Genomic DNA, 57,483 nt, shown 5'->3' with positions numbered 1-57,483 from the left:
CACGCGCCGCTGTGGAACGTCACCACCCACCTGGACCCGGCCGCCAACGACCTGCCGCGCCTCACCCGGGACACCTTCCGGCTGCTCGCCGGCGAGGAGGTGTGGTGCCGGCACTACGACCACGCCCGCGGCCGGTTCACCAAGCAGCGCCCGATCGCGCACCGCGAGCTCGTCGTCGTCAGCGGCCTGCACGCCCTCACCAGCGGGGACGTGCGGTCGAAGGTCGACCTCACCGTGTTCACCGACATGGACGAGGTGCTGCGCCGGCGGCTCAAGATCGAGCGGGACGTCGGCGAGCGCGGTCACGCGCTGGCCGGGGTCCAGGCGTCCATCGACCGGCGCGAGGACGACCGCAACCGCTACATCCTCCCGCAGCGCCCGCTGGCCGACGTCGTCCTGCGGCTGGAGTCCGAGCGCTGCCTGCCGCCGGAGGACCAGCCGATGGACGCCCCGCTGTCCCTCCGCGTGGTCGCCCGCCTGCGCGGGCTGGCCTTCGCCGAGCGGCTGGCCCGCGCGTTGACCGCGGTCGGCGGCGTCCCCGCCCGGCTGGAGTACCTCAACGAGCCCGGAGTCGTCGAGCTCGTCGTCTCGCCGTCCCTGCTGACCCCGCGCGACGTGCGCAGCATCGCCCGGCACCTGCTCGACCGCCCGGAGGAGCTGTTCGTCGGCGACCCGGTGTGGCTCGGCGGCAGCCGCGGCGTCATGCAGTTGATCCTCGTCCTGGCGATGCTCGAGCGTCGTCGCAACAACCTGGAGTCCAGTCTCCGATGAACACCCCGCGCCTCCCCTCGCTCGTGATCTTCGATCTCGACGACACGCTGTACCCGTACGAGCCCAGCCACCGGGCGGGGACCGCCGCCCTGGTCCAGTTCGCCACCCGCGAGCTCGGGGTCAAGGACCGCGCCTTCCTCGACGTCTGGGACGGCGCCCGCAAGCGGGTCAAGGCCCGGCTCGGCGACACGGGCAGCTCGCACAGCCGGCTGCTCTACGGCCACGAGGCGATCGAGATGCTGGGCCTGCGCAGCCAGCCGGCGCTGGCGCTGGCCCTGGAGCAGGAGTACTGGCGGGAGTACCTGCTCGCCGCCAAGCTCCGCCCCGGCGCCCGCGACCTGCTCAGCACCCTGCGCTACAACAACATCCCGATCGCGATCGTCACCGACCTCACGGCGCAGATCCAGTTCCGCAAGCTGGTCCACCTCGAGCTCGACCAGGTCGTCGACCACGTGGTCACCTCCGAGGAGGCCACCACCGACAAGCTCGGGCTGGAGCCGTTCCGGGTGCTGTTCGACCGGCTGCCCCGCCAGGAGGCCAACCACGTGTGGTTCGTCGGCGACTCGGTGCCCGACGTCAACTGCATCGACCGGCTGATCGAGGAGGGGCTCATCGAGTCGGGCACCGGCTGGCTGCTGTCCGGGCGCGGCGACGCCCCGCCCGGTGCCCGGACCTGGGCCCGGCTGGAGGAGATCGAGAACGCCCTGCACGACCTCATCCCGGGCGGCCGGGAGGCGTCGGCTTGAGCACCTCCCCGGAGGCGCTGGCGCCGCGGCGCGTGGCCGACGGGACGCTGCCTGACGACGACGATCGCGCCCACCGTCCCGGTCCGGGCGGGTTCCGCGAGGGCCTGCTGGCCGTCGGCCTGTTCCTCGTCACCGAGGCCGCCCTCATGGCGGTCATCCGCGCCTGGCAGCCGCGGTTCTTCACCATCGACGACAAGCTGGCCCAGTACCTGCCGGTGTGGTCCTGGCTGGGGCGCCAGCCGGGGGTCGACGTCCCGCTCGTCGACCCGGACCAGGGGTCCGGCGGCGCGTTCGTCGCGGACCTGCAGTACGGCGTCCTCGACCCCCTGCACTGGCTGCTCGCCGACGTCCTCGGCCGGATGGACGGCCTGAACGCCGCCGGCTGGGGCCTGCACCTGCTCGCCGTCACCGTCCTGGGGCTCGGGGTGGTGGCGCTCGCCCGCCACTACGGAGCGGGCCCGGTGTGGTCCGCGGTCGCTGCGGTGGGCGCGGTCAACTCGGGGTACCTGCTCTGGTTCGCCGCCTCCTGGTGGCCGGCGGCCTGGGGGACCGCGGTGCTGCCGTGGCTGTGGTGGGCGCTGGTGACCCGCTCGTGGCTGGGGGTGCCCACCGCGGCGCTCGCGGCCTACGCCATCGGCACGTCGGGCTATCCGTACTCGCTGCCCTTCGCCGGCCTGATCGTGGTCGCCGTGGTCGCCGAGGTGGCGGTCCGTGCGGGCGCCGTGCGCGCGATCCGGCAGCCGCGGCTGCTCGCCCGGCTGGGAGCCGCCGCGGGCGGTCTCGCGCTGGCGGCCCCCGGCATCCTCGCCGCCACCGCCATGGCGCCCTACTCCCAGCGCTCCACGCTCCCGGTCGGCGACCTCGGGAGCACCGGCGACTTCATCCCCAACCTGCTCGACGTGCTCGTCGGCGGGCTGACCTCCACCGGCCAGGTCAGCGGCTGGTGGGGGACCGTGCTGCCGTCGGCGGCGCTGGCCACCGGGTGGTTCGTGCTCCCCGGGCTCGCCCTCGTCGACTGGCGGCGGGTGCGCGAGCTCGGCGGCCTGCGCCAGGTCCCCGGCGTCCTCGTCTCGCTGGTCCTCGTGGCCGGTGCGTTCCTGGCCACCCAGCTCCCCACCGTCGTGGGCGGGCTGCGCTACCCGTTCCGCTACGTCGTGATCCTGCAGGTGGTCCTGCCCCTGCTCGTCTCCGTCCTCGCCTCGCGAGCCGGCCTGCGCTTCACCCGCGGTCCGCTGCTCACCGCGTGCGCGCTGCTGGCGGCGCAGGGCGCGCTCGGCGTCCTGCGGACCCCCCTGATGCTGGCGTGGCACCTCGGCGTCGCCGTCGTCGGCATCCTCGTGCTGGTCGCGCTCAGCCGGGTCGCGGGCCGGTCCGGCGGGACACCCGCCGCGGCGGGGACCTCCGCGCGGCGGCACACGCCCGGTCGCTGGGTGGCGCTCGGTGTCCTCGTCGCCACCGCGGCCGGGCCGCTGGTGAGCATCGGGTCCGCCGTCGCGGTCAACGCCCGGTACGCCGAGGCCCGCGGGGAGCAGCCCTCCGGCCTGCCCGCCGACGGGCTCTACAACGGCGAGTGGTGGCCGGTCGACGTCGCCGGCTTCCGGGACCGGTCGGTCGAGACCGGCCTGAACGCGACGGTGCTGCACTGGGGTGGGTCGGGCGACGACCGCGGGTTGTCGTCCGGTGTCCCCGTGGGGAGCGCCGCCCTGTTCTCCGACGTGCGGCCGGGCTACGGCTACACCTCCGTCGGCCACGCCGGGTGGGCCGGCCGCTGGTGCCAGGACTTCCTCGGCCACTCGGCGACGTGCGGCGACGCCGTGGCCAGGCTGCTGGCCGAGGTCCCCGGAACCGGTCGCACCTGGCTGGACGCGTCCAGCAAGGACGTCCTCCTCGTCGACCAGGACGCCCCGCCGGAGATCGCCGAGTCCCTCGCGGACGACTGGCAGGACGCCGGGCCCGAGGGTGGGTTCACGCGCTTCGAGCGGCGCGAGCCGACGGCCGGCCGGATCACCGTGGCCGGCGGCGCGGTGACGGCCCTGGCGGCCGAGTCGGTGGGCACCGACAGCGAGTCCTACGCCGTCGAGTGGTCGGGCGACGGCGACCGCCGGCTGGTCACCCGGATCCCGTGGTGGCCCGGGTACGAGGCGGAGCTCGACGGTCGCCCCCTGGACGTCGAGGTGGTCGACGACACCCTGCTCGCCGTGTCGCTGCCCGAGGGCGCCGGCAGCGGGCAGCTGCGGATCTCCTTCGAACCCCCCGGGCGGACGCTCGGCCTCGGGCTCGTCGCCCTGGGGGCCGTGGCCGTGCTCGGCGCCTGCGTCGTCGAGGTGCTCGGCGCCCGGCGGTCCCGGTGAGCGCCGTCCGTTCGGCACCACCGGCCACCTCCCAGGCGGCGCCCCCGCCGGCCGGACCCCGGCACCGCGGCTCCCGGGGACGCGCGACGCTGCTGGCCCTGGGCGGCTACGTCCTCCTGCAGGGCGTCTTCCTCGTCGTCCTGCGGGCCATCTCGCCGCGCTTCTTCTGGCTGGACGACCAGCAGGCCCAGTACGTGCCGGTCTTCCACTGGCTCGGCCGGCACCTCGAGGGTGGCCGCCCGCCGCTCCTCGACCCGGAGCTCGGCGCCGCCGGCAACTACCTGGCCGACCCCCAGTACGGCGTCCTGGACCCCCTGCACTGGGCGATCGTCTGGGCCGTCGGCCACGTCGACAGCCTGACCCGCGCCACCTGGCTGATGGGCGGCGGCACGGTCCTCCTCTGCGGCGCGGGCGTCCTCCTGCTGCTGCGGCGGCTGGGCGCGCCCGCCGCCCTGGCGGTCGGCACCGCCCTGGCGGTCGCCAGCTCGGGCTTCTTCCTCTGGTTCGGCTCGTCCTGGTGGCCGCTGCTGTGGAGCACCGCCTGGCTGCCGTGGTTCTGGCTGGCGCTGGTCTCCCGGTCGTGGCGGGGGGTCCTGGGCGCCGGCGTCACCGCGTACGTGCTCGGCGCCGCCGGCTACCCCTACAACCTCGTGGTCGCCGGGGTCCTGGTGGTCGCGGTGGTCATCGAGCACTGGCGGCACGGGGACCGGGACGACCGGCGTCCGCTGCTGTGGCGGCTGGTGGCGGCCGCCGGTGGCCTGGTCGCGTCCAGCGCCTCCCTGATCGCCGCCCAGCAGCTGTCGCCCCACACGCAGCGGATCGTGCCCGAGAGCGCCTCCGGCAACACCGGGGCCCAGATCCCCAACCTGCTGGACGTGGTCCTCGGCGGCGTCACGCTCACGCCGAGCCAGTCGGGGACCTGGGGCGGCTTCCTGCTGCTCATGCCGGCGGCGGCGACGGCGGTCTTCGCCGTCCCGGCGCTGGCGCTCGTGGACTGGCGGGCGGCGCTGCGCCGGCCCGGCGTCCTGACGGCGCTGGTGATGACCGGTGTGGCCCTGCTGCTCACCCAGATGCCCACCCACGTGGGGCCGTTCCGGTACCCGTTCCGCTACCTCACCGCCGTCCAGCTGTTCCTCCCGGTCCTCGCGGTCGTGGCCGTGTCGGCCGCGCCGCTGCTCACCCGGCGCCGGGTCCAGCTGGGCCTGGGCCTGGTCGCCGCCCAGCTGCTGCTGGCCCTCCTCCGCGCGCCGGCGCTCCTGGGCTGGCACCTCCTGGCCGCCGCAGCCGGGACGGCCGGCGTCCTGGCGCTGGTGCTCGTGCTGTCGCGCGGGCGCTGGCACCGGTGGGCCGCCACCGGCGTCGTCCTGGCCGCGCTGGCCGGACCTCTCCTGGGCCTGGGGTCGGCGACGACCATCGCCCGCATCGACGAGAGCGACCGGGGCGTCGAGGCGACCGGTGAGCCGGCGCGTCAACTGCCCGTCCGCACGGAGTGGGGCGCCACCGTGCCCGAGTTCCGGGACCGGCTGGTCGCCCCGGGACGGGCACTGACCATCCCCGTGTGGGACGGGCACGGTGAGGGGGACGGCTGGGCGGCCGGCGTCCTGCCCGGCAACGCCAACCTGCTCGCCGACATGCGGACCGGCTTCGGCTACATCGCCTCCGGCCACCGCGGCTGGGTGGAGCACTGGTGCCTCACCTACGTCTCGGCCGTCGAGACGACCGAGGAGTGCCTGGCCGGGCTCCTGGAGACCGTCCCGGGCACGGACGTCGCCTGGATCGACGCCATGTCCTCCGACGAGGTGCTGCTGTCGCCCTCGACCCCGCGGCAGATCCGCGCGCACTTCCGGCAGGAGTGGACGCGCGCGAGCGACGTCGCCGGGTTCACCGGCTACCGGAGGTCCGAACCCCTCGCACCGCGGGTGACCTACGCCGGCGAGGGCGTCGAGGAGCTGACGGGCACCGGAGCCGCTGACGACCCGGCGTACGCGGGCCGGCCGCTGAACACCTACCGCGTCAGCACCGGCGAGGACGGCGGCACGCTCGTGCTGCGCATCCCCTGGTGGCCCGGCCTGGAGGCGACCGTGGACGGACGCCCGGTGGAGGTGTCGGCCATCGAGGGCACGGTCACGCAGGTGACGCTGCCGGCCGACCTCGACGGGGCCGGGCTCGAGGTGCGCTACGAGCCCGGAGGCGCCCGGCTGCTGGTGCCGGCGCTGCTGATCGGCGGCGTCGTCGTGCTGGGGGCGGTCGCCGCGGAGGTCCGCGGACGGGGAACCCGCCGGGCCGCGACGTCCGGCGGCCGGGGACCCGCCGAGGGCTGACCCGCGCCGGGCGGCCGTCTGCCCGGGCCGGGCGGCCGTCTGCCCGGGCGCTCTGCTGCGGACGGCGGCCCGGGCGCTCCGCCTCCGGTGGCTGCCGGCCGCGACGGAGCTGTGGCTCGGGGTGACCCGGCCCGCTGCCGGCACGACGGGCCCCGTCGCGTGGGGACCTGGCCGGTGGTGGCGGCACACGCACAGAGGGGGCGCCGCCGCGGTCGCGGCGACGCCCCCTCCCGGAGCCGACCGGGGACTACCGGACGGTGACCACCGGGGCGTTGCTGCCGGTCTGGGCGATCGTCCCGTGCTGGAAGCTCTGGGTGCGGACGTCACCGGTCACCCGCTCCCCGGACGTCGGGTAGCCCAGCGGCCCGCCCTCCCCGCCCGAGCCGTCGTAGGCCCTGGACAGGTCGCCGATGACCGCGTGCGCGCCGGTGGCCGGGGAGTGGTGGATGCGGCCGTTCCGGAAGGCCTGGGTCAGCCCGCTGTCCTTCGTGGCGTAGGCCGAGGACATCGGGTAGCCCAGCCGGCCGGACTCGCCGAGGAGGGCGTCGTAGGCCGCGGAGATCGGCGCCAGGACGGGGAATCCGCCGGTCGCCGGGGACCAGTGGATCCGGCCCTTCTGGAAGGCCTGGGTCCAACCGTTGCCGGCGGTCGGGTACCGGTCGCCGATCGGGTACCCGAGCGGCCCGGACTCGCCGCGCACCGTGTCGTAGACCGCGGAGACCTCCCCGATCACCGCCCGAGCCCCCGTCGCCGGCGACCAGTGGATGCGGCCGTGCTGGAAGGCCTGCGTGAACCCGCTGTTTGCGGTGGCGTACCGACCGGTCACGGGGTAGCCCAGGGCACTGGTCTCGCCGAACAGGCGGTCGTAGGCCTTCGACAGCTCGCCGACCACGGCGTGGGCTCCCGTGGCCGGGGAGTAGTGGATGCGGCCCTTCTGGAAGGACTGCGTCCAGCCGCTGTCCTTGGTCGGGTACCGCTCGGCGGTCGGGTACCCCAGGTCACCGGCTGGACCACCGGCCGCGGCGTACGCGCCGGCGATGCTGCCGAGGACGGGCTGGGCACCGGTGGACGCCGAGTACGCGATCCGACCGTTCTGGAACTCCTGCGACCAGCCCGACCCCGGCGTGGCAGCCCGGTCGCCGACCGGGTAGCCGAGCGGCCCGGACTCGCCCCGCTGGGCGTCGTAGACGGCGGCCAGGGGGGCCAGGACGGCGTGGGCACCCGTGGCGGGGGAGGAGTGGATGCGGCCGTTGGCGAAGGGCTGCGTCCACCCGTCACCCGGAGTGGCGTACCGCTCCATGGCCGGCATGCCCAGCGGACCCGTCGGGCCCCCACTGGCGGTGTAGGCGGTGGCGATGTCCCCGAGGACGGCGCGGGCGGGCCCGGTCGTGCCCGCCAGGACCAGGCCGCCGGCGAACGTCTGCGACTGACCGCCCGCGGCCAGGGCGGACTGCTCGGCGGTCGGGTCGCCGAGCGGGCCCGAGGCACCGTCGAGTGCCGTCCACCGCGTGGCGATGGCGCCGCGCACGGTGCGGGGACCGCTGGAGGTCAGGACGAGCGCGCCCTCCTCGAACTGCTGGACGGTGCTGCCGGTCCGGCTCGTCGCCTGCTCGCCGGTGGGCCAACCGAGGCTGCCGGTGGGCCCGCCGAGGGCGTCGTAGGCGCTGAGCAGCGGTCCCCACACCGACTGGGCCCCGGTGTCGGGACCGTCGAGGATGACGCCGTTCTGGAACGTCTGCGAGGCGCCGTCGGCGACGGCCCGGCGGGCCCCCGTCGGCTCCCCGAGGACCCCGGAGGCGCCGCCGGCGGCGGAGTAGCGCGCCCCGAGGTCACCCTCGACGGTGCGGATCGCGCCGCCGGAGCTGATGACGAGGGTGCCCTTCTCGAAGACCTGGGCGACGCCGCGGGCCGTCGTGGCGTACTGGCCGGCGATGGGGTAGCCGAGCGCGCCCGACTCGCCCTGACGGGCGTCGTAGGCCGCGGACAGCGCACCGATGACCGGGTGGGCGCCGGTGGTCGGCGAGTAGTGGATGCGGCCGTTCTGGAAGGCCTGGGTCCAGCCGTCACCCGCAGTGCGGTACCGGTCGGTCGTGGGGTAGCCGAGCGCGCCGGACTCCCCTCGGACCGCGTCGTACGCCTGCGAGATCGGGCCGATCACCGCGCGGGCACCGGTGGTCGGCGACCAGTGGATGCGGCCGCTCTGGAAGGCCTGCGTGACGCCGCCGCCGGCGGTCGCGTACTGCGGGCTGACGGGGTACCCCAGCGGTCCGCTCTCCCCACCCAGTCCGTCGTAGACCGGGGAGAAGACCCCGTTCACGACGTGCGCGCCGGTGGTCGGCGACCAGTGGATGCGGCCGCTCTGGAAGGCCTGGGTGGAGCCGCCGTTGGGCGTCGGGTACTGGTCCGTCGTGGGGTAGCCCAGGAACCCGGACTCACCCCCGACCGAGTCGTAGGTAGCCCCGATCTGGCCGATCACGGGGTGGGCGCCGGTCGCCGGGCTGTAGTGGATCCGGCCCCGCTCGAACGGCTGGGTCCAGCCGTCGTTCCTCGTGGGGTACCGGCCCGCGATCGGGTAACCCAGCGCGCCGCTCTCGCCACCCCAGGAGTCGTACTTCGCCGCCAGCGGGTTCATGACGGCATGTGCTCCGGTGGTCGGCGACCAGTGGATGCGGCCGTTCTGGAAGGCCTGGGTCAGGCCGCCTCCGGGCGTGGGGTACTGGTTGCCGACCGCGTCACCGAGCGGGCCCGAACCCGCACCGTTGGCGTCGTACGCCCCGCTGATGGCGCCGGTGACACTGAAGCTGACCTGGGTGCTGCCGAACCAGTCGGTGAACATCCGCCAGAAGTTGCGGTTGCCGTAGGCCGAGCACCCGTCACCGGTGCCGTAGAGGTTCCTCATGGCGGCGGCGTTGGGCTGGTAGGGCGTGTAGATGTACAGCGCCGCGGTCGCCCGGGTGTGGATGTAGACGGTCGAGCCGCCGCAGTTCGCGTTCGGGTTCCACTGGATGTAGTTGTCGCGGCCCGCTCGGTACGAGTAGCTGTTCGGGTTGTTCGTGTACCGCTTGTACTGCCAGGCGGCCTTGTAGACCTGGTTGTAGAAGCCGTAGAACTGCGCGTCGCACGGCGCGGTGTCGGGGCAGCCGTACCCGGTGGCCTTCTTGTACGCGTTGTCCCAGGTGGGGTTCGTCTTGGTGACCAGGCTGGTCTCCTTCTGCAGGAGCACCAGCAGCACCATCGGGTTGACACCGCAGGCCTGGGCGACCTTGTGGATGATCCGTGAGGCCCGCTCCCCGCCTGCGCCGGCGTACTCCCCGCACTGGGCGTCGGCGCCGCGGTTCCAGGTGTTCTCGTAGAAGTCGCGGAGGCAGGTGAAGCCGGCGGTGCACTGCGGGTTCTTCGCCTCGAGGAACGCCTGGATGCCGTACTCGCTCATCGTCTGGGAGTTGAAGAAGACCGAGTCGGCGATGATGTTGCCGGGGTTGAAGTCGGGCGCGTTGGCTGCCTGGGCCGGTGTCGTGGGCCCCGACAGCAGCGACAGGACGACGGCCAGCGGCAGCAGTGCCAGGAGCACCAGAGCCGGCCGGCGTCGTGCCGTGCCCTCCCCGCGTCGAGCCGCCATCAGAGGGTCACCTCGCGGGTCTCGCTGGTCAGCTCGGTCGTGGCCGAGGTGTAGGTCACCGACACGGCCCAGGTGCCCTCGGCGTCGCTCGGGACGTCGATGCTCAGTGCGCCGCACTCGGTGGTGGACGGGCCGGCTTCGGGCTCCGAGGGGTCGCTCTCCAGCGTCGTGCCGTCCTGCTCGGCGGTCAGCACGCACCGGCCGCCGGCCTCGACGGCACCCTGGATGAAGGCTGCGGCCTCGATGGAGTCGCCCCCGGGAGACGCCTCGGCGAAGGTCAGCACCAGCGCGGCCGTGGTCACGGGTGCGTCGGTCTGCACGGTGTCGATCTGCTCCGACGGGGCGTCGCTGGGCGGCACCTCGACCTGGTCGGTGCGCTGCGCCGGCGAGGCCGACGGGTCCTCGCCCTGCCCGGTGCACGCGGAGAGCAGGAGCGCGCCGCCCAGCAGCGCGCCGGCGACGTGGCCGACGCGACGGGGCGAGCAGGGGGTCACGGAGGCGCCGGGGCGCAGGCGAGGATGGAGCACGCACTGACGATAAGTGACGGTGCCCTGACTCCCCGTTGTCTCATCGGCGTGTGAAGGAGTAGTCCGAACCGGCTCGTACCGTTCGTCACCGCCGTCCCACCCGCCCCGGCTCCCGGCGCACGGGTGGAGGGCTGGCGGCGGGCCCCTCGTAGGGTTCTCCGCGTGACCGAACTCCCTGCCGCCCCGCTGCGCGTCGTGGCGGTGACGTACTCGCCGGGGGAGGCCCTCGAGGGCTTCGTCGACTCCCTGGCCGAGGCGACGACCCGCCCGGTGGAGGTCGTGCTGGCCGACAACGGCTCCACCGACGGCGCGCCGGAGCGGTCGGCGGCCGCGCACCCCCACGTCCGGCTGCTGCGCACCGGCGGCAACATCGGCTACGGCGCCGCCGTGAACGCCGGGCTGGCGGGCCTGACCGAGGGCTACGCCGTCGTGGCCAACCCCGACGTGCGCTTCGACCCCGGGTCCATCGACGAGATGCTCGCCGTCGCGGCGCGGTGGCCGCGGGCGGCCACGATCGGCCCGGCGATCCGCACGCCCGAGGGTGAGCTGTACCCCTCGGCCCGCGACCTGCCCCGGCTGTCCACGGGGGCCGGGCACGCCCTGCTCGGGTGGGCCTGGCCGGGCAACCCCTGGACCGCTCGGTACCGACGGGAGCGGGAGGACCCGCGCGAGCGGCCGGCGGGCTGGCTGTCCGGGTCGTGCCTGCTCGTCGACGTCGCCGCGTTCTGGTCGGTCGGTGGCTTCGACCCCGGCTACTTCATGTACTTCGAGGACGTCGACCTCGCCGAGCGGCTGGGCCGGCGCGGTTGGTTGCACGTCTACGCGCCCACGGCGGTGGTCACCCACGAGGGTGGCCACGCCACCCGCCGCGAACCGCACCGCATGCAGCGCGTGCACCACACGAGCGCGCTGCGCTACCTGTCCGCCCAGTACCCGCTGCGGCGGCACGCGCCGCTCCGGCTGGTGCTGCGGGGTGGGCTCGGCGCCCGGATGCTCGTGTCCTACGTCAGCGGCCGAGTGGCCGCCGGTGCCCGCTTCCAGCGCCGGGCGGTCGGGGTGGGCCGGGCCGCTCGTCGTCCTCCGGCCTGACCCCGCCGACCAGGAGCCCCGGCGGCATCGACCAGGATGGGCGCCGGACGTGCTGGCCAGGTCGAGGGAGGAGCGCCGTGCGGCATGCCGTGATCATGGCCGGCGGCTCGGGGACGCGGCTGTGGCCGCTGTCGCGGGCCGACCGGCCGAAGCAGCTGCTGGACGTCGTCAGCGACGGGGACGGCGGCGCGGCGCACAGCCTGCTCGCCGAGGCGTTCACCCGCCTGGAGGCGGTGCTGCCCGCCGAGCGGATCTGGGTCTGCACCGCCGCCCGCTACGGCGACCAGGTGCGGGCCGCGCTGCCGCGGCTGCGCGCCGACCGCCTGGTGCTCGAGCCGGTCGCCCGCGACACCGCCAACGCCGTCGGCCTGGCCGCCGCGCTGGTGGCCGACGTCGACCCGGACGCGGAGCTGGCCGTGGTGAGCGCCGACCACGTCATCCGACCGGTGGAGCGGTTCGCCGCCGCGCTGACGCGGGCCTACGACGCGCTCGCCGCGCGCCCCCGCTCCCTGGTCACGCTCGGCATCCGGCCCACCGCCCCGGCGACCGGGTTCGGCTACGTCCAGCGCGGTGCGGCCACCGAGGTGCCGGGCGTGGCGGAGGCGGCGTCGTTCCGGGAGAAGCCCGACCGCGCCACCGCCGAGGCCTACCTGGCCTCGGGGGAGTACCTCTGGAACTCCGGCATGTTCGTCTGGCGGGCCCGCACGGTGCTCGACGCCCTGGCCGACCACCTGCCCGAGTCCGCGGCGGGCCTGGCCCGGGTGGTCGCCGTCCCGGCCGGTGCGGCGCGGGACGCCGAGCTCGCGGCGGTCTTCCCGACGCTGCCCAAGATCAGCGTCGACTACGCCGTCCTGGAGCCGGCGGCGACCGAGCCGGGGCGGGTGCTCGTCGCCGACCTGGACGTCGACTGGCTGGACGTCGGCTCCTGGCCGGCGCTCGCCGCCACGCTGGAGACAGTGGGGGAGAACGCGGTGCGCGGGCTGGCGGTCACCCTCGACAGCGCCGGCAACATCGTCTTCAGCGACGACCCCGAGCACCTCGTGGCCCTCGTGGGCGTGCGCGACAGCGTCGTCGTCGCCACCCGCGACGTGACGATGGTCTGCCCGGTGGGCGACGCCGAGCGGGTCAAGCAGTTGCTGGGTGCGGTGGAGGAACGGCACGGGTCGCGGTTCAGCTGAGGGAGGACCTCCCCGCCCCCCGCAGACCGCCCGATAGCCTCCCGGGCGTGAAGGACTTCGACGTCGCCGCGGTCGTCTCCGGCGGGGCCTCCGGGCTCGGCGAGGCGACGGTGCGGGCCCTCGCCGCGCGGGGCGCGGCCGTCACCATCCTCGACCTGCAGGAGGACAAGGGCGCCGCGCTCGCCGCGGAGCTGGGCGGGCACACCACCTTCGTCCGCACCGACGTCACCGACCCCGCGTCGGTGGAGGCCGCGGTCACCGAGGCCACGGGGAAGGACCGGCCGCTGCGGATCGCGGTCAACTGCGCCGGCATCGGCACCGCGCAGCGCACCGTGGGCAAGGGCAACGTCCCGCACGACTTCGACCCGTTCGTCCGCACGGTGATGGTCAACCTGGTCGGCACCTTCAACGTGCTGCGCCTCGCCGCGGCCGCGATGGCCGCCACCGAGCCGGGGGAGGACGGCGAGCGCGGAGTCGTGGTGAACACCGCCTCGATCGCCGCCTACGACGGGCAGATCGGCCAGATCGCGTACTCGGCGTCCAAGGGCGGCATCGTCGGGATGACCCTGCCGGCGGCCCGCGACCTGTCCGGCGTGGGCGTGCGCGTGTGCACGATCGCCCCGGGGCTGGTGGACACGCCCCTGCTGGGCAGCCTGCCCGAGGAGGCCCGTCTGAGCCTGTCCGCGGGCATACCCTTCCCCAAGCGCCTCGGGCGCCCGGCGGACTTCGCCGAGCTGGCCCTGGCCATCGTCGAGCACGGTTACCTGAACGGCGAGGTCATCCGGATGGACGGCGCACTCCGGATGGCGCCGCGCTGACCCCGGCCGGCCGGCTGCGACCGGCCGGTCCCTCTTCCCCGGGGAGCACCAGCTGAGCACCACCACCCTCGTTCCCACCGGCCGGGACGTCCCGGCGTTCACCGACGCCTGGCGGCCCGACTGGCCGCTCGACGTCCGGCGGGCCCTCTTCCCGCACCAGCGCAGCGCCGGCGACCCCACGCTGCGGCACACCGACGACGGCACCTGGCGCACGGTGAGCACCCCCGACGGCCCGGCGACCGTCCGGATCACGGTGCGGGCCGGCGAGGTGCGGATCACCGCCTGGGGGCCGGGGGCCCAACGGGCGGGGACGGCGGTCCCCGCGTGGCTCGGTGCCGCCGACCGGCCGGAGGACTTCGACCCGTGCGGCCACCCGCTGCTCACCCGCCTGCACCGCACGACGCCCTGGCTGCGGCTGGGCAGCACCGGCCGCACCTGGGACGCGCTGGTGCCCGCCGTCCTCGAGCAGAAGGTGACCGTGGTCGAGGCGCACCGGGTGTGGCGGGCGCTGCTGCGGCTGGCCGGCGAGCCCGCGCCGGGCCCGGCGCCCGAGGGCATGCGGGTGATCCCCTCGCCGCGGCGGCTGCTGGACGTGACCGACTGGGAGTGGCACCGCTGCGGCCTGGACGGCGCCCGCCGCCGGGCGCTCCGGGCGGTCGCGGGGGTCGCCTCCCGGCTGGAGCCGGACCACGCCGCGGACTCGCCCACCCTGCAGCGCCGGATGTGCACCGTGCCCGGCATCGGCGTCTGGACGGCGGCCGAGGTGGTGCAGCGCGTGTTCGGCTGCCCGGACACCGTCAGCTACGGCGACTACCACCTGAAGAACCAGGTGGGGTTCGCGCTGACCGGTGCGGCGAGGACCGACGACGACGGGATGATGGCGCTGCTCGAGCCCTGGCGCGGGCAGCGGCAGCGGGTGGTGCGGCTGCTGCTGGCCGGGGGAGTCGCCCGGGCGCCGCGCTTCGGCCCACGCAACGCCCCCACCGACCACCGCCGCATCTGAGGCCGGCCGGGTCCCGCCTCGGCTCCTGGCCCCCTGCAGGGTCCCGCCGCGAGCTTGCGAGCGGTGGGGGGCAGGGGGTCCTCTTCAAGCCAGGGGGTCGTCGAGCAGGCGGAGCAGGTAGTCGCCGTAGCCGCTCTTGCCCAGCGGCTCGGCCGCCCGGCGCAGGCCGTCGTCGTCCAGCCAGCCCTGTCGCCAGGCGACCTCCTCGATGCAGCCGATCTTGAGGCCCTGCCGCTCCTCGACGACGGAGACGAACTCGGTGGCCTGCCGCAGCGAGGCGAAGGTCCCGGTGTCCAGCCACGCGGTGCCGCGGTCGAGCACGGTCACGCGCAGCCGGCCCGCGCGCAGGTAGTGGTCGTTGACGGCGGTGATCTCCAGCTCGCCGCGCGGGCTCGGCGTGATGCCGCGGGCGACGTCGACCACGCCGGCCTCGTAGAAGTAGAGGCCGGGCACCGCGTAGGGGCTCTTGGGCCGCTGCGGCTTCTCCTCGATGGAGAGCACCCGGCGGTCGGCGTCGAACTCGACCACGCCGTAGTCCTGCGGGTTGGCCACGTGGTAGGCGAAGACGTGCCCGCCGTCGGGGTCCGGGAGTCGGCCCAGCGCGGTGCCGAGGCCGGCCCCGTAGAAGATGTTGTCGCCCAGCACGAGGGCCACCGAGGAGTCGCCGACGAACTCCGCGCCGATCAGGAACGCCTGAGCCAGGCCCTCGGGCCGCGGCTGGACGGCGTACTCGATCCGCATGCCCAGCCGGTTGCCGTCGCCCAGCAGCGCCCGGAACGCCTCCTGGTCACCGGGTGTCGTGATCACCAGGACCTCGCGCACCCCGGCCATCATCAGCGTGGACAGCGGGTAGTAGACCATCGGCTTGTCGTAGACGGGCATCAGCTGCTTGCTGACCGCCTGGGTGATCGGGAAGAGGCGGCTGCCGGTGCCCCCGGCCAGGATGATCCCGCGCATGATCGGCGACGCTACCCAGGCGACCGCGGTCAGGACGACGGCGAGCCGAGCCACAACCTCCCGACGAGGGAGGAGCCGCCGGGCGTGCCGACCGGCTCCCAGCGCGTCGTCCAGCCCTCGGCGTGCAGCTGCACGATGACCGCCCCCACCAGCGCACCGAGGTTCAGCGCGGTCGTCGTGGTGGCCCGCTCCGGCAGGTGGACGTCCACCACGCCGTCGTCGGCCCCGCCGTAGCGCACCACCACCGGGAACTCCGGCAGGGCGGCCACGGCCACCCGGAACGCCGCGGCGACGGCCGCCAGCTCGCCCGGGCGCGGCACGAGGTCGTCGGCCGGCGCGCGCGAGCCGACCAGGTCCCGGCTGCCGTAGGGGAACAGGTCCCCGGGGCCGAGGCGGACCAGCGGACGGGTGCCGGCGTCCTCGGCCGGCCGCTCGACGGGCAGCCCCCGGACGACGGCCACCGGGATGCCGCCGAGCTTGCCCTTGACGAGGTCGGCGGCGGCGGCCAGCTCGTCGACGACGGCGACCTGCGTGGTCTCCAGCCGGTTGCCGTGCGCGTCGAGGTCCCCGCGGTGGTCGGTGAGCGCGGCGATCCCCGCGGACCCCACCGCGACGTCGGTGAGTCCCTCCCGCCAGGTGCGGCCGAAGGTGTCACTGACGATGACCGCGACGTCCACCCCGAGCAGCTCGGCCAGCCGTGCGCGCAGCGCCCGGGCGGAGGCGTCGGCGTCCTCCGGCAGGAGCACCAGCGCGTCCCCGGCCACGTTGGAGGCGTCGATGCCCGCCGCGGCCACCACCCAGCCCTGCCGGGTCTCCACGATCTTCAGCGGCCCGCGCCGGGCCACCACCCGCACCGTCTCGGCGTCGATGGCGCGCTGGCGGGCGAGCTCCCGGTCCGTGCCGGGCTCCACCCGCACCAGGCGGCCCTCGACCTTGGACACCACCTTGGAGGTGACGACGACGACGTCGCCGTCGGCCAGCCAGGGGGCGCCGGCCGCGATCGCGGCGGCCAGGTCGTCGCCGGGGACGAACTCGGGCAGCCCGTGCACCGGCAGGACGGTGATCCCGGGCGGCTCGCTAGACACCCGCGGCGTCCAGGGCGGCGCGGGCCATCGCGGCGGTCGCCGCCGGGTCGGTCATGAGCAGCGGCACGGCGCGGACGTCGACGCCGGGGACGTCGGCGGGATCGCCGGTGTGCACCAGCCAGGCGTCGAGCAGGCCGCCGGCGGAGCGGGCGCCGTAGTGCCGGCCGACCCCCTCGGCGCTGACCTCCACGCCGATGACCGGCAGGCAGCGGTCGGCCATCCCGCGGACCACCGCGCCCGACACGATGGGGGAGACCCCGACCACGCGGCCCGGCGTCGCGAGCAGCGCCGCACGCAGGCCGGGCACGCCCAGCACCGTGCCGATCGAGACGACGGGGTTCGACGGGGCCAGCAGCACCGCGTCGGCCGCGGCGAACGCCTCGGCGACCCCGGGCGCGGGGCGGGCGGCGTCCACGCCCACCTGGACGAAGGCCGACGCGTCGAGGGCGGCGCGGTGGCGCACCCACCACTCCTGGAAGTGGAGCGCCTGCGGGCGGCCGGTCGCGGGGTCGGTCACGACGACGTGGGTCTCCACCCGCTGGTCGCTCATCGGCAGCAGCTCCACCCCGGGCTGCCAGCGGTCGGCCAGCGCCGCGGTCACCTGGGAGAGCGGGTAGCCGGCGTCCAGCATCCGGGTGCGCACGAGGTGGGTGGCGACGTCGCGGTCGCCGAGGCCGAACCACGTCGGCTCGGCGCCGTAGGCGGCCAGCTCCTCCTTGACCGTCCAGCTCTCGCCGGCCCGCCCCCACCCGCGCTCGGGGTCGATGCCGCCGCCCAGGGTGTACATGACCGTGTCCAGGTCGGGGCAGATCCGGAGCCCGTGCATCGTCACGTCGTCCCCGGTGTTGACGACGGCCGTGACCCGGGCGCCCGGCGCCGCGGCCTTCACGCCGGCCAGGAAACGGGCGCCGCCGACCCCTCCGGCGAGCACGACGATCTCCACGAAAGTCATCGTGCCCGATGGGCACTTGTCGACTGTTCGCCGGGCGTGTCATGGGGTGCCACGAGATGTGACGAACACGGCGTGACAGATGGGGCTGGTGTGGCGGGGCGCTTACACCGAGCGAAGTTGACGGCTACGCAACGACACGCGTGTAATTCCGGCGGTGTCAGCGAGTGCCGAGCGGCCCGGGATCGTCCCGCGGAACGCAGATCGGGACGACAGCGAGAGGGGACGCATCGTCATGGGAGAGGTCTCGTTCTTGAGCGACTACATCGGGGGTCCGGAGCGCAGCGCCGACCGGGGGCCGGTCTTCAGCGGCCTGTGGAACGCGGGTCTGGAGGCCGACGCCCAGTCGTGGCAGGAGCGCGCCCTGTGCGCCGAGACCGACCCCGAGGCCTTCTTCCCGGAGAAGGGCGGCTCGACCCGCGAGGCCAAGAAGATCTGCACCGGCTGCGAGGTCAAGGCCGAGTGCCTCGAGTACGCGCTGGCCAACGACGAGCGCTTCGGCATCTGGGGCGGGCTCTCCGAGCGGGAGCGTCGCCGGCTCCGCCGCCGCGCGGTCTGAAAGAGGACCCTCCTGCCCCCCACCGCTCGCTTGCTCGCGGCGGGACCCTGCAGGAGGGCCGACGGAGCGCCCGATGGCGCCGGCCCTGAGTCGTTCGCGCAGCCCCCGACGGGTCTCCGTCGGGGGCTGTGGTGCCATTCGGGGCGTGTCGGACGGTGACGGCGGGCTGCGGGTGGCCACCGGGCGGGCGGAGGTGGTGCGCGAGCTGCGCGCCGCCGGGGCGCTGCTGGCCGGTGTGCGTGCCCCCGTCCCGGCCCGCCCGCCCTGGCTGACCGTCGCGCTGAACGCCGGCGGTCCCGGGCGCCCGGTCGCGCTGGTCGCCGACGGCGCCGGCAACCGGCCCGCGGGCCTGGCCGCGCTGGTCCTCCGCGGCCGGGGGGTGGCGGTGACCGCCGGCCTGCTCGGGGACCGGCTGCCTGCCCCCGAGGGAACGCCGCCGGCGCGCATCCCGGTGCGCGACGACGCGACCGCCGACCGCCTGGCCGCGGGCGTCCTCGCCCTCCTGGAGTCGCTGCGCCGGCCGTGGACGCTGCGGCTCACCGGCCTCCCGATGGGCGACCCCACCCTGCGGGCGCTGGGCCGGCTCCGCCCGGACGCCGCCTTCGCCAACGCCCGCAGCGCCCGGCTGGTCGACGAGCTCGCCGCGGCCGGCGCCGTCGTCCGCAGCCGGGACCCCCGCGACGTCGAGGCCGCGCTGCCCGCCCTGCTGGCCTCCCGGCCCGACCGGCGGGGACGGACCGCGCTGCGCGCGGCGGCCCGGCTGCACGCCGCGATCGGCCAGGTCGAGGTCGCCACGGTGACCGACGGCGACCGGCTCCGGGCCGGGCTGCTCACGCTCGTGGACGGAACCGGCCGGCAGCCGTGGTGGGGCTGGTCCGACGCCGGGGGGCTGCGCACGGAGATGGGCGCGCCCGTGGTGACCCTGGCCCTGCGCGGCGGACCGGCCGGGCCGTTCAGTCGCCGTAGCCGAGCCGGTTGAGCGCCGCGTCGTCGACCGTGCCCACCCGGTCGGTGCCCAGGAACAGCGTGCCCTCGGCGGTCGCCCGGCCCTCCTGCACCCGCCCGGCGGGCGCCGCGGTCACGGCCAGCTCGTAGACCCGGCCCGTGTAGGCCGGGGCGGTACCGATCGGCCGGGTGTAGGTCGGGAACCGGCCGCTGACCCGGAGCCGCTCGCCCTCCCGCGTCACGGTGAGCGCGGGGGAGGGCAGGTCGGCGTACTCGGTGGTGGCGCGGGCGCAGCCGGCCTCCTCCGGGTCGGCCGGCGCGCGGTCGGTCATGCAGTTCCACGTCGGCATCCGGACGTGCGCGAGCGCCGCCGTCCCGTCACCGCGCGCGCTGACGCTCACCAGCGGCTCCGCCACGGTCACCCCGACGGCGTGCCGCTCGACGACGATCGCGCCGAAGGCCAGGCGCGCGGTCACACCCTCCTCGCCCGGCGGCACGGAGAGGTTCGCGAGCGCTCCGGCGCCGCTCTCGCCCGGCAGCGGATCGGCGGGGACCCCCGGCAGCTCGGGCACCGGGAGGGTGGTCGCCGTCGGAGCCGGCGTCACCGTCGGGCCGGCGGTGGGGGTGCCGCCCGACGGGGGTGCCGGGGACGCCGCGGGGTCCCCGGCGTCGTCCGTGCTGCCCGCGACCGCGGCCAGGACGGCGACCAGCACCAGCGCGGCGGCCGCCATCGCGGCCACCACGCGACCGGTCGGCGCATCGCCGGCCGCGGGCGCGGCGGCCTCCGGCTCGCCCTCGACCGCCGCGGCCGGCGGTCCGGCCGGGATCCCGGGGGGTGCGTCCAGGAAGCCCGGCAGGTCGTCGTGCGCCCACCGGGGCGGCGGCGGTGCCGGGGGCTGCGGGACCTCCGGCGCGGCGCCGTCCGAGCGGCCGCGCCCGCGCGCCAGCTGGGCCGCGGCCAGGGCGGCCAGCGCCAGCAGGGCCAGGCCCAGGACGACCCAGGGCACGGCGGCCGGCGCGGAGGACTCCATCGCCGGGAAGCATCCCAGCCGCCGGCGCCGCACCCCGGGCGGTCCGCGGATCCCCCTGCGACCGGAGGGCCGGACTGGGACGATCCTCGCGATGAGCAGCAGCAGCGGGTCGACGGCGGCGGACGGCGCGGCACGGGAGCGGGTGGCCGCGCTCCTGACCGAGCTCGGGGTGGATCAGCCGCTCACGGGGGTGACCGACCTCGCGGCGACGCTCGGGGTGGTGCAGGGGGTGCTGTCCGACCGGGTGGTCGACCTCGCCGTCACCGAGAGCGGCCGGCGGCGGGTGCGGGCCGAGCTGCGCGGCCGGCGCTGGGCGGAGGAGCGGCAGATCGGCGTCCCCGACGTGCTGGCCGCCGCCGACGACGGGCGGTGGCTGCTGTCCCGGCGCATCCACCCCGTCGCGACCGGCGGCTCGCGGTGGACGGAGTCGGCCGTCGACGCCGCGGTGCGGATCGCGCCGCTCCCCGCACCGTCGGGCAGTCCCTGGCAGCCGCCGGCCCGCCCGGCCCTGCGCCGCGCCCGCGCGTCGGTCGGCGACGCCGGCCGGCTGCTGCGCGGCGGCGTGCGGATGGGGGAGCTGCGCGCCGTCCGTGCCGCGGCCGCCCAGCTGCCGCTGTCGGAGGTCACCCACGGCGACCTGCGGGCGGCCAACGCCGTCCTCGACGACGGCGGCCGGCTCGTCGTGCTCGAGTGGACCGGCGTCCGGGCCGGCCCGCGGCACCGCGACCTGCTCACCCTGTGGGCCACCAGTCCCGACGAGGAGGACCGCGCCCGCATCGCCCAGGTCGTGCTGGACCGCACCGCCGGCTGGGAGGAGCCGGACGTCGGCCTGCTCTGGCACGCGGTGGCCCTCGAGCAGCTGGTCGAGCGGATCACCCGGCCCGGCCGTGGCGGCGCGCTCGACCTCGCGTTCAGCCGGGCGCGGCTGGCCGACGCCCGGGGCATCGCCGCCGAGCTGGGCAGCCCCGTCGCGGTCTAGGAAGCAATGCCTGCGTGATGGCGGCCGTGACGCAGGTAGAGCTTCCTCTCCCTCGCAGTGGCAGGGGGCCGCGGCGGGCCCCTGCAGGGGGCCTCAGGCGGTGGGGTCGATCTCCTCGGGGTCGCGGCCCAGCAGCACCGCGACCTGGTCGACGACGACGTCGCGCACGAGGTCGGCCAGGTCGTCGCGGTCGTGCGCGCGCAGCTCCAGCGGCCGCCGGTAGACGACGATCCGCGGGGGCACCTCCCGGCCGCCCTCCCGGTGCGCGGGCAGGACGCGGGCCAGCGGCACGCTGCCGTCGTCCAGCACGTCGGCGTCCAGCACGACCTCGTCGGGGTTGGTGTGCTCGACCCAGGGGACGTCCTCGACGGCGAACTCGACCCCCGCGAGCTCCTTCTCCCACCGGCGCTCGAGGTCCTCGACCGCATCGAGGACCAGGTCGTCGAACTGCTCGCCGCGGCTGCGGGCCAGCGGCACGCCCTCGGGCACCAGCCGGCCGCGCAGACCGCGACCGTGCCGGTCGCGGCGGGAACGGGCGGGTCGGCTCATGGTGGGTGCGAGCGTACGGCCGGGCTGCGGGGGACGTGCGGTGGACGAGGCGCCGCCGGTCCGGTGCCCGGCGCCGACCGGTTGCCGGTGCCCGCGGGGCCGTCGTGGAGGATGGGACTGCTGCTGCCGCGGGGGTCGAGAAACCCGGTGTGCCTGATGCCGTGGACCGGGGTACGCGTCTACTGTTCGTCGCGTGAGGAACCGGTGGTGAGGCAGTCACGTCGCTGCTCGCGCAGCGGCTGCGCGCAACCGGCGGCAGCGACCTTGACGTACGTGTACGCGGAGTCGACCGCTGTCGTCGGCCCGTTGGCGACGTTCTCGGAACCGCACAGCTACGACCTCTGCGAGTTCCACGCCGAGCGGCTGACCGTCCCGCGGGGCTGGGAGGTCGTCCGCCACGAGATCGACCTCGAGGACTCCGGCCCGACCGGCGACGACCTGCTGGCCCTGGCCGACGCCGTCCGCGAGGCCGCCCGGCCCGAGCCGCCGCGCCCGCCGGCCGACGACGGCAGCGGCACCCGCCGCGGCCACCTGCGGGTCCTGCCCGACATCTCCTGACGGAGGACCCCGCTCCCCCGTTCGGGGAGCCGGTGAGCCGCCCGGTGGGGACGCCGCTAGTGTCGGTCGGCACCGTGGACCGGGGAGTCCGCGGTGAGTCCAGCCGAGGGTGAACACGTGGGTGAGCTTGCGAGACCCCGCACGAGCGGTCTCTCGTCGATCATCAAGGCCTACGACGTCCGTGGTGTCGTGCCGGACGAGTGGGACGAGCACGTCGCCCGCCGGATCGGCGCCGCCTTCGCCGAGTTCGTGCACGCCGAGAGCGGCGCGACGGCGGTCGTGACGGCGCACGACATGCGCGACTCGTCGGTGCCGCTGTCCCGCGCCTTCGCCGAGGGCGTGCTGTCCCGCGGCGTCGACGTGGTCGAGGCCGGACTCGGCTCGACCGACCTCCTCTACTTCGCCGCCGGCTCCCTCGACGTGCCCGGGGCGATGTTCACCGCCAGTCACAACCCCGCGCAGTACAACGGCATCAAGCTGTGCCGCGCCGGTGCGGCGCCCATCGGCCAGGACTCCGGACTGGTCACCATCCGCGAGTGGGCCGAGCACGACAGCTACGAGCGCGTCCCCACCCGGACGGCCTCCATCGGGCAGCGGGACCTCCTCGCCGAGTACGCCGCCCACCTGCGCGGGCTGGTCGACCTGTCGGGCATCCGGCCGCTGCGGGTGGTCGTCGACGCGGGCAACGGCATGGGCGGGCACACCGTCCCCGTCGTGCTGGCCGGCCTGCCGTTGGACGTCGTGCCGATGTACTTCGAGCTCGACGGCTCCTTCCCCCACCACGAGGCCAACCCGCTGGACCCGGCCAACCTCGTCGACCTGCAGGAGGCGATGCGCCGCGAGCGGGCGGACATCGGCCTGGCCTTCGACGGCGACGCCGACCGCGTCTTCGTCGTGGACGAGAACGGTGACCCGGTCAGCCCGTCGGCGATCACCGCGCTGGTCGCCGTCCGGGAGCTGGCCAAGGGTCGCGGGACGACGGTCATCCACAACCTGATCACCTCGCGCGCGGTGCCCGAGATCGTCCGCGAGCACGGCGGCGAGCCGGTGCGCACCCGGGTCGGGCACTCCTTCATCAAGGCCGAGATGGCCCGGACCGACGCGGTCTTCGGTGGCGAGCACTCCGCGCACTACTACTTCCGCGACTTCTGGCGGGCCGACACCGGCATGCTCGCCGCGATGCACGTCCTCGCCGCGCTGGGGGAGCAGAGCCGGCCGCTGTCGGAGCTGACCGCCGCCTACAGCCGCTACGCCGCCTCCGGCGAGATCAACTCGACCGTGGCCGACGCGACGGGGCGGACGGCGGCGGTGCGCGAGCTGTTCGAGGGCGAGGGCGGAACGGTCGACGAGCTCGACGGCCTCACCGTGGAGCTGGCCGACGGCTCGTGGTTCAACCTGCGGGCCAGCAACACCGAGCCCCTGCTCCGGCTCAACGTGGAGGCCCCCGACGCGGCGCGCATGGTCGCGCTGCGGGACCGGATCCTGGAGGTGGTGCGCGCATGACCGGGACCCCCGGCACGCCGGCCGCCGGCCCGCTGGGGCTCGACCCCGCGCTGCTGGCGATCCTGGCCTGCCCCGACACCCACCACAGCCCGCTGACCGTCGACGAGGAGGCCGGCGAGCTGCTCTGCACGACCTGCGACCGGGCCTTCCCGGTGCGCGACGGCATCCCCGTGCTGCTGCTCGACGAGGCGCGGCACCGGGGCGGCGGAGCAGGCGGGTGACCTCACCCGAGCTGGCCGAGGAGGTCCTCGACGACCTCGAGCTGCTGCGCGCCCGCGACCCGCGTGGGCTGCTGCCGGCCGTCGCCGGCGCCGGGGCGCAGGTGCGCGAGACCGCGCGGCTCACCGAGGAGGCCGGGATCGAGCGCGTGGTCGCCGGCGGCCGCCCGCGCGGCCTGGTGATCGTGGGCCGGCGCGAGGGAGCGGTGGCCGCGTCGGTGCTGCGGGCGCTGCTCGGGCCGGCGAGCCCGGTGACCGTCGACGTCGTCCCCGGGCCGGACCTGCCGGTGTGGACCGGGCCCAGCGACATCGCCGTGGTCGCCACCCGCACCGGCGCGGGCCGGTACGCGGTGACCCCCGCCTACGAGGCGGCCCGCCGCGGCGTGACGCTGCTCGGCATCGGCGCGGAGGACGCCCCGCTGCGCGCCGCCTGCAGCACCGCCCGCGCCCCGTACGTCCCGCTGCCGAGCTCCCGGGTGCGGCACACGACGCTGTGGTCGCTGCTCACCCCGCTGCTGCAGCTGGCCGTGGGCCTGGAGCTGGTCCCCGAGGCCACCGCCGACCTCGAGGCGATCGCGTCGGCCCTCGACGAGGTCGCCACCGAGTGCGGGCCCGCGCAGGAGTCGTTCGTCAACCCGGCCAAGACGCTGGCGCTCGAGCTGCTCGACGCGCTCCCGGTGATCGCCGCCGAGGGGCCGCTGGCCGGCACCGCCGCCACCCGGATCGCCGACCAGCTGGCCACGCTGGCGGGGCTCCCGGTGACCACCTTCCGCATGCCCGACCAGCGGGTGGCCGCCTGCTCGGTGCTGCGTGGCCCGCTGGCCCCGCGGGACGGTTCCGACGACTTCTTCCGGGACCGCGCCGAGGACGCCGGCCGGCGGCTGCGGCTGCTCACCGTGCGCGACAGCGACGCCGGCGAGCACGACGGCGCCGGCGAGCGGGAGCCGCGGTCGGCGCAGGAGGCCCTGCAGGAGGCGCTGCGCAGCGCCGCGGCGTCCAACGTCCCGGTGAGCGGGTTGGCCGAGCACGGCGAGCCGGAGCGGTACGGCCGGCTGCCGCGGCTGGCCCGCCAGCTCGCCGTGGCCGACTTCACCGCGGTCTACCTGGCCCTGGCCCTCGACACCGAGCGGGTCGCCGGCGCCTGAGCACACCCCGGGAGCCGTTCCGCGGATCGGGGGTTCGGCGTCCCCGGGCGGGTACCTCCGCCGGGACGCCGGTGTCCGGCCGCGCGCGGTGCGGCCGGACACCGCACGATGACCGAGACAGCACACCAGTGCTGACCGACCGGAAGGACGTCCCGTGGCGGGTGGACTCGTAGCCCTGTTCGACGACGTGGCGACACTGGCGAAGGCCGCCGCCGCCTCCGTCGACGACATCGGTGCCGCGGCCGGCCGGGCCAGCGCGAAGGCCGCCGGCGTGGTCGTCGACGACACCGCGGTCACGCCGCAGTACGTGCACGGGCTGGCTGCCGAGCGCGAGATCCCGATCATCAAGCGCATCGCCAAGGGCTCGCTGCGCAACAAGCTGCTCATCCTGCTGCCGGCGGTGCTGCTGCTCAGCCAGTTCCTGCCGTGGCTGCTCACCCCGATCCTCATGGTCGGCGGCGCGTACCTCTGCTACGAGGGCGCGGAGAAGGTCTGGCACAAGCTCCGCGGCCACGACGAGGCCCACGGTGCCGCTGATGCGGCGCCCCCGGACGAGGACACCATCGTGTCCGGCGCCGTGCGCACCGACTTCATCCTGTCCGCCGAGATCATGGTGATCTCGCTGAACGAGGTGGTCGACCAGCCCTTCCTGTCCCGGGCGGTGATCCTCGCGGTCGTCGCGGTCGGCATCACCGTGCTGGTGTACGGCGTCGTCGGCCTGATCGTGAAGATGGACGACGCCGGCCTGAGCCTGTCCGCGCGCCCCACGAAGGCCGTGGCCGCGCTCGGCCGCGGGATGGTGAAGGCGATGCCGCGGCTGCTCGCCGTCATCACCGTCGTCGGGACCGCCGCGATGCTCTGGGTGGGCGGTCACATCCTGCTGGTCGGCACCGACGAGCTGGGGCTGCACTTCCTGTACGAGACCGTGCACCACTGGGAGGAGGCGGCCCACGAGGCCACCGGGGCTCTCGGCGGGGTCGTGGGCTGGCTGGTCAACACCCTGGCCAGCGCGGTCCTCGGGCTGATCGTCGGGGCCCTGGTCGTGGCGGTCATGAGCCTGTTCCACCGGCGGAAGCAGGAGAACCCCGCCCACTAGGTCGCGGCGGGACCGCCGGAGATCGACCGTTCCCGCGTCCGTGATCCAGGTCTCATCCCGGCCGGAGCGCGGCCGGAGCAGAGTGGGGACATGAGTCGCACGCACCTCTCGCCGGACCGGCGGCGCGCCGACCGGGCTCGGCTGGCCGACGAGGTGGTGGACGTGCTCGTGGTCGGCGGGGGAGTGACCGGGGCCGGCGCGGCCCTGGACGCCGCCAGCCGTGGCCTGTCGGTGGGGTTGGTGGAGGCCCGGGACTGGGCCGCGGGCACCTCCAGCCGGTCGAGCAAGCTGATCCACGGCGGGTTGCGCTACCTGGAGCAGCTGGCCTTCCCGCTGGTGCGGGAGGCGCTGCACGAGCGCACCCGGCTGGTGCAGACGATCGCCCCCCACCTGGTCCGGCCGCTGCCGTTCCTGCTCCCGCTGCCCGCGCCCTGGCAGCGGGCCTACTACGGGGCCGGCGTGGCGCTGTACGACGTCCTCAGCAGTGCACTGGACGCCGACCGCGCCCTGCCGGCCCACCGGCACCTGTCCCGACGGGCCACGCTGTCGGCCTTCCCTGCGCTGCGCCCCGACGCCGTGTCCGGAGGGTCGATCCGCTACTGGGACGCCCAGGTCGACGACGCCCGGCACACGCTGGCCGTCGTCCGGACGGCGGCCGGCTACGGGGCGCGGGTGCTGTCCAGCGCCCGCGTCACCGGGCTGCTCCGCGACGGGGAGGGCAGCGGCGCCCCGGTGGTCGGCGTCCGGGTGTCCGACCTGACCGACGGGTCCTCGTTCACGGTCCGGGCGCGCAGCGTCGTGGCCGCCACCGGGGTGTGGAGCGACGACGTCGGGGTGATGCTCGGGGCCTCGGCGCCGAGCCTGCGGGTCCGGGCCTCCAAGGGCGTGCACCTGGTCGTGCCGCGCGACGCCATCGACGTCCGCGACGTCCCCGACCGTCCCGGGCTGATCCTCCGGACGCCGACCAGCGTGCTGTTCGTCATCCCGTGGGGCGACCAGTGGATCGTCGGCACCACCGACACCCCCTGGAAGCTCGACCGGGACCACCCCGCGGCCAGCAGCGCCGACATCGGCTACCTGCTCGACCAGGTCAACCGGGTGCTGTCCCGGCCGCTGACCGCCGACCAGGTCGTCGGCGTCTACGCGGGGCTGCGGCCGCTGCTGGCCGGGGAGGCCGACCAGACCAGCCGGCTCTCCCGCGAGCACGCCGTCGTCACCCCGGTGCCGGGGCTGGTGCTGGTGGCCGGGGGCAAGTACACGACCTACCGCGTCATGGCGGCCGACGCCGTCGACGCGGCCACCGCCGGGCTGCCCGGGGTGCCACCCTCGCGGACCGCTCACCTGCCGCTGGTCGGCGCGCACCGCTGGGCCACCGTCCGCGACACCGGTCCGGAGCTGGCCGCGGCGGCCGGCCTGCCCGGGGACGCCGTCGATCGGCTGCTGCACCGGCACGGGGACCGCGTCGGCGAGGTGCTCGAGCTCGTCCGTGCCGACCCGGAGCTGGGGCGGCCGCTGCCCGGGGCGCCGGCGCACCTGGCCGCCGAGGTGGTGCACGCCGTGACCGTCGAGGGCGCGCTGCACATCGACGACGTCCTGACCCGCCGGACGAGGGTGTCGATCACCACGCCGCACCGCGGCACGGAGTCGGCCCCGGCGGTCGCCGCCCTCATGGCCGGGCCGCTGGGCTGGGACGGGCCCCGGGTGGAGCGTGAGGTCGCCCACTACGCGGCGCGGGTCGAGGCGGAGCGGGAGAGCCAGCGCATGCCGGACGACCGCACCGCAGACGCAGCTCGGCTCGGCGCGCCGGACGTGCGGGCGGCCGTCTGAGGGATGCCCCTTTCGGGGGATCCACCGGAGGCTCCACGCGGCCGTAGTAACTGGTGTGCTCTCCCAGTCAGTAGCCTCGTCCGTGATGTGGCAGCTCACCAGTGCAGTCCGGTTCTACCCATGGGGCAGCCGGACGGTCATCCCCGAGCTGCTCGGCCAGCCCAGCCCGGCCGACCGGCCGCACGCCGAGCTGTGGATGGGCGCCCACCCCGACGAGCCGAGCCTGCTGGCCGACGGGCGGGCCCTGGACAAGGCGATCGCCGACGAGCCCGAGCGGCTGCTCGGCGCCCCGGTCGTCGAGCACTTCGGCGCTCGGCTGCCGTTCCTGCTCAAGGTGCTGGCCGCCGACGCGCCCCTGTCGCTGCAGGCGCACCCGACGATGGCGCAGGCCGCCGCCGGCTACGCCGCGGAGGAGGCCGCCGGGGTCCCGAAGGACGACCCGACGCGCACCTTCAAGGACCCGTGGCACAAGCCCGAGCTGCTGGTCGCGCTCACCACGTTCGAGGCGCTGTGCGGCTTCCGCCCGGTCGAGGAGTCCCTGCACTGCCTGGCCAAGCTGCAGGTGCCGGAGTTGAAGCCGACCATCGCCGCGCTCGCCCGGCGCGGTCTGCGGGCCGCCATCCCGCAGCTGCTGGCCCTCTCCGGCCGGCGCCGGACCGCGCTGGTGGAGGCCGTCGCCGACGCCGCGAGCCAGTTCGTCGCCGCGCACGACCCGGAGTTCATCAACACCTACCGGTGGGCCGCGACGCTGGCCGAGACCTACCCCGGCGACCCCGGCGTGGTCATCTCGCTGATGTGCAACCACCTCAAGCTGGCCCCCGGCGAGGCGGTGTTCATGCCCGCCGGCAACCTGCACGCCTACCTCAGCGGGGCCGGCGTCGAGGTGATGGCGAGTTCGGACAACGTGCTGCGCGGTGGCCTGACCGGCAAGCACGTCGACCTGGCCGCGCTCATCGAGGTGCTCGACTTCAGCGACGGGCGCGTCCCGGTCCTCCACCCGGTGCTCGGGCCGGGCGGCCTGCGCTACCCGGTGCCGATCGAGGACTTCGACCTCACCCGCGTCGCCCTGGACGCCCAGTCGGGCTCGCTCACCACCGCCGGGCCCCAGCTCCTGCTGTGCACCGAGGGCCGGGCGGTCCTCGGTGCGGCCGACGGTGAGCTCGTGCTGGAGAAGGGTCAGTCGGCGTTCGTCCCGGCGGGGGAGCCGGTGACCGCGCGCGGCCCGGCGGTCCTCTACCGCACCACCACGAACCTGGGCTGACCCGGGCCCGCGGCGGGCGTGTCGCCGCCGCGGGTCCGGGATGGCGGCCTAGCGTCGGGGGGCCGTGGTCCTCCGTCCCCGCCCCGTCCTCCGCCGGCTGGCCGCCGGTGCGGTGGCGCTCGCCCTGACCGTGGGGGCGACCGCGTGCGAGCTCCTGCCCACCGGTGGGGACGTGCTCGCGGACGCGCCGGCGGGCTCGGCGCTGGAGACCCTCGGGCAGCTCGAGGTGCGGGGCCGGGCGCCGCGCACCGGCTACGACCGGGACCGCTTCGGCGCGGGCTGGGTGGACACCGACCGCAACGGCTGCGACACCCGCAACGACGTCCTGGCGCGGGACCTCACCGGCGAGACGTTCCGGCCGGACACCGGCGGCTGCGTCGTCCTCAGCGGCACCCTGGACGACCCGTACTCCGGCCGCACCATCGAGTTCCGCCGCGGCGAGGACACCAGCGAGGCGGTGCAGATCGACCACGTCGTCGCCCTCTCCGACGCCTGGCAGAAGGGCGCCCAGGCCTGGGACGAGGCCCGCCGCACCGCCTTCGCCAACGACCCGCTCAACCTGCTCGCCGTCGACGGGCCGCTCAACCAGCAGAAGTCCGACGGCGACGCCGCCACCTGGCTGCCGCCCAACCGCTCGTACCGCTGCGCCTACGTGGCCCGCCAGGTCGCGGTGAAGGCCGCCTACGGGCTGTGGGTCACCGCCGGAGAGCGCGAGGCGGCCGCCGGCGTGCTGTCCCGCTGTCCGGACGAGCCGCTGCCCGCGGGCGCGGGCGCGGCTCCGGGAGCGGGCGGGGCGCCGGTGTCCTACGCCGACTGCGCCGCGGTCCGCACGGCCGGCGCCGCGCCGATCCGGCGCGGCGAGCCGGGCTGGCAGGACGCCTTCGACGGCGACGGGGACGGGGTCGGCTGCGAGTAGGCCGGGCCCGGACCGCCACGTCGTATCCTGGACGACGGCACGAGCCCCGCCGAAGCCTCGGCATGCTCGCTCCCCGGCACGAGCCGGGACCCTCAGCGACCGACGCGCGCCCGCCCCTCGGGAGCCGGGCCGATCACTGGAGCGACATGACCGCCAGCACTGGCACCCGCGTACTGACCGACGCCTACTTCAAGGTCGCCGACCTCTCCCTCGCCGGCTTCGGCCGCAAGGAGATCGCCCTCGCCGAGCACGAGATGCCCGGCCTCATGGCGCTGCGCGCCGAGTACGGCGACGCGCAGCCCCTGGCCGGCGCGCGCATCGCCGGGTCGCTGCACATGACCGTGCAGACCGCCGTCCTCATCGAGACGCTGACCGCGCTCGGCGCCGACGTCCGCTGGGTCAGCTGCAACATCTTCTCCACCCAGGACCACGCCGCGGCCGCGATCGTCGTGGGCGACGGCACCGCCGAGGAGCCCGCCGGCGTCCCGGTGTTCGCCTGGAAGGGCGAGACGCTGGAGGAGTACTGGTGGTGCACCCAGCGCCTGTTCGAGTTCCGGGGCGAGGACGGCGCCGTCGTCGGCCCCAACATGCTGCTGGACGACGGCGGTGACGCGACCCTGCTCGTGCACCTGGGCACCCGCTTCGAGGCCGACGGCGCCGTTCCCGCGACCACCGAGGTCGACTCCGAGGAGTACGGCGTCATCCTCGAGGCGCTGCGCGGCACCCTGGCGGAGGACGGGCAGTACTGGACCCGCATCGGCCAGGGGATCCGCGGCGTCACCGAGGAGACCACCACCGGCGTCATGCGCCTGTACGAGCTCGCCCGCGAGGGCCGGCTGCTGTTCCCGGCGATCAACGTCAACGACTCGGTCACCAAGAGCAAGTTCGACAACCTCTACGGCTGCCGGCACTCCCTCATCGACGGCATCAACCGGGCCACCGACGTCATGATCGGCGGCAAGGTCGCCGTCGTCTGCGGTTACGGGGACGTCGGCAAGGGCTGCGCCGAGTCGCTGCGCGGCCAGGGCGCCCGGGTGATCATCACGGAGATCGACCCGATCTGCGCGCTGCAGGCGGCGATGCACGGCTACGAGGTGACCACGCTCGACGAGGTCATCGGCAAGGCCGACATCATCATCACGGCCACCGGCAACAAGGACATCATCACCGCCGAGCAGCTGGGCCGGACCAAGCACCAGGCGATCGTCGGCAACATCGGGCACTTCGACAACGAGATCGACATCGCCGGTCTGGCCCGCACCCCGGGCATCGAGCGGACGACCATCAAGCCGCAGGTCGACGAGTGGCGGTTCGCCGACGGCCACACGATCATCGTGCTCTCCGAGGGCCGGCTGCTGAACCTGGGCAACGCCACCGGCCACCCCAGCTTCGTGATGAGCGCGTCGTTCTCCAACCAGGTGCTCGCGCAGATCGAGCTGTGGAACAACCGCGCCGCCTACGAGGGTCAGACCCCCGGGGTGACCGTCCTGCCCAAGAAGCTCGACGAGCACGTGGCCCGACTGCACCTCGACGCCCTCGGCGTGAAGCTCACCGAGCTGAGCAAGGTGCAGGCCGACTACATCGGCGTGCCGGTGGAGGGCCCCTTCAAGTCCGACCACTACCGCTACTGAGAGGACCCCGCTGCCCCCCACCCTTCGCAGGCTCAGGGCGGGTCCCTGCAGCGGGGGCCGTTCCAGTGCGTCACCAGGCTCAGGGTGGGCCCCGGGACGGGGCCGTTCCAGTCGGTCGCTCGGGGCCGGATACGCCCTGTCGGGGGGCGTACTCCTGCTACTGGGTGACACCCGTGGGGCACCCGTCCGGTCCATCACCGGGCGGGTGCCCTCGTTTTCGCGGCGGGCAGCGCAGAATGGGCGCCGTGCCACCCACCGCTCCCCAGAACGGCTCCAGCCGCGGCCGTGTCCTGGTCGTCGACGACGACGCCGCCCTCGCCGAGATGCTCGGCATCGTGCTCCGGCGCGAGGGCTACGAGCCGGCCTTCGTCTCCGACGGCAACCGCGCGGTGGGCGTCTTCCAGCAGACCCGCCCGGACATCGTGCTGCTCGACCTCATGCTGCCCGGCCGCAACGGCCTGCAGATCTGCCAGGACATCCGCACCCAGTCGACCGTGCCGATCGTCATGCTCACCGCCAAGGGCGACACGATCGACGTCGTCCAGGGGCTGGAGGCCGGCGCCGACGACTACGTCACCAAGCCGTTCAAGCCGGTCGAGCTGGTCGCGCGGGTGCGCGCCCAGCTGCGGCGGGGCGAGACCGGCCAGGCGGAGAACCTGAGCATCGGCGACGTCCAGATCGACGTGCCGGCGCACCAGGTCACGCGGGACGGCGTGCCGATCGCGCTGACCCCGCTGGAGTTCGACCTGCTGGTCGCCCTGGCCCGCAAGCCGCGGCAGGTGTTCACCCGCGAGCTGCTGCTCGAGCAGGTGTGGGGGTACCGGCACGCCGCGGACACCCGGCTGGTGAACGTCCACGTGCAGCGGCTGCGCGCCAAGATCGAGCGCGACCCGGAGAAGCCCGAGATCGTGCTGACCGTGCGCGGTGTCGGCTACAAGGCGGGCCCACCGTGAGCGAGCCTGCCCGTGGCAGGGCACCGGTTCGCGCAGTGACGGCGGCGCGGCCGCGGCGGTCGTGAGCACCACCCGCCCGGCACCCGCCGACCCCGCGGCGGAGCCGGCCGCGGCGCCTGCGCCCGGCGTCGCGTCGTCCTCCGCCGGGGTGGTGGGCACGCCGGCGGCCACCTCCCGCCCGGGCGCGCAGTCCCGGGTGCGGCGGCTGCGCCGCGGGGTGCGGCGCCGGGTCGTCCGGACCCGCCGGATCGCCCGCCGGCTCGGCGCGCGGGCGCTGCACGCGTGGCGGTCCTCGCTGCACGTGCGCATCGGCGCGATCACGATGGTGGTCGCCGGCACGGTCGTCGTGATCGTGAGCATGGTGCTGTTCAGCCAGATCCGGGACCAGCTGCTGTCGGTCAAGCGGCAGGCGGCCGTCGACCAGGCGCAGGCGGGCGTGCTGTACGCGCAGAGCGAGGTGGCCGGCATCGCGACCGGGGACGCGGCGAGCGTCCGGTCGACCCTGGACCGCACCGTCAAGCAGCTCAAGGAGCGCGGCGGCCCGGCCGGTGACTTCGACGTCGTCATGGTCTACCGCAGCGGCGACACCGAGCGGCCGGCGCCCAGCCGCCGCTTCGTCTACCCGGCGATCCCGGCCGAGCTGCGTGCCGACGTCGCCTCGGGCGGCCAGTTCTCGCAGTACGCGATGGTGCCCGACGCGACCGACGAGCTCCGGCCGACGCTGCTCATCGGCGCCCCGGTGCCCACCGACGCCGCGGCTCCCGAGCGGATCGAGCTGTACTACGCCTTCCCCCTCGACCAGGAGGAGGAGAGCCTCTCGCTGATCCGCAGCACCGTGGTGATCAGCGGCATCGCCCTGACGCTGTTCGTCGTCGGCATCGGCGTGCTGGTGACCCGGCTGGTGGTCGACCCGGTGCGCCGGGCGGCCGGGACGGCGCAGCGGCTGGCCGAGGGGCAGCTCGAGGAGCGGATGACGGTCCGCGGCGAGGACGACCTCGCCCGGCTGGCGACCAGCTTCAACGCGATGGCCGACAGCCTCCAGCGGCAGATCACCCAGCTGGAGGGGCTCTCCCAGCTGCAGCAGCGGTTCACCTCCGACGTCTCGCACGAGCTCCGCACGCCGCTGACCACGGTGCAGATGGCCGCGGAGATCCTCTACGAGTCCCGCGGCGACTTCCCGGCGCAGGTGGCCCGCTCCGCGGAGCTGCTGCACACGGAGCTGGACCGGTTCGAGTCGCTGCTCACCGACCTGCTGGAGATCAGCCGCTACGACGCCGGGGTCGCCGTCCTCGACTGGGAGCCCACCGATCTGGGCGCCCTCGTCCGGCGGGTGACCGCCGGGATGTCGGCGCTGGCCGAGCGGCACGGCTGCGAGCTGACCGTCACCGGCCCGGACGAGGAGGTCATCGCCGAGGTCGACGCCCGCCGGGTGGAGCGGATCCTGCGCAACCTGGTCGGCAACGCGATCGAGCACGGGGCGGGGCGACCGGTGGAGGTCTCCTGGGCGGCCAACCGGACCGCGGCCGCGGTCACCGTCCGCGACCACGGCGTCGGGCTCAGCTCGGCCGAGGCCCAGCACGTGTTCGACCGCTTCTGGCGGGCCGACCCCTCGCGCGTGCGGACCGTCGGCGGCAGCGGGCTGGGCCTGTCCATCAGCCTCGAGGACGCCCGGCTGCACGGCGGCTGGCTCCAGGTGTGGGGGCAGCCGGGGGCGGGCGCGCAGTTCCGACTGACCGTGCCGCTGACCGCCGGTGCCGACCTCACCAGCTCGCCGCTGCCACTGCGTCCGGCCGTCGGGCGCCGCGCCCTGGGCGCACGGTGACGCGCCGCGCGGCCGGTCCGCTCGCCGTCGTCCTGGCTCTGCTGAGCGCCTGCTCGACGGTGCCGACCAGCTCGCCGACGGTGCAGATCACCCAGGCGCCGACCCGCCCGGCCGGCGAGGTGGGCATCGAGCCGCTGTCCCCGGTCGCGGGCGCCACGCCCGACGAGATCGTCCGTGGCTTCCTCGACGCCGCGGCCAGCACCGTGCGCGGGCACCCGGTCGCCCGCGAGCACCTGGCGCCGGAGGCGTCGCAGTCGTGGTCGGACGAGTCGGACATCACCGTCCTCGGCTCGGACTACGCCACGGTCACCACCGACGCCGGCACGGTCGCGCTGACCGCCGAGCTCGTGGGCACCATCGACCCGCGTGGGGTCTTCTCGGTGGCCGGCGAGGGGATCTACACCCGCGACTTCACCCTCCAGGAGGTCGAGGGCGAGTGGCGGATCACGAACCCGCCGGACGGGCTGGTGATCCTCGAGCCGGACTTCCAGCGCCTCTACCAGCGCCGCGACCTCTACTTCCTCGACCCCACCGGCGAGCGGGTGGTGCCCGACCCGCGCTACCTGATCAGCGGCGAGGCCCAGCCGACGGCCCTGGTGGACCGGTTGATCGAGGGCGCCTCGGCGTCGCTGTCGGCCGGCGTCCGCAACGACCTCGGAGGCGCGTCGCTGAACAGCACGGTCTCCGTCTCCGGCCAGACGGTGACCGTCGACCTGTCCGGGCTGGCCGAGGCGCCGGAGTCGCAGCTCACGGGGCTGTCCGCGCAGCTGGTCTGGACCCTGGAGCAACTGCCGGCCCGGTCGGTGCAGATCCTGGTGGACGGCGACCCGCTGCGCCTGGACGGCGTGCCCCTGCAGCAGACGGTGGACACCTGGACCCGGTTCGACCCCGACACCGTCCCGGTCGGGGCGGTGGGCCACTACGTCAACGGCGGCGCGCTGCTGACCGTGCCGGGCAACCCGGCGCCGGGACCGGCCGGCACGGGCGGCTACGGCCTCACCGCCGCGGCGGTGGCGACCGACCGGCGCACCGGCGAGCCCACGCAGATGGTGGGGACGACCGAACGCGACGGCGCCAGGCTGCTGTCCGGGCCCTACGGCGGCGACCTGGTGGAGGTCCTCGCCGGGTCCAGCCTCAGCGCGCCGACCGTCGCGGCCACCCGCGAGGAGTTCTGGGTGGTCCGCGACGGCGGTGCGGTGGTGCGGGTGCCGGCCGGCGGCACGCCGCAGTCGGTCACCGTCCCGACGCTGGCCGGGCTCGGCCGCGCCACGGTCCTGCAGCTGTCCCCGGACGGCGTCCGGGCCGCGCTCGTGGTGGAGAACGGCCAGCAGGAGAGCCTGCTCGTGGGCACCGTGGTGCGCTCGGGGGAGGGCGCGGTGGCCCTGCGCGACCTGCGGGCCGTGGCGCCGACGCTGTCCCAGGTCGTGGACGTGGCGTGGCGGACGGCGGGCAGCCTGCTCCTGCTGGCCGGGGACGCCGGCGAGGACCGGATCGTGCCCTACGTCGTCGGGGTCGACGGCTGGGGTCTGGACGACGTGCCCACCGCCGGCCTGCCGAGCCAGCCCACCAGCGTCGCGGCGGCTCCCGGGCAGCCCCCGCTGGTGAGCGCCGGCGGCACCATCTGGCAGTGGCAGCTGGCCGGCGGCACGTGGGTCACCCTCGTCCGCGGCTCGCAGCCGCTGCCGGGGACCGAGCCGGTCTACCCGATGTGAGCCGGTCGTCCACGGTCGGATGGCCCCGTCCACAGCCGGCGGGGAGTCCTGGCGGCGGCGTGAGGGAGCGGCGACGCTGGTCCGGTGGACGGCGGGCTGCTCGCGGCGCTGGCCGACCTGCTCCTGCCGCGCACCTGCGCCGGCTGCGGGCTGCCCGGGGCACTGCTGTGCCGGCGCTGCGCCCGGCTGCTGACCGTGCCGCACCTGGCCCAGCCGCGGCGCTTCCCGGTCGGCTTCCCGCCGACGGTCGCCGCCGGCGCCTACGCCGGGCCGGTGCGGCCGGCGGTCAACGCGTTCAAGGAGCGCGGTCGGGCGGAGCTGGCCCGGCCGCTCGGCGCGGCCCTGGCCCTCGCCGTCGCCGGGGTGGTGGCCGGGCTCGACGGCGGCTGCCGGGAGGTCCGGCTGGTGCCCGTGCCCAGCAGCCGGGCGGCGCTGCGGGTCCGCGGCCGCGACCACGTCCGGGAGCTGACCGGTCGCGCCGTGGCCGAGCTGCGCGCCGCCGGGGTGCCCGCTGCCCCTGCCCGGCTGCTGCGCCGGACCGGGCGGGTGCGGGACTCCGCCGGGCTCTCCGCGGACCAGCGGCGGGCCAACCTCGCCGGCACCTTCGCGCTGGTGCCCGGGGCCGCGGCGGTCGGCCGGGACGGCGTGCTGGTGCTCGTCGACGACGTCGTGACCAGCGGCGCGACCCTCACCGAGGCCGCTGCCGCGCTCGCCCCCGCCGCCGTTCACGCGGGTCCTCCGGTGCTGGCCGCCGTCGTCGCGGCGACCCCGCGCCGGGTCCCTCTGACCGGTCCGGGAGCGGACCGGCGAGGGCAGCAAGGTCGACTGTCGGGACCCGGGAACGGCGACTAGCGTGGAGCCGATCACAGCCCGTCCTACCGGGAGGTCTCATGGAGATCGTGGTCCGTGGCCGCAACGTCGAAGTCCCCGAGCACTACAGAGAACACGTCGAGGACAAGGTCGGTCAGCTCGAACGATTCGACGGCAAGCTGAAGTTCATCCGGGTCGACGTGGAGCTCTTCCACGAGAAGAACCCGCGCCAGTCCGCGCAGTGCCAGCGCGTGGAGATCACCCTCCGGGGCAAGGGCCCCGTCGTCCGCGCCGAGGCCAGCGCGCCGGACTTCTACTCCGGGCTCGACCTGGCGGCCGGCAAGCTCGAGCACCGGCTGCGCAAGGCGGCCGACCGCCGCCGCGTGCACCACGGCCGGCGCACCCCCGCCACCGTCCGCGTCGGCGGTGCCACCGACGCCGGCGTCCTCGAGGCGTTGGACCGGGAGCGGCAGCTCGCCGCCGAGGGCCCGCACGTCACCGACCTCGACGAGCACCTGCCCGGGCGGATCGTCCGGGAGAAGCACCACCCGGCCACCCCGATGACCGTCGACCAGGCCCTCCACGAGATGGAACTGGTCGGCCACGACTTCTTCCTCTTCCAGTGCGCCGACACCGGCCAGCCGACGGTCGTGTACCGGCGCCACGCCTACGACTACGGGCTCATCCGCCTCGTCGACGCCCCGCTCGACGGCAAGCTCGAGCAGCAGCCCGCCCAGCCCGCGGCGGCGCCTCTCTGAGCGCGCGGCGGGCGGGGCGCAGCAGGCGCCCCGCCCGCCGCCTCAGTCCCCGGCGACCCGGCCGAACAGCACCGCGTCGCGGTACGAGCCGTCCCGGTCGTCCAGACACGCGCGGACGACGCCCTCGCGCGTGAAGCCGGCCCGCACCGCCACCGCCTGCGAGGCGGTGTTGTCGACGTCGGCCACCAGGTGCACCCGGGGCGCGCCTCGCCCCAGCGCCCACGCCGCCAGTGCGCCGGCGGCCTCGGCGGCGTATCCCCGCCCGCGGGCCCAGGGCGCGATCCAGTAGCCGACCTCCGGGCCGAACCGGCCCTCGCGCAGGTGCAGGCCCGCGGAGCCGACCAGTTCCCCGCCGGCCTCCACCACCACCGGCATCCCCCGACGCTCGGCCCGTTCGCGGGGCGCCACCTCGGTCACGAACAGCCGGGCGTCGTCGCGGGTGTAGGGGACCGGGACGGCGGTGATCCAGCGCTGGATCCCGGGGTCCTGGCAGGCCCGAAGCACGGCGTCCTCGTCGTCGGGACGGTGCGGCCGCAACACGAGCCGGGCGGTGCGCACCGCCTCGGTGGTCAGGTCGATGTCGCCGAGGTCCATGCGGCCATCGTCTGGCATCGCGCACGTGCCGGGCCCGCTCTCACGCGTTGCCCAGGACGCGGTCGACCGAGATCTCCAGCACCACCCGAGCCGGGTTCTCCCGCGGCAGCCGGTAGCGCTGCGCGTAGCGCTGCTCGGCGTCGGCCACCGACGCGCGGTCGTCGCGCACCACCGCCGTCCCCTCGAGGGTCACCCAGCGGCGGCCGTCGACCTGGCAGACGGCCACCCGGTCCTGCCCGGCGCGGACGTGGCGGACCTTCGCCGACGTCCCCGAGGTGATGACCCGGGCGGTGCGGGTCGCCGGGTCGTAGGTCACGCCGACGGGGACGACGTGCGGGCCGCCGTCGGGGCGCAGCGTGGTGAGGGTCGCGAGGTGCCGCTCGGTGAGGAAGGTGAGGAGATCGGGGCCCAGGTTGTCCAGGTCGTGCGCCACCCGCGGATCGTCGCAGCCGACACCGATCTGCGCGCCGCCTACGCTGGGGTACGTGGTGTTCTCGAAGATCCTGCGAGCCGGTGAGGGCAAGCTCCTCCGACGACTGAACAAGATCGCGGATGCGGTGGAGTCCCTGGCGGACGACGTCGTGGACCTCACCGACGCGGAGCTGCGGGCCAAGACCGACGAGTTCAAGGCGCGTCTGGACGACGGGGAGACCCTCGACCACCTCCTGCCCGAGGCCTTCGCCGTCGTCCGCGAGGCCGCGACCCGCACCCTCGGCCAGCGGCACTTCCGCGTGCAGATCATGGGCGGCGCCGCGCTGCACCTCGGCAACATCGCCGAGATGCGCACCGGTGAGGGCAAGACGCTGACCGGCGTCCTGCCGGCGTACCTCAACGCGCTGGCCGGCCAGGGCGTGCACGTCGTCACCGTCAACGACTACCTCGCCAAGCGCGACGCCGAGTGGATGGGGCGGGTGCACCGCTTCCTCGGCTTGTCGGTCGGCACGATCCTGTCCGGCGAGCGCCCGGCGCACCGCCGCGAGCAGTACGCCTGCGACATCACCTACGGCACGAACAACGAGTTCGGCTTCGACTACCTGCGCGACAACATGGCCTGGAGCAAGGCCGACCTGGTGCAGCGCGGCCACCACTACGCGGTCGTCGACGAGGTCGACTCCATCCTCATCGACGAGGCGCGCACCCCGCTGATCATCAGCGGCCCCGCCGAGTCCGCCGGCAAGTGGTACACGGAGTTCGCCCGCATCGTGCCGCTGATGAAGCGGGACACCCACTACGAGGTGGAGGAGGCCAAGCGCACGGTCGCCGTCACCGAGGAGGGCGTGGAGTTCGTCGAGGACCAGCTCGGCATCGACAACCTCTACGAGGCGGTCAACTCGCCGCTGATCAGCTACCTGAACAACGCCCTCAAGGCCAAGGAGCTGTTCCACCGCGACCAGCAGTACATCGTCAGCAACGGCGAGGTGCTCATCGTCGACGAGTTCACCGGCCGCGTGCTGGCCGGACGGCGCTACAACGAGGGCATGCACCAGGCCATCGAGGCCAAGGAGCGGGTGCAGATCAAGGACGAGAACCAGACGCTCGCCACGATCACCCTGCAGAACTACTTCCGGCTCTACGAGAAGCTCTCCGGGATGACCGGCACCGCCCAGACCGAGGCGGCCGAGCTCTCCCAGACCTACAAGCTGGGCGTCGTGCCCATCCCGACGAACCGGCCGATGGTCCGCGAGGACCGCTCCGACGTCATCTACAAGACCGAGCAGGCAAAGTTCGACGCGGTCATCGACGACATCGCCGAGCGGCACGAGAACGGCCAGCCGATCCTGGTGGGCACCGCGAGCGTGGAGAAGTCCGAGGTCCTCGCCAAGCTGCTGCTGCGCCGCGGCATCCCGCACGAGGTGCTCAACGCGAAGAACCACGCGCGCGAGGCGCACATCGTGGCCCAGGCCGGGCGGCTGGGCGCGGTCACCGTGGCGACCAACATGGCCGGCCGCGGCACCGACATCCAGCTGGGCGGCAACCCCGACTTCATCGCCGACGAGGAGCTGCGCGCCCGCGGCCTGTCCCCGGCGGAGACGCCGGAGGAGTACGAGGCGGCCTGGGACGACGCGCTGGCCAAGGCCAAGGAGCAGGTCAAGGCCGAGCACGAGCAGGTCACCGACGCCGGGGGCCTCTACGTGCTCGGCACCGAGCGGCACGAGAGCCGCCGCATCGACAACCAGCTGCGTGGCCGCTCGGGCCGGCAGGGCGACCCGGGCGAGTCGCGGTTCTACCTGTCCCTGGGCGACGACCTCATGCGGCGGTTCAACGGCCCGATGCTCGAGTCGATGATGACCACGCTGCGGGTGCCCGACGACCAGCCGATCGAGTCGAAGATGGTCACCCGGGCGATCCGCTCGGCGCAGACCCAGGTCGAGCAGCAGAACTACGAGGTCCGCAAGGACGTCCTCAAGTACGACGAGGTGCTCAACCGCCAGCGCATGGTCATCTACGACGAGCGGCGCAAGGTGCTCGACGGCCAGGACCTGCACGAGCAGGTGCAGTCGATGGTGGACGACGTCATCAGTGCCTACGCCGACGGCGCGACCGAGACCGGCTACGCGGAGGACTGGGACCTCGACCAGTTGTGGAGCGGGCTCAAGGCGCTCTACCCGGTCGGGGTCACGGTCGACGGGCTCATCGACGAGGTGGCCGGCGGGGAGCAGGCCGCGCTGTCGGCCGACGCCCTGAAGAGCGCGCTGCTGGACGACGTCCACCGCGCCTACGAGGAGCGCGAGACCGCGCTCGGCTCCGAGGTGATGCGCGAGCTGGAGCGGCGGGTGCTGCTGTCGGTGCTGGACCGCAAGTGGCGCGAGCACCTGTACGAGATGGACTACCTGCGGGCCGGCATCCACCTGCGCGCGATGGCCAACCGCGACCCGGTCGTGGAGTACCAGCGCGAGGGCTACGACATGTTCAACCAGATGCTGGACGGCATCAAGGAGGAGTCGGTCGGCTTCCTGTTCAACCTGGAGGTCAAGACCAGGGAGCAGCAGGAGGCGGAGGCCCAGGCCAAGCAGGCCGAGGCCGAGGCGAAGGCGCTGGCCGCCGCCCAGCAGGGGACGGCGCGGGTGCTGGCCCGTCAGGCCGCGGCCGCGCAGGCCGTCCAGGCGGCGGCCGCCCCGGCGCCGCCCGCCGCCCCGCCGACGGTGGACGGCGACGGTGCCGCCGCGGTACCGGCTCCGGCACCCGCGGCTCCGGCCGCGTCGGCACCTGCTGCCGCGGCTCCCGCTCCGGCACCCGCGGCTCCCGCTCCTTCACCCGCGGCTCCGGCTCCGTCGGCCCCGGCGCCCTCGGCCCGCCGGTCCGGCGTGTCGACCACGAAGGGCAGGCCGGCGCCCGTCCGGGCCGCCGCGCCGGCGCCGACCGCACCGGCGAACGAGGAGCCGACGCCGTCGGCCACCGAGGCGCAGCTGCAGGTCAAGGGCCTGGAGGAGCCGCGCCGCTCGCCCGAGGACCTCAGCTACTCGGCGCCGAGCCTGGATGCCTCGGTCAAGGAGAGCGGCCCCGCCAAGGCGGCCAAGTCGGCGACGGTCACCGGGACCAAGGAGCCGGCCCGCAACGCGCCGTGCCCCTGCGGCTCGGGCAAGAAGTACAAGGCCTGCCACGGAGCCCCGTCCCGCGCCTGAGACCGGTCCCCGCCCTTCCCGCCCTGGACGGGGCACGACGCCCCTGCCGGTCCGCCGGCGGGGGCGTCGTCGTGTGTGGCCCGCGCCTCGGGGCGCCCCCAGGGGCCTCGTTCAGCCGATCTGCAGCGCGGTGCACCGCCACCGGCCGTCGATGCCCTCCAGGCGGGCGGCGACCGCGTGTGCCCGGCCCGACCGGCGTGCCACCGCGCTCACCTCGGCGACGCCGTCCACGGGTTCGCACACGGCGACCGGGCCGAGGAGCACCGGGGCCGTTCCGCTGCTGCACCAGCGGGGCCGGCGACCACTGGTCAGCGCGGCGTAGACCCCGGGCGAGGTGAGCGCCTGCACCTGGGTGAGCGGTCGCTGGTCGGCCAGCGCCTCGAGGGTGAGGGTGAGCAACCGCCGTCCGGCCGGGCGCGGGTCGGGGAGGTCCGCTCGTCCGGACCAGGCCGGCTCGAACCCGGCGAGGAAGCCCTCGGCCCGGCCCTGCTCCCGCGGTCGGGGACCCGGCCGGTGCGGCGGGCGCGGAACGGCGACGCCAGGGCGCACCAGGCGCACGACCGCGTGCTGCGCCAGCGGCGGCTGGGGCGTCGGGACGACGGTGAGCCGCAGTGCCGCGGCGGTGAGCGGCTGGTCGGCGGCGGGGGAGGACAGGGACGCGGTCACGGGGTGCTCCGGGATCGAGGTGTCGGGACGGGCTGGTCGGGTGGGCGTCGGGCCGTGCGCGGTGGCCGGCGCTGTCACGGTGCGGAGGGCGGGCGCAGGACCTGGCCCGGGAGCAGCAGGTCGGGATCGGGACCGATCACGCCGGCGTTGAGCTGCCACCAGGCCTGAACAGCGGCGGCGGTCTCCCCGGCGGTGGGCTCCCGGCCGGACCGGTCCTGCAGGTCGGCGGCGGCGATGTCCCACAGACACTCGCCGCGCAGGACGACGTGGTCCCCGGGGTCGGGGAGGGGCCAGCCCGGGACGGGGGCGGCCGTCGGCTGTGGTGCCGGTGCCGGTGCCGGCGTCGGTCGGGGCGCGGTGGTCTGTGCCGGTGCGCTGGTCTGTGGCGGTGCGGGCGTCGGCGGAGCCGGTGCCCGTGGCCAGTCCGGGATCGGCCCCGCGGTCGCGGTGCCGGAGGACGGCCAGTCCGTGACGCCGGCGTGCGCGGCGGCGCTGTCCGGGGCGGCGGACGCCGGCGCGCAGGCGACGAGGAGGGGAGCGCCGGCGGTGAGGCCGACGCCGAGTGCCAGTGCCGCGGCGCGACGGGCTCCCGCCGGCAGGACCCGGCGGCTGAGCGCGCGGGCGAGGCCGCCGGCGAGGCCGGGCAACCCGGAGGCGGCCGTGAGCACCAGGCCGAGGAGTCCCCAGAGCCAGGTGAGCCACGCCAGGGCGGCCACGGCGCAGAGCAGCAGCGTCTCCGGACCGACCGTGTCGGCGGCGCGCTGGAGGTCGAGCCCGGTGGTGGCCAGCCAGGCCAGGTCCGGGGTGGCCGCCCGGAGTGCGGCGGCGACAGCGGCCATCGCCACCGTCGTCCCCAGCAGTCGCCGTGTCGACATGTCCCCTCCTCGGTTCCGGTACGGAGACTAGAGCAAGCAAACGCAACCAAATGCAAGCTTCCACAGGGAACTAGGCTGGCCGCGGAGGTGGTGAGATGCGCTGGCAGCGGTTGTTCGCCGAGCTGGAGGCCGAGTTCGACGCGGTGGAGGCGGCGGCCGAACGCGCCGAGGCGGGGTCGCGTCGCCGGGCCGAGCTCGGAGCCGTCCGGCTGGCCGAGCGGCTCGCGGGTTCGGTGGGACGGCCCGTCTCGCTGCGCTGCCGCGGGGCCGGTGAGGTGGCCGGGACACTCACCGACGTGGGACCGGACTGGCTGCTGCTGAGCGACGACGTCCACCGCGAGGTGCTCGTGGCGACCGGCGCCGTCCTGTCGGTGGCCGGGCTGGGCCGGATGACGGCGGTGCCGGCGCCGGACGGCTCGGTGCGGGGTCGGCTCGACCTGCGGCGGGCGTTGCGCGGGCTGGCGCGGGACCGCAGCGTCGTGCAGGTGCTCCTCGACGACGGCTCGGCGTCCGTGGGCACCGTGGACAGCGTGGGCGCGGACTTCGTGGAGCTCGCCGAGCACGCGGCCGACCAGCCGCGCCGCGCGGGCGCGGTGTCGGGCGTGCGGACGCTGGCGTTGCCGGCGCTCGTGCTGGTGCGGACCCTGGCGCCCGGGCTCGACTGACCCGGCTCAGCGCCGGCGGCGGCCTCCGGTGGCGGGTGCGGCGGTGGTGCCGGCCGACGCGGCCGCATCCGGCTCACCGGACACCGGCTCGGCCGTTCCGGGCTCGGCCGGCGGCGGGGGGACGGAGCCCGCGCGAGCCTCGGCGTACTTCTGCTGGATGAACCGCTCGAGCTCGTCCACCTCGACGCGCCACTGGCCGCGACCGCCGATCTGGATGGCGATGAGCTCCTTGCGCCGGACCAGCGCGTAGGCCTGGGACCACGACACGTTGAGGATCTCGGCGACGTCGTCGAGGGTCAGGAAGCGCGGTGTGGGCATGGGGTCTCCGTCCGGTCGCGCCCAGTCTGGCAGCCCCGTCCGGGTGGGATGAGCGCCGTCCACACCCGAACGTGTGGATGGCGACTGCGCGCTCCTGCATCCGTGTCGCATCATCTGCGTCCGACCGTGGTCGATCGAGACCATCGGCGCGAATCGCAGAGGGGAGGCGGCCGGCCGTGAGGGCTCCCTCCACCGTCCCCGGTTCGTCGACGGGCCCGGAGCCAGTGACCGGGCCGGTGCCGCGGCGGGTCCGACCGCCCCGCTGGCTGGACCTGCGCCTGGTCCTCGGGGTGCTCCTCGTGCTGGGGTCGGTCCTGCTGGGGGCGCGCGTCGTCGCCAGTGCCGACGCCACCGTGCCGGTCTGGTCGGCCGCCGGTGACCTCGCGGCGGGCACCGTGCTCGAGGCCGGCGACCTGGTGGCGGTCGACGTGCGCCTCGACGCGGTCGCCGGTTCGTACCTCGCGACCAGCACCCGCCCGGAGGGCCGCGCCCTCGCCCGGGCGGTGAGCACCGGCGAGCTGCTGCCGCGGGCGGCGCTCGAGGAACCGGCCGAGCTGGTCCAGGTGGCGCTGCCCGTCCAGGCCGGCTTCGTGCCGCCGGGACTGGTGCGCGGACAGGTCGTGGACGTGTACGCCGTGGCCGACCCGGCGGCCGGGGCCGCAGCGACGGCAGCGTCGGAGGTGTCCCTCGTCGTCGGTGCCGCACCCGTCCAGGCCATCTCCGGGCGGACGGAGGGAGTCCTGTCCACGGCGACGACCACCGTGCAGGTCGTGGTCTCGGTGCCGGCCGCACGCGCCGCCGAGGTCCTGGCGACCATCGCCGGGCGCCCGCTGGTGGTCGTCGTGCACGGCTCCGTCGACGTCCCCGACGGGGGCACCGGCAGCGGCGGTTCCGCAGCCGGTGCCGGCGGGGCGGCGACCCCGCCCGGCCCGCCGTCGTCCGCGCCGTCGTCCGAGCCGGGGACGACGGTCCCGGCCCCTGTCGCCCCTGCCCCCGTCGCCCCGGCGGCCGGAGCGCCGGCTGACCCGGCCGCGCCCGCCGCGCCCGCCGCACCCGCTGCGCCGCCTGCTGGGGCGCCGGTCGTCCCCGGGCCGGCACCCCTCCCGGTCCCGGCGCCCTGATGGCGCTGCAGGTCTTCACCGCCGTCACGGGGGCGGCGTGGGAGTCGGCGCTGGTCGGTGCCCTGGACCGGACCGACCACGGCGTGACGGTCGTCCGCCGGTGCGTCGACGTCTCCGAGCTGCTGGCGGCCGCCGCCACCGGGACGGGGCAGGCCGCGCTGCTGTCCGCGGACCTCCGGCGGCTGGACGCCGATGCGGTCGCCCGGCTGCGCGCGGCCGGCATCGCGGTGGTGGGCCTCGTCGAGCCCGGTGACGACCGCGCCGCTGACCGCCTGCACGCGCTCGGCGTCGCCCGGGTGCTCCCTGCCGACGCCGAGCCCGACGTCATCGCGCGCGCCCTGCGCGACGCGGTGGCCGGCGGCCCGCCGTCCGGCCGCGACATCGCCGACCCGCGATCGGCCCTTCCCGGGCCCGCGTCTCCGCAGCCCCGCGCCGACCGGGCGGCCGGTTCCGGGCGGGTCGTGGCCGTCTGGGGGCCGACCGGTGCTCCCGGGCGGACCACGGTCGCCGTCGGGCTGGCCGACGAGGCCTCCCGGCTGGACGTCCAGACCCTGCTGCTGGACGCCGACGTCTACGGCGGGGTGGTCGCCCAGGTGCTGGGCCTGCTCGACGAGTCGCCGGGGCTCGCGGCGGCGGCGCGGCAGGCCTCCGCCGGCACCCTGGACGACTCGACCCTGGGGCGACTGGCGTGGGCGGTGCGCCCGCGGCTGGGCGTCCTCACCGGCCTGGCCCGTGCCGACCGTTGGCCCGAGCTGCGGCCGCAGGGTGTGGCCGCCGTGCTGGAGGAGGCCCGCCGGGTCGCCGACCTCACGGTCGTCGACTGCGCGTTCAGCCTGGAGGAGGACGAGGAGCTCTCCTTCGACACGGCGGCACCGCGACGCAACGGCGTGACCCTCACCGTGCTCGAGGCCGCGGACACGGTGCTGTGCGTGAGCGGAGCCGACCCGGTGGCGCTGCAGCGCACGATCCGGGCCCTGGGTGAGCTGCGCGACGTCCTGCCCGCCGTGGAACCGCTGGTCGTGGTGAACCAGGTCCGCCGGGGGCCGGTGCCGGGGGACCCTCGACGTGAGATCGCCGAGGCGCTGGAACGGTTCGCCGGCCACGAGGTGGGCTGCTTCCTCCCGGCGGACCGGCGCGGGACGGACGCCGCGCTGGCCGGTGGCCGCACCCTCGCCGAGGTCGCGCCGGGCTCGCCCCTGCGGTCCGGGCTGCGTTCCCTGGCCGCCACCGTGGCCGGTCTGCCGCAGCCGGCCGCCCGGCGTCCCCGGTCGCGGCGGCTGCTCCCGCGCCCCGCCCGGCTGTCGGCCGGCCGCGGTGCGTCGTAGCGTGGGCTGCCGAACCGGAGGAGGCCGATGGTGGAGCGCCTGACCACCCTGGACGCGTCGTTCCTCTACCTGGAGAGACCCGACAGCCCGATGCACGTCGCGGGCGTGCTGGTGCTGGAGCCGCCGCCCGGCGGCCTGGACACCGTCGCCTCGCTGGTGGAGGCCCGGCTGGCGTTGGTGCCGCGCTATCGGCAGCGGGTCCTGGAGGTGCCCGGGCACCTGGCCAACCCCGTGTGGGCCGACGACCCCGACTTCGACGTCGACTACCACGTCCGCCGCTCCGCGGTGCCGCGTCCGGGGACCGAGACGCAGCTGCTCGACCTGGTCTCCCGGGTGACCGCGAGACCCCTCGACCGGGCCCGCCCGCTGTGGGAGGTGTACCTGGTGGAGGGCCTCGCCGACGGCCGGGTCGCGGTCATCACCAAGACCCACCCGGCGCTCGTCGACGGCCTCGGCGCGGTCGACATCGGACAGGTGCTGCTCGACCCCTCGCCGGACGCCCCGGTCCCCGCCCCCGCGCCGTGGCGCCCGCGCCCACTCCCCAGTGCCGTCCACCTGGTCCAGGAGGCGGTCGAGGAGTACGTGGCCCGGCCCACGGCGGCACTGGACACCGCGCGGCACGCGGTCAGCGACCTGCGGGCGACCGGCGGTCGGCTGTCCAGCGCGGCGGCCGGAGCCGTGCGCGCCGCCCGTTCGGCCCTGTTCCCCGCCCCGGCCAGCCCGCTGAACGCGACCAGCGGCAGCCAGCGCCGGGTGGCTGTGGCCCGGGCCGACCTCGACGACGTCAAGCGGATCCGCAAGGCCCTCGGCGGCACGGTCAACGACGTCCTGCTGACGGTGGTCACCGGTGCGGTGCGCGACTGGCTGCTGTCGCGCGGCCAGGCGGTGACCGGGTCGACCTCGGTGCGCGCGCTGGTGCCCGTGTCCCTGCAGGGCGAGGAGGAGGCGGCCCCGGGCAGCCGGGTGTCGAGCTTCCTGGTGGACCTGCCCGTGGGCGAGCCGAACCCACGCGTCCGGCTCGCCCGCCTGAGCTACGCGATGCGGGGGGTGAGCCAGCACGGCCGGTCGGTCGGCGCGGACACGCTGATCGCACTGACCGGTTTCGCCCCTCCGACGCTGCACGCCCTCGGTGCCCGGGCCGCCCGCGGCCTGTCCCGGCGGATGTTCAACCTGGTCGTCACGAACGTGCCCGGGCCGCAGTTGCCGCTCTACGCGGCGGGCAGCCGGATGCTCGAGGTCTTCCCCGTCGTCCCCCTGGCTCCCGGCCAGGGCCTGTCGATCGGCATCACCAGCTACGACGGCCGGCTGTTCTTCGGGCTGAACGCGGCTCGGGACAGTGTTGGCGACGTCGACGTGCTGGCCGACCTCATCGAGCAGGAGACCGGGGTGCTCGTGGAGACCGCCGGCTGACCCTCGCCCGGCCACCGCTCCCGCACGCCGGGATAGCGTCTCGCGCAGGACCAGCGAGAAGGAGCCCGACCGGTGCGCGTCTACCTGCCTGCGACCACGTCCGTCCTGCGGACCCTCGTGGACGCCGGGCGCCTGGCCGGCCCGCACACCGCGTTCGCCGTGACGCCCGGCCTGCGGGAGTTCTACGCCGTCAGCGACGCCGGGGCCGACGGGGAGGAGCTGGAGTACGCCGCCCTCCTGGCCGCCGCCCGGGCCAGCCTGCGGCTCATCGACATCGACCCGACGGCGGCGCGGCGCCGGGTCGTGGTGGCCGCGGACGTCCCCGACGCCGCGGTCTCCGACGTCGAGGACCCCGGCGCCGACCGCGGCGCCGTCCGCGTGACGGCCGACATCGCGCTGCGCGACGTCGCCAGCGCGCACATCGACGGGACCGACGCCGAGGAGGACGTCCGCGCCGCCGTGGCCGTCGTCCTGGAGGCGGACCTCGGCAGCGACGAGGCGCAGTTCGTGGTCGACCAGGCCGAGGGCCATGAGCTGGCCTGGTACGCCAGCCAGGAGATCGGCACGCTGCTCGAGCTGCTCTGAGCCCGGAGCCGTTCCGGCGGTCACGCGGCCACGACGGAACGCCCGGTCGCCGTGTTGCGGGGGAGGACCGCAGCCCGGTGCCGGGCCACCTGGACGCGGTGCACGTCCCCCGCTGACACCAGCCACCCCGATCCCGGCCGGACGGGCAGCGGGGTGCGGGGGAGCCGGATCCCCAGCAGGTCGGCGTCACCGGGGGCCGGGCAGAGGAACAGTCCGGTCCGGCGCCTCCGGATCGCCGGCACCGGGCCCCGGTGGGTGGCCGCCAGCTCGGGCGCCGTGCCGCCCAGCACCAGCACGATCTGGTCGGCGACCTCGGGGTTCCCCGCCGCGGCCAGGACCGCGGCGTCGGTGACCGCCCCGACGTCGTCGACCACGACCACGCCGGTGCCATCGCCCAGGCCGTCGACCCAGGCCCGCCAGCCCGCGAGGTCCGCCCCGGCGACCACGGCGGGCGCCGCGTCCTCCAGCGGGGTCCGGTCGGCGGGGCCGCGCACGACGTGGAGCACCGCCGTCCCCGCGGCCGCCAGGTGCCGCCCGAACGAGTGCACGGCCGTCCGTCGCCCGCTGCCGGGAGCGCCGACGACCAGCAGCCCCCCGGTCCGGGCCAGGTCCACCGTCAGGAGCGCTCCCTCGTCACCGCCCGGGCCGAGGGGCAGCCGCAGCTCGCCGCCCGGCTCCGGCCGGGACCTCCGCCCGGGTCCGGGCAGCACCGGGTCCGCCGGCAGCTCCGGTATCTGCAGCGGCCGCGGTCCGGCCGTCGCGGCCCTCGCCGGCGCCGGATCCGCCCGGCGGGGGAGGGCGAGCTGGCACTCGGCGGCGTCCTCGCCCAGCAGCGCCCGTCCGGGCGGCCGGTGGGCAGGGACCAGCCGGGCGGGGATCCCGGCCGTGGCGTAGTCGGCGCGATCCGCCATCGGCAGCTGCAGCCGCCGCCCGGCCGCGGCCGCCAGCCGGCCCCCGGGAACGGCGCGGTCGGCGGTGAGCACGCAGGTCAATCCCGCGGCGGCGCCGTCCCGGGCCAGCCGCAGCAGTGCCGCCGACCCGCGGCCGGGGTCGAACTCGTCGAGCTGGGCCGCCACCGACTCGGCCCCGTCGACCAGGAGCAGCAGGTGCGGCGCCCGGCCCGATGCCTGCCCGCCACGGCGCCGGGCCACCTCGTCGGCGAGCCGGTCGACCAGCCGCAGCGTGCGCAGCGGATCGTCCCCACCGACGGTCGTGCCGACGTGCGGCCATGCGGCGGCGCTCGACGCCAGCGCGCCGCCCCCGTGGTCGAGGACGTGGACGTGCACGTCGCCGGGGGACAGGGAGGTCCCCGCCTCGGTCAGGACGGTGCGCAGGAACGTCGTCCGCCCGCTGCCGGGGCCGCCCAGGACGAGCCAGCTGCCGCCGCGCGCCAGGTCGAGGACGAACGGCTCCTGGAGCTGGGCGGCGGGACGGTCCACCAGGCCCACGGCGATGCGCGCCCGGTCCGCCGGCTCGTCGCGGGTCCGGGCGGGCAGGAGGTCCTCGGCCCGGACGGCGTCAGGGAGCGCCGGGCACCAGGGTCGGTGCGGCCGCGGCAGACGGCTCTCGGCGGCCAGCCGGACCAGCGCGGCGGAGATCCGGGCGAGGTCGGTGGGACCGCGCTCGGCGTCCTCCGGCCCCGCGTCCGCAGCCGGCCGCGGCCACCGCCAGGGCCGGACGACCGGCTCCCGGTCGAGCGGGGCCGGCGCGGACCCGGCCACGCGGGCGACCTGGACCAGGACCGGGGCGCCGCTCCCGGCGCGCAGGTACGCCCGGCCCGGCAGGTCGACCGGCAGCCCGGCCGCGGCCCCCGTGCCGAGGACGTCCCGGGACTCCGCCTCGTCCGTGGTCCGCAGGCAGATGCGCAGGCTGCAGTTGGCCCGGATCTCCGGGGAGACCACACCGCCCGGTCTCTGGGTGGCCAGGACCAGGTGGATCCCGAGGGACCGGCCGCGCTGCGCGATGCCGACGAGCCCGGACACGAACGTCGGCAGCTCCTCGGCGAGGCCCGCGAACTCGTCCACGACGATCACCAGCCGGGCCAGCTCGACGGCGTCGGGCAGGGCGGCGATGTCCGCCGCGGAGTGCTCGGCCAGGAGGGTCTCCCGGCGGGACAGCTCGGCGGACAGCGAGCGGAGGGCCCGCTCCGTGGTCGCCCCGTCGAGGTCGGTCAGCAACCCGACGGTGTGCGGCAGCCCGGCCGCGTCGGCGAAGGCGGCACCGCCCTTGTAGTCGACGAGCAGAAAGGAACACCGGTCCGGCGGGTGGGCGAGGGCCAGTCCGGCGATCAGCGTCTGGAGCAGCTCGGACTTGCCCGCCCCGGTCGTGCCGGCGACCAGCGCGTGCGGACCGTGGGTGCAGAGGTCGAGGGCGGCGGTCCCCGCGGCGGTGCGGCCCAGGGTCACCAGGAGCGAGCTCCTCGTCCGTGGCCATCGACCGAGCGCCGCACCGTCCGTCCCGACCCGCACCGGGGACCCGGGCAGGTCGAGCAGCCGCACCCGTGCCGGCAGCTCCTCGTCGTCGGCGGCCGGCAGGAGGGCGGCCAGGTGCCGTGCGACGGCGGTCGCGACGACCGGCGGCAGCTGGTCGACCGTCACCCCGGGTCGCTCGGGGGCGCCCGGCAGCGTGAGGACCGCGGCGTTCCCGGTCTCCCCGCCGAGCTCCAGCACCGCCTCGGTGCCGGGCGGCAGCTCCTGCCGCGACCGGGCGGTGGTCAGGACGACGATCCCCGCCTGACGCGCTCGGCGGAGTGCGGCCGCCAGACGGGGGCCCACCGGCAGGTCGACGACGACGGCCAGCCAGCCGGGCACCGGACCGCGCGCTGCCGTGCCCCGCGACCCGGCGGTTCCCGCCCGGCGCCGGCCGACCACCTCTCGCAGCCAGGCGACCGGTGCGTCGCCCGCTGGTTCCGCCGCGCCGTCGGGAGCCAGCTGCACCGACCGGAGGTGGGGCAGCCAGCGGAGCCAGGCCCAGTCCGGCAGCCGCTCCGGCGTGGTGAGCAGGGCCAGCTCGACCTCGCTCGGTGCGTGCAGGACGGCCAGCTGGACGACGATCCCGGACAGCACCCCCACGGCCGGCGCCCGCGGCCCGGCGACGGCGAGCCCGCCGGTGGCGGCCAGCTCCACGACGACCGGGAGGTGCTCGGCCGGCTCGCGTTCCCGGCCTCCGTCGCTGCCGACCCGCGTGACGCGCGAGGGCCCGCGGCCGCCGCCCACCCGCACCGCCACGGCGTCGGCGTCCGCGCTGCGCCGTTGCCAGAGGACCGGCGACCGGCGCCGGGCGACCGCGGCGAGGGTGGCGAGGTCGGGATGCGCGGCGGAGGCGGCTCGGACGTCGGCCGTCAGCGCGTCGTCCAGCCGGACCCGTGCCGCGGCGAGGTCAGCCGCGTACGTGGCCGTCGTCCGGCGCAGGTCCCGCCGGCCCGACCAGCGGTCGGACAGCCAGGTGCCTGTCGCCACCACCGGGCTCAGCAGCGCGAACAGGAGGAAGTGCGGAGAGTCGAGCACCCAGGCCAAGACCACGCCGCTCATCGCCGGCAGGGTGATCGCCACCCAGGGCAGCCGCCGGCGCGGCGGCGGCGCCGGTGCGCCGGGGAGGGCGACGTCCACCTCCGGGCGGTGCGGGTCCGTGCGGGGGCGCGCAGGCACCCGAACCCGGCCGGCGGGGCCGGGACGCACGGATCCGGGGACCTCGCCCGGGCCGACGACGGTGAGCGCGCTGGCGCCCACCCGGAGCACGGCCCCGGCCGGCCACGACACGGGCGTGCCGTCGACCGGCCCGGCGTCGAGCCGGCTGCCGTTCGTGGAGCCCAGGTCGGTGACGGTGAGCTCGCCGACGCCCACGTCCACCACGGCGTGCCGGCGGGAGACGTCGGGGTCCGCGATCCGCACGGCCGCGTCGCTCCCGCGACCGAGCACGGAACGCCCCCGGGGGAGGGGCAGCGTCGTCCCGGCCGCCGGGCCGCCCACGACGTGCAGCTCCAGCGCGCTGGCCCGGTCGTCGGCGGCCTCCCGGGGCGCGGGCCGGCCGGCGCCCAGCACCGCACCGTGGGCCAGCGCCGGGGCAGTGAGGGGGAGGTGGTCGGGCAGGAGCGTCGACCCCGACCACAGCCGCACGCCGGCCGTCCCGAGGACGCCGGCCAGCGCGGGCAGCACCGCGCCGAGGGAGTCGTCGTCGGCGGCCAGGACCTCCACGTCGACCGGGCCCCTGGCGGTGACGAGGGTCCAGCAGCGGGACCGGGACAGCGGCGTGGCACGGGGGAGCACGCCCCGACCCTCGGCGCCCCGAGGCCGCTCAGCGGGACCGGCGGCACCATCTGTGGACCCGGCCGCCGCCTGTGGACGGCCCGGGCCGTCGCGGCGCCGCCCGGCCTAGCGTCCGTTCCGACCGGGAGGTGCCCGGAACTCGAGGAGGACCAGTGAAGGTCGACATCGCCACCCTGCAGTCGATGGCCGGACAGTGCCGGGCCGAGGCCGCCGAGACCACCGCGCGGCACGCCACGCTGTCCAGCGGCGTCAACGCGTCCGTGCTGGACGGCTGGACCGACAGCCAGGCGGCGGTCCGGTTCACCGAGCTGTACGAGCAGTGGCGGGCGAGCGCGCAGGGCGTCAGCGACGCGCTCACCGGCATGGGCGCCCTCCTGCAGGGCGTGGCCGCGTCCTACGAACAGCACGAGGCGGACGTCGCCGCCCGCATCGGCGCCCTGCTCTGAGGCCGTGCCGGGGGGCCCGTCCTCAGCCCGGGGGTGCGGCGCCGGCCGGCCCGACGGCCAGCCCGGCGGGGCGCCGGATCCGGTCGCGCAGTGCGTGGACGGCGTCCGGGAGCCGCTCCCACGGGAGGATCGACAGGATCGCCACGCAGTGCGGGAGGAAGATGATCTTCACGCTGGCGAAGACGGCGACGTGGAACCCGAGCAGGAAGACCACGAGCGCGACCCGTGCCCGGTCGGACCGGACCAACAGGATGAGCGGCGAGGCGAACTCGAGGACCAGCATCGCCCACTGGGCGGCCACCAGGAGCCCGGGCACCTCGAGCGTCCAGTCCGACAGCACCGTGCCGCGCCGCACGATGGCCCGGGTGAGGGTCGAGCCGGTCGCCCAGTCCCAGCCGCCGAAGCGCATCTTCGCCCAGGCCGCCAGGAAGTAGGTCAGCATGACCGTGACGAACACCGCGGCCATGGCCCAGCCGGCCGCTTCCGAGGAGCGCCGGTCCCGCCACCGGACCCGGCCGATCGTGGGCAGCACCGCGAGGGCGACGAGGAAGGCGATCCGGTCGTGGTCCACCTTCCCGTAGCTCATCGCGATGACCATCCACTCGAAGTAGAGGACGAACACCGCGGTGCCGAGCAGGCGCGGAGCCCGGCCGGTGGCCGCGGCCAGCGCCGCGGCGACCAGTGCCCACTGCACGACGTGCACCACGGTCGACGTCGGTGTGGGTAGCGGCAGGTACTCGGCGATGGTGAGCGGTTGGTAGTACTCGGTCGGGACGGCGGCGTGCGCGCTCACCCACGCCGTGGTGAGGAAGACGTCGATCGGGATGAACAGGTAGGCGATGGTGCGGAACACCGCGATCCGCGCCAGCGGCACGGGCCGGAACCACCAGCCGGAGCCGCGCTCCGCCACTCCTCCCGGACCCGGCTGCCGTCCGTCGGTGGGCCTGCGGGTCACGGGGTGTCCTCCAGGTCCTGGGCGACGACGACGGACTCGGTGACCTCACCGGTCTGCCGCCCGTCCTCGAGGGCGTACCGGCGCTGCACGACGCGGACCTCGGCGAGCGGCTCGGCGGCCGGGTGGTGGTCGGCGTAGGACTCCGCGAGCAGGACCAGGAGTTCGGGTTCCTGCACGAGGCGGGCCAGCTGCCCCTCGAACTCCGCGCGGCGCAGCCCGACCTCGCCACCGGAGAGCCGGACCTCCTCACCGTCGGCGGTCAGCCCCACCACGCGGGTGGACACCACCGGCCGGTCGGGGTCGGCCCGCGTCGAGTACATACGGAAGGGGCCGAAGGGGAAGTCCGCGTCGGTGCCCCACACCGTGCCGCCCAGCAGCAGGGCCAGGACGACCGCGCAGGCCGCGAGCCGGACCCGGCGGCCGATGGGGGAGAGGGTCAGGACACCGGTCTCCCCGGGGGCAGGAACGGGAGGAGCCGGTACCACCGGGGCATCGTAGGATCGGCGCCCGTCCAGATGGGGCACCGACGCCGCGTGGTGGACGGAGTCGCGGTCCCGGGAGGACCGGGGGGTGGTCGTGGAGACCATCGGCTACGAGCAGGACGGCACGGTCGTGTGCGTCTTCCGGCGCCGGGTGATGGTGCCCGAGCGCTCCGCCGGGGTGGCGCGGGGCGGCGAGCAGCCCGGCCGCCCGGAGTCGGCGCGCGGGGACTGAGGCGCGCGGGGGCCGAGGCGCGCGGGGGCCGAGGCGGGCGGAGGTCGAGGCGGGCGGAGGTCGAGGCGCTCAGGCCGGGAGCGCGCCCCACCCGCGGAGGGTCTCCAGCAGCAGGGGGGTGCACCGCAGCCGCGCGAGCTCCTCGGCATCGGCGAAGGTGACCGCGTCCGCGTCGTCCCCGGCGACCGGCGCGGCGTCCGGCTCGAGCAGCGTGCAGGCCAGGTCGACGACGTCGTAGACCACCCCGGCACCCGGGATGCGCACGCGGCCCAGTTCCGCGCCCGCGCGCACCGCCAGGCCGGTCTCCTCGCGCACCTCCCGCTCGACGGCCGCGGCGGTGGTCTCGCCGGACTCCACCCGCCCGCCCGGGACCGACCACAGCCCCCGGCTGGGCTCGTGGCCGCGGCGCACGAGCAGCAGCCGCCCGCGGGCGTCGAGCACCACCGCGCCCACGCACGCGACCACCGGCACCGGCGCCGGCGGTGCGGGGTGCTCGGTCGGCATGTCAGGCACCGTACGCAGGTGACCCGGGCGCTGCGCTTGACGAACCCGGCCGGTCACCAGGACGGTGTTGCGCGATGACTGCGACCACGGTCTGCCCCCGCTGTGGCGAGCGGTTGGTCGTCCGGCCGGGGAACTCGGGCCAGGCCTGGTGCCACGTGCACGGCGCGGTGACGCCGCTGCACCACACGCTGCTGGTCGCCCACGACGCGATCGCCGCGGTGACCGCCGACGCCCGGGTGCCCGCCTGGGTGCCCGACCCGATGCCCCCGGGCTGGTCGGTCACCGGCATGGCCTGGGGCGGGGAGCCGGGGGCGCGCGCGATCGTCGTCGACTGCTCCGGTCCCGCGCCGCTGGGCGGGACGGCGGAGCTGGTGCTGGTCGCGGAGGAGCCCGGGATGGGCGTCGGCTGCGGCTACGCGGGGCTGCCCGGGCTGGATCCGGGCGACGTCATCTCCGGCCCGTCGTCGGCCGACGTGAAGGCGCACGGCCAGCACGCGCCGCTGTGGGCGGTGCCCACCGCCGACGACCGGGCGGCCTTCGTCGGCGAGGCCTACGGCGTGTGGTTGTGGCTGGTCATGTGGCCGATGTCGGCCGCCTGGCTGCTCGCCGAGCAGCTGGACCTGCTCGACCTGCGCGACCGGCTGTACCCGGACCTGCCCCTCGGGCCGCCCAGCGAGCACCTGCTGCCGGGGACGTGACGGACCGGACCGCATCGGTCCGCAACCCGGGCGGCGTGTCCGGGGAGGGACCCCCGGGACCTGTGTTACCCATGGTGCCCGTCGTGCGGACAGCCCTGTCCGCACGGCTCCGACGACACTGCGGAGGTGACGGTGAACCTGAAGAAGGTCCTCACCTGGCTGGTGGTCGCGTTCGTGGTCTTCTACGTCATCCAGGCCCCGGAGAACTCCGCCGAGATCGTCCGCAGCGCGGGCGAGGCGCTCGGCGACGCGGCGTCCTCCCTGGCCGCGTTCGTCGGGTCGCTGATCTAGCCCTCCCGTGACCGACCCGGCGAGCTCCCGGACGTCGGCGGCCGGCCGGCAGCCCCGGTGGAGCAAGGACGCCGACAAGTACCTGCTGCCGCACGAGCACCCGCCGGTGGTCGCCACCCGCCGGCACTGGGCGGTGCTCATCGAACCGATCGCCAAGGCCGTTCCGCTGCTCGTGCTCGGCGGCTGGCTGCTGCTGTTCGACCCGCGGAACGAGACCACGACGACGGCCGGGTTCCTCGTCCTCGTCGCCGTCGTCGTCTACCTGGCGCTGCGCATCGGCGAGTGGTGGATGCGCCACTTCCTGGTGACCAACCGCCGGGTGCTGCTCACCAGCGGCATCATCGTGCGGACGGTGGCCCTGCTGCCGCTGCGGCGGATCACCGACCTGACCTACAAGGAGACCCTGTTCGGCCAGATCCTCGGCTACGGCACGTTCCGCTTCGAGTCGGCCGGGCAGCAGCAGGCGCTGTCGGAGATCACCTACCTGCCGCGAGCGGACCTGCTGTACCGCAAGGTCAGCAACCTGCTCTTCGGCACCGACGGCGCCGCCACCGGGGACGACGAGGGCAACCTCGAGCCGCCGGGGCGCGGCGGCGGCCCGGAGGCCAGCGGCCCGGAGGCCGGCGGCCCGGGGACCGGTCCGACCCCGCCGGCCGGCGGCCCGGAGACCGGCGACCCGGCCGGCGGCCCGGGGACCGGCCCGGCCGGCGCGGACGCCGGACGGCGCGACACCGAGCCCAT

52 protein-coding genes (1 of these 52 only partly in view) are annotated in these 57,483 nt (G+C 75.8%); 36 read left to right on the top strand and 16 right to left on the bottom strand.

The window, feature by feature from the left end; all coding sequences use genetic code 11:
- The 4 genes in view from PGN05_RS18195 to PGN05_RS18180 are tightly spaced (each overlapping or abutting the next) and all read left to right on the top strand, a layout consistent with a single transcriptional unit that may run on beyond the window.
- Positions 1–771, top strand: partial view of a hypothetical protein gene (locus tag PGN05_RS18195; RefSeq protein WP_419753975.1) — the final stretch only. The gene continues 1,323 nt to the left of window position 1, outside the view; 771 of the gene's 2,094 nt are visible here — the last part of the coding sequence; its start codon lies off the left edge, out of view; its stop codon occupies positions 769–771.
- A complete protein-coding gene (locus PGN05_RS18190; protein WP_419753974.1) occupies positions 768–1,517 on the top strand; it encodes an HAD family hydrolase in 750 nt (249 codons plus the stop codon). The genes PGN05_RS18195 and PGN05_RS18190 overlap by 4 nt, the downstream gene beginning before the upstream one ends.
- Positions 1,514–3,868, top strand: coding sequence for a hypothetical protein (locus PGN05_RS18185; protein ID WP_419753973.1), 2,355 nt, complete (start codon positions 1,514–1,516; stop codon positions 3,866–3,868). Before PGN05_RS18190 ends, PGN05_RS18185 begins: the two co-directional genes overlap by 4 nt.
- Positions 3,865–6,189, top strand: coding sequence for a hypothetical protein (locus PGN05_RS18180; RefSeq protein WP_419753972.1), 2,325 nt, complete (start codon positions 3,865–3,867; stop codon positions 6,187–6,189). The genes PGN05_RS18185 and PGN05_RS18180 overlap by 4 nt, the downstream gene beginning before the upstream one ends.
- Before the next feature lie 247 nt (positions 6,190–6,436).
- Here PGN05_RS18180 and PGN05_RS18175 read toward each other — a convergent pair whose 3' ends face one another.
- Entirely contained in the window at positions 6,437–9,808 is a 3,372-nt protein-coding gene (locus tag PGN05_RS18175; RefSeq protein ID WP_419753971.1) for an LGFP repeat-containing protein, read from the bottom strand.
- Positions 9,808–10,335 carry a hypothetical protein gene (locus tag PGN05_RS18170; protein ID WP_419753970.1) on the bottom strand — a complete coding sequence of 176 codons (528 nt, stop codon included), beginning with the start codon at positions 10,333–10,335 and terminating at the stop codon, positions 9,808–9,810. The genes PGN05_RS18175 and PGN05_RS18170 overlap by 1 nt, the downstream gene beginning before the upstream one ends.
- Positions 10,336–10,497: 162 nt before the next feature.
- On the opposite strand from PGN05_RS18170, the gene PGN05_RS18165 reads away from it, so the two are divergent.
- The 4 genes from PGN05_RS18165 (at position 10,498) to PGN05_RS18150 (ending at position 14,423) form a co-directional block, all read left to right on the top strand.
- Positions 10,498–11,424: a glycosyltransferase family 2 protein gene (locus tag PGN05_RS18165; protein WP_419753969.1), complete on the top strand. Its 927-nt coding sequence runs from the start codon at positions 10,498–10,500 to the stop codon at positions 11,422–11,424.
- A 77-nt stretch (positions 11,425–11,501) separates the two neighbouring features.
- The gene (locus PGN05_RS18160; protein ID WP_419753968.1) at positions 11,502–12,602 is read left to right on the top strand and encodes a mannose-1-phosphate guanylyltransferase; all 1,101 of its coding nucleotides are present in this window, start codon (positions 11,502–11,504) and stop codon (positions 12,600–12,602) included.
- Positions 12,603–12,649: 47 nt separating this feature from the next.
- A complete protein-coding gene (locus PGN05_RS18155) occupies positions 12,650–13,420 on the top strand; it encodes an SDR family NAD(P)-dependent oxidoreductase (protein WP_419753967.1) in 771 nt (256 codons plus the stop codon).
- A gap of 214 nt (positions 13,421–13,634) precedes the next feature.
- Positions 13,635–14,423, top strand: a complete 789-nt coding sequence (locus PGN05_RS18150; RefSeq protein ID WP_419753966.1) for a DNA-3-methyladenine glycosylase family protein — start codon at positions 13,635–13,637, stop codon at positions 14,421–14,423.
- Between the two features lie 84 nt (positions 14,424–14,507).
- Here PGN05_RS18150 and rfbA read toward each other — a convergent pair whose 3' ends face one another.
- The 3 genes from rfbA to cofD are packed head-to-tail and all read right to left on the bottom strand — an operon-like array spanning position 14,508 to position 17,417.
- Positions 14,508–15,380: a glucose-1-phosphate thymidylyltransferase RfbA gene (gene rfbA / locus PGN05_RS18145; protein WP_419753965.1), complete on the bottom strand. Its 873-nt coding sequence runs from the start codon at positions 15,378–15,380 to the stop codon at positions 14,508–14,510.
- A 29-nt stretch (positions 15,381–15,409) separates the two neighbouring features.
- Entirely contained in the window at positions 15,410–16,465 is a 1,056-nt protein-coding gene (locus PGN05_RS18140) for a coenzyme F420-0:L-glutamate ligase (RefSeq protein WP_419753964.1), read from the bottom strand.
- Entirely contained in the window at positions 16,458–17,417 is a 960-nt protein-coding gene (gene cofD, locus PGN05_RS18135) for a 2-phospho-L-lactate transferase (protein ID WP_419753963.1), read from the bottom strand. The genes PGN05_RS18140 and cofD overlap by 8 nt, the downstream gene beginning before the upstream one ends.
- Before the next feature lie 232 nt (positions 17,418–17,649).
- Here cofD and PGN05_RS18130 point away from each other — a divergent pair, with 232 nt between their 5' ends.
- On the top strand, positions 17,650–17,973 hold the full coding sequence (locus PGN05_RS18130) for a WhiB family transcriptional regulator (protein ID WP_419753962.1): 324 nt from the start codon (positions 17,650–17,652) through the stop codon (positions 17,971–17,973).
- 145 nt (positions 17,974–18,118) lie between these two features.
- Complete coding sequence (locus PGN05_RS18125) at positions 18,119–18,952, top strand: hypothetical protein (protein ID WP_419753961.1); 834 nt, start codon at positions 18,119–18,121, stop codon at positions 18,950–18,952.
- Here PGN05_RS18125 and PGN05_RS18120 read toward each other — a convergent pair.
- On the bottom strand, positions 18,927–19,949 hold the full coding sequence (locus tag PGN05_RS18120; protein ID WP_419753960.1) for a hypothetical protein: 1,023 nt from the start codon (positions 19,947–19,949) through the stop codon (positions 18,927–18,929). The two genes, PGN05_RS18125 and PGN05_RS18120, sit on opposite strands and share 26 nt — an antisense overlap.
- 91 nt (positions 19,950–20,040) lie before the next feature.
- Here PGN05_RS18120 and PGN05_RS18115 point away from each other — a divergent pair, with 91 nt between their 5' ends.
- The gene (locus PGN05_RS18115) at positions 20,041–20,928 is read left to right on the top strand and encodes a phosphotransferase (protein WP_419753959.1); all 888 of its coding nucleotides are present in this window, start codon (positions 20,041–20,043) and stop codon (positions 20,926–20,928) included.
- A 93-nt stretch (positions 20,929–21,021) separates the two neighbouring features.
- On the opposite strand, the gene PGN05_RS18110 is transcribed toward PGN05_RS18115, so the two are convergent.
- Positions 21,022–21,477 (bottom strand): metallopeptidase family protein, encoded by a 456-nt coding sequence (locus tag PGN05_RS18110; RefSeq protein WP_419753958.1) that lies wholly within the window; start codon positions 21,475–21,477, stop codon positions 21,022–21,024.
- Positions 21,478–21,633: 156 nt separating this feature from the next.
- On the opposite strand from PGN05_RS18110, the gene PGN05_RS18105 reads away from it, so the two are divergent.
- The 14 genes from PGN05_RS18105 to hpf all read left to right on the top strand — a co-directional run bounded on the left by PGN05_RS18105 (position 21,634) and on the right by hpf (position 37,687).
- Positions 21,634–22,035: a DUF3499 domain-containing protein gene (locus PGN05_RS18105; RefSeq protein WP_419753957.1), complete on the top strand. Its 402-nt coding sequence runs from the start codon at positions 21,634–21,636 to the stop codon at positions 22,033–22,035.
- A gap of 117 nt (positions 22,036–22,152) precedes the next feature.
- Complete coding sequence (locus PGN05_RS18100; protein ID WP_419753956.1) at positions 22,153–23,538, top strand: phosphomannomutase/phosphoglucomutase; 1,386 nt, start codon at positions 22,153–22,155, stop codon at positions 23,536–23,538.
- Positions 23,535–23,759 (top strand): Trm112 family protein, encoded by a 225-nt coding sequence (locus PGN05_RS18095; protein WP_419753955.1) that lies wholly within the window; start codon positions 23,535–23,537, stop codon positions 23,757–23,759. The genes PGN05_RS18100 and PGN05_RS18095 overlap by 4 nt, the downstream gene beginning before the upstream one ends.
- Positions 23,756–24,901, top strand: coding sequence for an SIS domain-containing protein (locus PGN05_RS18090; protein ID WP_419753954.1), 1,146 nt, complete (start codon positions 23,756–23,758; stop codon positions 24,899–24,901). The genes PGN05_RS18095 and PGN05_RS18090 overlap by 4 nt, the downstream gene beginning before the upstream one ends.
- Positions 24,902–25,055: 154 nt before the next feature.
- On the top strand, positions 25,056–25,997 hold the full coding sequence (locus tag PGN05_RS18085) for a DUF808 domain-containing protein (protein WP_419753953.1): 942 nt from the start codon (positions 25,056–25,058) through the stop codon (positions 25,995–25,997).
- A gap of 90 nt (positions 25,998–26,087) precedes the next feature.
- Entirely contained in the window at positions 26,088–27,824 is a 1,737-nt protein-coding gene (locus PGN05_RS18080; RefSeq protein WP_419753952.1) for a glycerol-3-phosphate dehydrogenase/oxidase, read from the top strand.
- Positions 27,825–27,909: 85 nt separating this feature from the next.
- A complete protein-coding gene (gene manA / locus PGN05_RS18075; RefSeq protein ID WP_419753951.1) occupies positions 27,910–29,085 on the top strand; it encodes a mannose-6-phosphate isomerase, class I in 1,176 nt (391 codons plus the stop codon).
- Positions 29,086–29,149: 64 nt separating this feature from the next.
- Positions 29,150–30,001, top strand: a complete 852-nt coding sequence (locus tag PGN05_RS18070; RefSeq protein WP_419753950.1) for a GmrSD restriction endonuclease domain-containing protein — start codon at positions 29,150–29,152, stop codon at positions 29,999–30,001.
- 146 nt (positions 30,002–30,147) lie between these two features.
- A complete protein-coding gene (ahcY, locus tag PGN05_RS18065) occupies positions 30,148–31,632 on the top strand; it encodes an adenosylhomocysteinase (RefSeq protein ID WP_419753949.1) in 1,485 nt (494 codons plus the stop codon).
- Positions 31,633–31,868: 236 nt separating this feature from the next.
- Positions 31,869–32,585 carry an MtrAB system response regulator MtrA gene (mtrA, locus tag PGN05_RS18060; protein ID WP_419753948.1) on the top strand — a complete coding sequence of 239 codons (717 nt, stop codon included), beginning with the start codon at positions 31,869–31,871 and terminating at the stop codon, positions 32,583–32,585.
- 61 nt (positions 32,586–32,646) lie between these two features.
- The gene (gene mtrB / locus PGN05_RS18055; protein ID WP_419753947.1) at positions 32,647–34,407 is read left to right on the top strand and encodes an MtrAB system histidine kinase MtrB; all 1,761 of its coding nucleotides are present in this window, start codon (positions 32,647–32,649) and stop codon (positions 34,405–34,407) included.
- Entirely contained in the window at positions 34,404–36,119 is a 1,716-nt protein-coding gene (locus tag PGN05_RS18050; protein ID WP_419753946.1) for an LpqB family beta-propeller domain-containing protein, read from the top strand. The genes mtrB and PGN05_RS18050 overlap by 4 nt, the downstream gene beginning before the upstream one ends.
- Positions 36,120–36,203: 84 nt before the next feature.
- A complete protein-coding gene (locus tag PGN05_RS18045) occupies positions 36,204–36,971 on the top strand; it encodes a ComF family protein (RefSeq protein ID WP_419753945.1) in 768 nt (255 codons plus the stop codon).
- Between the two features lie 38 nt (positions 36,972–37,009).
- Entirely contained in the window at positions 37,010–37,687 is a 678-nt protein-coding gene (gene hpf / locus PGN05_RS18040) for a ribosome hibernation-promoting factor, HPF/YfiA family (protein WP_419753944.1), read from the top strand.
- 42 nt (positions 37,688–37,729) lie between these two features.
- Here hpf and PGN05_RS18035 read toward each other — a convergent pair whose 3' ends face one another.
- Both PGN05_RS18035 and PGN05_RS18030 read right to left on the bottom strand, forming a co-directional pair.
- Complete coding sequence (locus tag PGN05_RS18035) at positions 37,730–38,281, bottom strand: GNAT family N-acetyltransferase (RefSeq protein WP_419753943.1); 552 nt, start codon at positions 38,279–38,281, stop codon at positions 37,730–37,732.
- A 40-nt stretch (positions 38,282–38,321) separates the two neighbouring features.
- A complete protein-coding gene (locus PGN05_RS18030) occupies positions 38,322–38,714 on the bottom strand; it encodes a pyridoxamine 5'-phosphate oxidase family protein (RefSeq protein WP_419753942.1) in 393 nt (130 codons plus the stop codon).
- 52 nt (positions 38,715–38,766) lie between these two features.
- On the opposite strand from PGN05_RS18030, the gene secA reads away from it, so the two are divergent.
- Complete coding sequence (gene secA / locus PGN05_RS18025) at positions 38,767–41,904, top strand: preprotein translocase subunit SecA (protein ID WP_419753941.1); 3,138 nt, start codon at positions 38,767–38,769, stop codon at positions 41,902–41,904.
- Positions 41,905–42,015: 111 nt separating this feature from the next.
- Here secA and PGN05_RS18020 read toward each other — a convergent pair whose 3' ends face one another.
- Both PGN05_RS18020 and PGN05_RS18015 read right to left on the bottom strand, forming a co-directional pair.
- Entirely contained in the window at positions 42,016–42,570 is a 555-nt protein-coding gene (locus tag PGN05_RS18020) for an Rv3235 family protein (RefSeq protein WP_419753940.1), read from the bottom strand.
- Positions 42,571–42,644: 74 nt separating this feature from the next.
- Positions 42,645–43,445: a hypothetical protein gene (locus PGN05_RS18015; protein WP_419753939.1), complete on the bottom strand. Its 801-nt coding sequence runs from the start codon at positions 43,443–43,445 to the stop codon at positions 42,645–42,647.
- A gap of 95 nt (positions 43,446–43,540) precedes the next feature.
- Here PGN05_RS18015 and PGN05_RS18010 point away from each other — a divergent pair, with 95 nt between their 5' ends.
- Entirely contained in the window at positions 43,541–44,110 is a 570-nt protein-coding gene (locus tag PGN05_RS18010) for a hypothetical protein (RefSeq protein ID WP_419753938.1), read from the top strand.
- 6 nt (positions 44,111–44,116) lie between these two features.
- Here PGN05_RS18010 and PGN05_RS18005 read toward each other — a convergent pair whose 3' ends face one another.
- Positions 44,117–44,428: a helix-turn-helix domain-containing protein gene (locus tag PGN05_RS18005; protein WP_419753937.1), complete on the bottom strand. Its 312-nt coding sequence runs from the start codon at positions 44,426–44,428 to the stop codon at positions 44,117–44,119.
- 224 nt (positions 44,429–44,652) lie between these two features.
- Here PGN05_RS18005 and PGN05_RS18000 point away from each other — a divergent pair, with 224 nt between their 5' ends.
- The 4 genes from PGN05_RS18000 (at position 44,653) to PGN05_RS17985 (ending at position 48,869) form a co-directional block, all read left to right on the top strand.
- Positions 44,653–45,549, top strand: coding sequence for an SAF domain-containing protein (locus PGN05_RS18000; RefSeq protein ID WP_419753936.1), 897 nt, complete (start codon positions 44,653–44,655; stop codon positions 45,547–45,549).
- Entirely contained in the window at positions 45,549–46,874 is a 1,326-nt protein-coding gene (locus PGN05_RS17995) for an AAA family ATPase (RefSeq protein WP_419753935.1), read from the top strand. The genes PGN05_RS18000 and PGN05_RS17995 overlap by 1 nt, the downstream gene beginning before the upstream one ends.
- A 27-nt stretch (positions 46,875–46,901) precedes the next feature.
- The gene (locus PGN05_RS17990) at positions 46,902–48,284 is read left to right on the top strand and encodes a WS/DGAT/MGAT family O-acyltransferase (RefSeq protein ID WP_419753934.1); all 1,383 of its coding nucleotides are present in this window, start codon (positions 46,902–46,904) and stop codon (positions 48,282–48,284) included.
- Positions 48,285–48,356: 72 nt separating this feature from the next.
- Complete coding sequence (locus PGN05_RS17985) at positions 48,357–48,869, top strand: DUF6912 family protein (RefSeq protein ID WP_419753933.1); 513 nt, start codon at positions 48,357–48,359, stop codon at positions 48,867–48,869.
- A gap of 20 nt (positions 48,870–48,889) precedes the next feature.
- Here the strand turns inward: PGN05_RS17985 and PGN05_RS17980 are convergent, their stop codons facing one another.
- Positions 48,890–53,134: an FtsK/SpoIIIE domain-containing protein gene (locus PGN05_RS17980; RefSeq protein WP_419753932.1), complete on the bottom strand. Its 4,245-nt coding sequence runs from the start codon at positions 53,132–53,134 to the stop codon at positions 48,890–48,892.
- 152 nt (positions 53,135–53,286) lie between these two features.
- Here PGN05_RS17980 and PGN05_RS17975 point away from each other — a divergent pair, with 152 nt between their 5' ends.
- Positions 53,287–53,580 carry a WXG100 family type VII secretion target gene (locus PGN05_RS17975; RefSeq protein WP_419753931.1) on the top strand — a complete coding sequence of 98 codons (294 nt, stop codon included), beginning with the start codon at positions 53,287–53,289 and terminating at the stop codon, positions 53,578–53,580.
- A gap of 22 nt (positions 53,581–53,602) precedes the next feature.
- Here PGN05_RS17975 and PGN05_RS17970 read toward each other — a convergent pair whose 3' ends face one another.
- Positions 53,603–54,535 carry an HTTM domain-containing protein gene (locus tag PGN05_RS17970; protein ID WP_419753930.1) on the bottom strand — a complete coding sequence of 311 codons (933 nt, stop codon included), beginning with the start codon at positions 54,533–54,535 and terminating at the stop codon, positions 53,603–53,605.
- A complete protein-coding gene (locus PGN05_RS17965) occupies positions 54,532–55,020 on the bottom strand; it encodes a hypothetical protein (RefSeq protein WP_419753929.1) in 489 nt (162 codons plus the stop codon). The genes PGN05_RS17970 and PGN05_RS17965 overlap by 4 nt, the downstream gene beginning before the upstream one ends.
- Before the next feature lie 85 nt (positions 55,021–55,105).
- Between PGN05_RS17965 and PGN05_RS17960 the strand changes: the two genes are divergently transcribed.
- A complete protein-coding gene (locus tag PGN05_RS17960; RefSeq protein ID WP_419753928.1) occupies positions 55,106–55,249 on the top strand; it encodes a hypothetical protein in 144 nt (47 codons plus the stop codon).
- Between the two features lie 69 nt (positions 55,250–55,318).
- On the opposite strand, the gene PGN05_RS17955 is transcribed toward PGN05_RS17960, so the two are convergent.
- Positions 55,319–55,753: an NUDIX domain-containing protein gene (locus tag PGN05_RS17955; RefSeq protein ID WP_419753927.1), complete on the bottom strand. Its 435-nt coding sequence runs from the start codon at positions 55,751–55,753 to the stop codon at positions 55,319–55,321.
- 74 nt (positions 55,754–55,827) lie between these two features.
- Here PGN05_RS17955 and PGN05_RS17950 point away from each other — a divergent pair, with 74 nt between their 5' ends.
- From PGN05_RS17950 to PGN05_RS17940, 3 genes are all read left to right on the top strand, one after another.
- Positions 55,828–56,451 (top strand): DUF6758 family protein, encoded by a 624-nt coding sequence (locus PGN05_RS17950; protein WP_419753926.1) that lies wholly within the window; start codon positions 55,828–55,830, stop codon positions 56,449–56,451.
- 126 nt (positions 56,452–56,577) lie between these two features.
- Positions 56,578–56,742: a hypothetical protein gene (locus tag PGN05_RS17945; protein WP_419753925.1), complete on the top strand. Its 165-nt coding sequence runs from the start codon at positions 56,578–56,580 to the stop codon at positions 56,740–56,742.
- 7 nt (positions 56,743–56,749) lie between these two features.
- The coding region (locus tag PGN05_RS17940; RefSeq protein ID WP_419753924.1) for a PH domain-containing protein at positions 56,750–57,483 on the top strand (734 nt) is incomplete at its 3' end.

This window comes from Geodermatophilus sp. CPCC 206100, assembly GCF_048569675.1.
Classification (GTDB): Bacteria; Actinomycetota; Actinomycetes; order Mycobacteriales; family Geodermatophilaceae; genus Geodermatophilus.
Note: the sequence above shows the minus strand (reverse complement) of the source record. Positions and strands in the feature narration are given on the sequence as shown.

Coding starts and splice junctions, on each gene's coding strand:
- PGN05_RS18190 (WP_419753974.1), top strand. CDS start 768: ATGAACACCCCGCGCCTCCCCTCGCTCGTGATCTTCGATCTCGACGAC.
- PGN05_RS18105 (WP_419753957.1), top strand. CDS start 21,634: ATGCCGTGGACCGGGGTACGCGTCTACTGTTCGTCGCGTGAGGAACCG.
- hpf (WP_419753944.1), top strand. CDS start 37,010: ATGGAGATCGTGGTCCGTGGCCGCAACGTCGAAGTCCCCGAGCACTAC.
- cofD (WP_419753963.1), bottom strand. CDS start 17,417: ATGACTTTCGTGGAGATCGTCGTGCTCGCCGGAGGGGTCGGCGGCGCC.
- PGN05_RS18115 (WP_419753959.1), top strand. CDS start 20,041: ATGAGCAGCAGCAGCGGGTCGACGGCGGCGGACGGCGCGGCACGGGAG.
- PGN05_RS18130 (WP_419753962.1), top strand. CDS start 17,650: ATGGGAGAGGTCTCGTTCTTGAGCGACTACATCGGGGGTCCGGAGCGC.
- PGN05_RS17990 (WP_419753934.1), top strand. CDS start 46,902: ATGGTGGAGCGCCTGACCACCCTGGACGCGTCGTTCCTCTACCTGGAG.
- PGN05_RS17995 (WP_419753935.1), top strand. CDS start 45,549: ATGGCGCTGCAGGTCTTCACCGCCGTCACGGGGGCGGCGTGGGAGTCG.
- manA (WP_419753951.1), top strand. CDS start 27,910: ATGTGGCAGCTCACCAGTGCAGTCCGGTTCTACCCATGGGGCAGCCGG.
- PGN05_RS17950 (WP_419753926.1), top strand. CDS start 55,828: ATGACTGCGACCACGGTCTGCCCCCGCTGTGGCGAGCGGTTGGTCGTC.
- PGN05_RS18080 (WP_419753952.1), top strand. CDS start 26,088: ATGAGTCGCACGCACCTCTCGCCGGACCGGCGGCGCGCCGACCGGGCT.
- PGN05_RS18005 (WP_419753937.1), bottom strand. CDS start 44,428: ATGCCCACACCGCGCTTCCTGACCCTCGACGACGTCGCCGAGATCCTC.
- PGN05_RS18015 (WP_419753939.1), bottom strand. CDS start 43,445: ATGTCGACACGGCGACTGCTGGGGACGACGGTGGCGATGGCCGCTGTC.
- rfbA (WP_419753965.1), bottom strand. CDS start 15,380: ATGCGCGGGATCATCCTGGCCGGGGGCACCGGCAGCCGCCTCTTCCCG.
- PGN05_RS18095 (WP_419753955.1), top strand. CDS start 23,535: ATGACCGGGACCCCCGGCACGCCGGCCGCCGGCCCGCTGGGGCTCGAC.
- ahcY (WP_419753949.1), top strand. CDS start 30,148: ATGACCGCCAGCACTGGCACCCGCGTACTGACCGACGCCTACTTCAAG.
- mtrA (WP_419753948.1), top strand. CDS start 31,869: ATGGGCGCCGTGCCACCCACCGCTCCCCAGAACGGCTCCAGCCGCGGC.
- PGN05_RS17955 (WP_419753927.1), bottom strand. CDS start 55,753: ATGCCGACCGAGCACCCCGCACCGCCGGCGCCGGTGCCGGTGGTCGCG.
- PGN05_RS18110 (WP_419753958.1), bottom strand. CDS start 21,477: ATGAGCCGACCCGCCCGTTCCCGCCGCGACCGGCACGGTCGCGGTCTG.
- PGN05_RS18010 (WP_419753938.1), top strand. CDS start 43,541: ATGCGCTGGCAGCGGTTGTTCGCCGAGCTGGAGGCCGAGTTCGACGCG.
- PGN05_RS18175 (WP_419753971.1), bottom strand. CDS start 9,808: ATGGCGGCTCGACGCGGGGAGGGCACGGCACGACGCCGGCCGGCTCTG.
- PGN05_RS18120 (WP_419753960.1), bottom strand. CDS start 19,949: ATGGAGTCCTCCGCGCCGGCCGCCGTGCCCTGGGTCGTCCTGGGCCTG.
- PGN05_RS18035 (WP_419753943.1), bottom strand. CDS start 38,281: ATGGACCTCGGCGACATCGACCTGACCACCGAGGCGGTGCGCACCGCC.